The sequence below is a fragment of the Bacteroides zoogleoformans genome, from assembly GCF_002998435.1.
Classification (GTDB): domain Bacteria; phylum Bacteroidota; class Bacteroidia; order Bacteroidales; family Bacteroidaceae; genus Bacteroides; species Bacteroides zoogleoformans.
Genome location: NZ_CP027231.1, coordinates 900,344 through 958,014 on the forward strand (window position 1 = coordinate 900,344; position 57,671 = coordinate 958,014).

Consider the following 57,671-nt stretch of genomic DNA (forward strand, 5'->3'; position numbering starts at 1 on the left):
TCCGTTGGGAACCGCCTATTATCAAAACAAGAAGTACAATTATGCCGAAGCTACCAACACGGAGCGTTTGGACTGGACGTGGGATAACCAAATTGACTTCAGCAAAACGTGGGGCGACCACAGGCTGAACGCTATGGGCATGTATTCTCTCTACTCTACCTACAAAGAGGTTTATTCGCAAAGCGTAACGAATATTTCCGACGACAAACTCTCATTCTACTCCATGGGAAAAGGCTCCGGAACGAAGGGAATCGGTTCTTCCTATACCGAATCTTCGCTCGTATCCCTGGCCGCCCGCCTGAACTATGCCTACAAAGAGCGGTATATGGCCACCGTAACCGTGCGCACCGACGGCTCTTCGCGTTTTGCCAAAGACAACCGTTGGGGCTGGTTCCCCTCGGCGGCCGTTGCATGGCGTGCCTCGGAAGAAGATTTCCTGAAAGAGGTGAAATGGATAGACAACCTGAAGCTTCGCCTTTCTTATGGCGTCACCGGCAACAACAACGTGGGCGACTACGTTACGGCTTCCTCTGCCGCCGGCCCTTCTTATGCCGTCATCGGCGGGCAAGAATACCAAGGGTATTACGCCAACGGATTAATTGACAAGAATCTGATTTGGGAGAAAATCAAGGAGTTCAACATAGGCGCGGACTTCGCCGTTCTTCAAAACCGCATCAGCCTGACGGCAGACGCTTACCGCCGTTTGTCCGACGGGCAAATAATGAAAGCCACCGTTCCTTTGGAGACGGGCGAAAGTTCCATAACCACCAACATCGGCTCCGTACAGAATACCGGCATCGAATTGGCACTGAACCTCGGCGTCATCCGCAACAACAGCTTCACATGGGACGTCAATCTGGCTTTTGCCCGCAACTGGAGCAAAATAAAGGAACTGCCTAACGGAGACGACGTGGCCAACAACTGGTTCCTCGGCGAGCACCTGAATGTCCTGCGCGACTATACCAGTGCCGGAATCATCACCAAAGACGGCGTCACCATGCACACCATCAACGGCGACCGCCATTATACACTGCAAGAAGTGTACGACAAATTCGGCCCCAAAAGCAGCAACAAGCTGAAATGGTATGAAGGACAGATGGCGGTAAACGACTGGAACGATGACGGAAAGATAAACGATGACGACAAACAGATTTATGCCTGCACAGACCCCACATGGACAGGCAGTTTAAGTTCCTCCATGGCATACAAAGGCTTCGATTTCTCCTTCATGCTCTATACCAAGCAAGGACAATGGTCGCGCAGCTACTTCCACGAACAATACATGAACTATGGCGACCGCGGACGCCAGAAAGTGAGCTTCGACTATTACATTCCCGCAGGAACTCCGGTGCTGGATAGAGAGACCGGCAACGTGACTCATCAGGAAACCGCCCACATCGGCAAATATCCCTATCCTAACAATACGGAAAAGACCGGAGGCGGTTACTTCAGCAGCAGCAGCGCTTCTGTCCGCTACCACAAAACATCTTTCGTAAAAGTGAAGAACATCACCTTGGGCTACACTTTCCCCAAAGCATGGCTGAGCAAAATCGCAGTCAAGCATCTGCGCCTTTATGTAAACGTGCTCAATCCTTTCTGCTTCACCGATTACGAAGGATTCGACCCTGAATGGGCAAGTGCAAACCTGACAGACGGCGGCCCGGCTTCCGTCACTTATCAAATTGGTGCAAACATCAAGTTCTAACGATTCAAATCTTATAAAAAATGAAGACTTACAAGAAATTACTATATACGGCATGTCTGGCAGGAACCACCATGCTGACCGGCTGCGACAGTTTTCTCACGGCGGACAACAAGAGTTCCGTAACCGATGTGGATTATTTCGCAACAGCTTCGGGATTCCGTTCTCTCGTTTACGACGCGTATGCTCAACTCACGGATATTTATAACAGCGATAATGTCGCCACCTACTTCAATGCCGGCACCGACCTCTATCAGGACGGGCGTACAGACATAGAGGCCGCCCTGCACCGCTGGTCGAACTTTACTCCCGAAAACGCTACGGTAAAGAAATTCTATACCGACTGCTATGACGGTATCCGTTCGTGCCTTGCCATCCGGTATTATGCCCCGTCGGCCATCGTCAGCGATGATGTCAGACAAAAGGCCATCGATGAAGGGCGTTTTGTGGAAGCCTTGTTCTATTACTTGCTGGTGAACAACTACGGAGGCGTACCATTGATACCCGAATATGCAAGCAGTGCCGTCAAGGGCTATCCGCGCGCAACGGCCGAGCAGGTCTACACCTATATCATCGATGAGCTGAAAAGCATTATCGCCAACAATAAATTGGCAGCCTCAACCGCAACCCGGGGAGGAGGTGAAGCCAGCATCGAAGCAGCCAAAGCACTATTGGCGAAAACATATCTTTCGGCCGCATGGGACTTGAACAAAACAGACTACTTCACCGAAGCCGCCAAATATGCGGACGAAGTCATCAACGGGCGTTCACTGACGGCAGAGTTTGCCGACCTTTGGGCGGCCGACCGTTCGGGCGACGACAACGCGGAATTCATTTTCGACATAGAATATGATTTTGACAGCACCCATGACCAAACCGTAGGCAACCGTTGGCAATCATTCTACTGCGGCTACTATGGCGGCGCCGAAGAAGGCATGAAGCATGGCGCTTCCGCGTTCGTCCCCCTCATGCACACACTGAAATGCTTTGAACCCGGAGACAAACGCTACGACGCGACATTCATGAAGACATTGCTGGTAAAGAAAGCATGGAATCCGAACAACGGCTTCAAGGAAAACGGCATGCCGATTGGCGATTACTTCGCTTTCTACGCCAACGGGCTGAGCGCAAAAGGCAAAATGGTAGGCGTATATTATCCCGCCTATTGGGAATGTGACGCAGCTGCTGTAGCGGCATGGCGTGCCGAAGACCCCGAGAACAGAATCAACACATTCGTCATCCCGCAAAACGACCTGACAGCCGAAATGGAGCCTATGAGCAACTACATCAAAGACCTGAAAGACTTCTCCGACGGAGTGATTGCCAAATACGGCTTCACCGAAGCACAGAGGATGAGCTGGGCCGTCAATCCATGCCGCAAATTCGATGACAGCAAGACCGCACAATACACATCCGGCAAGAGTTTCCGCGACCTGCATGTCATCACCTTGCCTGAAATATTCCTTGTTGCGGCTGAAGCTTATCTGAAAACCAATGACAACGGCAAAGCTCTTGCCCGCATGAATGCGCTCCGCACACGTGCAGGCCTTGCCACCGCAACCCATATCGACATTGACGCCATACTGAAAGAGTCTGCTTGCGAAATGTTCGGCAACGGCTGCCGCCGCATGGAGCTGCGTCGCACCGGCAAACTCGTGGAATACAACAATCTATACAACCCCAACCTGACAGGAAGTGCAGAAACCGCCATCGGCAAAAAGCTCTTATGGCCCATACCGCAAGCAGCCATCGATGCCAATGATTTGCTGACTTCCAATGATCAGAATCCCGGGTATTAATAACAAGCCTGAGCTCGATATAATGAGACGCAAAACGACATGCGTATGTCATTGCTTATGAGATACGTATGTCGTTGCCTATGAGATACGCATGTCGTTGCCTATGAGATACGTATGTCATTGCTCACGAGATACGTATGTCATTGCTCACGAGATACGTATGTCGTCATCCATGAGATATATAGGACGTGCTTAATGAGATATATAGGACATTGAGCACTTCTTACATCAGACTCTGGTTACTTGTTTTTCATCCTTTTATCCTTATATTCCGTCGGGGTCATTCCCATCTTCTGCTTGAAGCACTTGCTGAAATAGCGCGGGTCGTTGATGCCCACCATATAGGATATTTGGGTCATGGTATATTCACCGGTTTCAATAAGCCGGACGGCACGATTGATACGCATTTCCTTAATAAATTCAATGGGTGCCAGTCCGGTCAGAGTTTTCAGTTTCTTAAAGAACACGGAACGACTGACTGCCAACTCTTGTACCAAATCATCCACAACCAAATCGCCGTTGTCCATATTCTTCTCCATCAGCTCCCGCAGTTTATCCATAAACTTACGGTCATTGGGCGACAGCTCCGGAGCCTTTTGTTCTTCCGCCTCCTCTTCCGATGAGCTCAAGGCAACTGTTCCGGAAGACATCAAATCTGCCCGATACAGTTCCTGAAGCTTGCGGCGCTGCATCAGCAGATTCCTGACGCGCGCCTTCAGATAGGTTGCACTGAAAGGCTTCGTAATGTAATCGTCGGCACCGAACTCCAGCCCCTCCACCTTGCTTTCCATGGAGGTCTTGGCCGTCAACAGAACAATGGGGATGTGGCTGGTGGTCATATCGGCCCGTAAATCGCGGGTCATGGCGATGCCGTCTTTTTCAGGCATCATCACGTCGCTGATGATGATGTCGGGCAAAAGCTTTAAGGCTTTGTTCAGCCCCTGCACGCCGTCTGCCGCCTCTACCACCCGATATTCGGCCGCAAAGACAGAACGCAGGAACAGCCGCAATTCCGAATTATCTTCCACCAGCAACATGGTCTCTTTATCCACCGCCGCCTCTTCATCTTCTTGTTCCTGCCACGCTGCTTGTTCTGCCGTAGGTGGATGAGTTGCGTTATCCGTATCCATGACTTGCTCTGGCATCCCCACTACCGCCGCCGCATCATCCCGAAGGAACTCCACTCCGTCATCGTAATGCTCTTTACCTTTCAGGAAATCGACCTTAAAGCAGCTGCCCTCACCCAATTTGCTGTCAACGGAAATCACGGCTTTATGCATTTCAACCAATTCTTTCACCAAGGACAATCCTATCCCCGTACTCGACTGATTGAACAGCCCTCTATCTACCAGATTCTCAAACCGCAGGAAGATTGACTTCTTCTTGTTTTCGGCAATGCCGATGCCTTGATCTTCCACCCCTACCGATACGGTTTTCTCTTCTTCACGAACAAAGACGGTTATCATTTTTCCGTCAGGAGTGTATTTAAATGCGTTGGATAGGAGGTTGAACACGATTTTCTCGTATTTGTCGACATCCACCCACAGATAAAGCTCTTCCTTCTCCGTCTCAAACAGAAAGTCGATGTGGCGTTCCTCGGCCATGGCATCAAAACTCTCCATAATCTTACGGGTAAAGGCCACCACATTGATGCGTTGTACCTGCATCTTCATTTTCTTGTTCTGTATCTTGCGGAAATCGAGAATCTGATTAATCAGGCGGAGCATGCGGTTGGTATTACGCTCCACCACCCGGAGCTGTTCGCGGACATCGGCCGACAGGGTTGCATTCGCCAAGACGTGTTCCACCGGCCCTGAAATCAAGGTCAGGGGGGTACGCAATTCATGCGAGATGTCCGTAAAGAAGCGCAGTTTCATATCCGCCATCTGCCGCTCCATATCCACCCGATGCTTCAACCGGTAGATGGTGAACAAGATATATACGGCCGTGATGATAATCAGCAGCACCAACAAGACGTAGAGGACGTAGGCATAAGGTGTTTCCCAAAACGAAGGAAGTACCTCTATATCGAGTGTACGGATATTATCCACCCATACTCCATCGGCATTCGTCGAGCGCACTTTAAAGACATAATCTCCTTTGGGAAGATTCGTATATGTAGCCATCCGTTGTTTACCCACATAGTTCCATGATTTTTCAAATCCCTCCAGAATATAGGCATACTGAATCTCGGACGGAGCCGAGTAATCGAGCGCCGCATATTGAATGGTGAAGATATTTTCTTTGTGAGACAGCTCCAGTTTGCGCGTGTCGTCCAGACTTTGCTTCAAGACCGACTTCTCTCCGGGCATTACATTCTCATTGGAAAGCAACAGACCGGATAATACAATGGGAGGAACGTAATCGCTCTTGCGTGTGGAATCGGGGTTGAACACAAAGATGCCGTTGCTTGCACCGAACAGGACATTGCCCTGAGAAGTGCAGGCAGCAGCCGCCTCGCTGAAACGTACCCGGGAAAAAACACCTTTATTATCATAATTCTCAAATCTTTCTTCCGAAGGAATAAACTTGCTGATACCGTTCTCGGTACTCATCCAAAGATTGGCACTGCCATCCTCGATTATAGACAAAAGCACATCGGACGGCAACCCGTCTTGTACGGAGTAAGACTTGAACCGGGCATTGCCGTCCCGGTCCAGAGAAACCAGCTTGTTCAACCCTCCGCCGAAGGTGGCCAGATAAAGCTCTTTGTTCCGGGTGGAGATAATCCAGTGAACATCGTTATTGCTCAAGCTATGTATATCTTCCGGCACACGCACGTAATGATGAAAAACGGCATCTTCCGGAGAAGCAAAATCTTCGTTCAGCATCAAGGCTCCCACGGTTGTGCCAATCCAGATATGTCCCCGGCCGTCGCCGGTAATGAAACGTGCTTTGTAGCAATCGTCTATGGGATAACCCTTCAGGTTATTGCGATGATTGACGAAGATTTCCTTCCCCTCCTTGTCATGCGTCATGTAGTTTACACCGCCGGCAAAGGTAGCCACCCAGATTCTTCCGCGAATGTCTTCGTACACACAATAAACGTTATCGTCACTCAAACTGTAAATATCATCTCTCCGATACCTGTAACGTGTCAGTTCATAACGTGCATCGCCTTTCCGTTCGGCTTTTACCAAACCGTCTCCTTTCGTTGCAATCCAAAGGCTGCCTTTTTTGTCCTGTAAGATGAAATAAACATTCCCCCGCAACGGAACACCGGTATGTGATATTACGCCTTCCTCCGTCAAATAGCCCCGCTCCTTACGATTTTTATCATACACCCTCAGTTTGCCGTCTTTCAGGCCTACCCAGAGATTGTGTTCCTTGTCCTCGCAAAGTCCCCTCACCTCGTTGCTCAACGATTCGTAATGATGGGGCACAGGGGTAATCATCTCAAATTGCGGGGGACGGAAAGTCACTTTCTCCAAGCCCTTTGAGTGGGTGCACATCCATAAATTGCCCTGCCTGTCCGAGAAAGCGGCATGAATCTTATTGGAGAAACGCCAGTTGCCGTCCGCCAAACTATTATAGAAAGGACGCAGACAGTTCTGCTTTCTGTCGAAATAGGAGAATCCTCCTCCGTAAGGATGTACCCACACCATACCGTGGATGTCTTCATGTACATGAAAAGCCGGGCGCGAACGGTCTGTACTGGTAGGTTCCACGGCGATGGTTTCGGTTTTCAGCGCCTGTGTTTGGGGATTAAAATGTGCAACGATGCCCGGTATGTGCTGTTCAAACCACACTTCCGAATATTTGTCCACATAGACGGAATGAACAGGAGCGTCCGGCAAGCGGGACGCCTCATAATGTTTCGTTGTCTTTGTACGGAACTGATACACGTAAAAGCCGTCGGTAGCGGTGGCTATAAGCATCTCGTGTTCATTCAGTTTCTTGATAGATACGATTTTTGAAGTACCCGGCAGTCGGAACAGGCTAAACTTGCCCGTCGGCTTCCGGTAGCACCATATACGCCCGTTCTCCGACCCAAAGAGTATTTCATCGCCCTGCTCCAGACAAGCATAGAATGGCTGTCCGTCCTTCGTTTCTTTTTCTGCCGTCTCCGTAAAAAAAGACACGGGCGTTTTCCTTCCGGACACAAGCATGCCCAATCCATTGTCGGTCAGCATCCACTCATGGCCGGAAAGGTCTTCATACACCTCGCGTACGCGTACGGCCGGAAACAGACCGGTTTCCGCAGCATACCATTCCGTAGTGAGCCTGTAAGTGTCAGGCGACGTTACGACCCGAATCGCTCCCTCCTTTTCGGTAAGCAACCATACGACACCACCGGGTAGAAGCTTGATAGACGTTATTGTGGCAGCGCTTCCTCCTGCATTTCCCGAAGGCACTTGCTCGAATATCTCGGTGCGGGGATCGAAACGATAGACGCGGTTATCATAAGTCAGAAGCCAGAGAAAACCATACCGGTCTTCATACATCCGGTCTATACGGTTATTGGTCAATGCTATTTGGTTGCCCAGCCTCGCTTTATACGTTTTGAATGTATATCCGTCAAAGCGGTTGAGGCCATCCCAAGTGGAGAACCACATGTTCCCCCTGCTGTCCTGCAAGATGCCCATCACCGTGTTTTGAGACAAGCCGTCCTCAGATGAATAATGAGTTAAAAAACAATCGGGCTGCGCGCAGACAGTCCATACATACATCAAACTCGTAATCAGATATAAGATTCTTTTTGCCATAATCAGTCCATTCTGTGCGGTAAAGATACATATTTCATAGAGAATTATCGTATCTTTGTTTTTTATTTAATAATCACAGACAAACCGCCAAGCCATGAGATACACCACCATTCTTTTCTGCCTATTCCTCCTTATGCACTCCACCGCCTCCGCACAAACCGACACCATCCCTTACGGGACAGTGAAGAACATGCCCACTTTCTATGAACAACTGAAGCGGCAGCTGACCTACCCCATGGCATGGGGCAACTCGCCGACAAAGGATTTTGACCGATGGCGTGCAGAAGCCCGCAACATCCTGACGGAATGCATGCAAAACCTTACTCCCGCCCCGCAGAGCTATGACATGGAAACCGTAGACACAGAATCTCGCAACGGATACAAAGCACATAAAATCCGCTTCAACGTCTCTGCATGGTGCCGTATCCCCGCCTATCTGCTGGTTCCCGATGGCAAGGGTCCTTTCCCCGCCATCGTCGTGCTGCACGACCACGGCGCCCATTTCTCCATCGGCAAGGAGAAGATGATACGCCCCTTCCATGTAGCGCCGGAAACATTGGCCGATGCCGACGACTGGGCAGAACGTTGTTACGACGGCCGGTATGTGGGCGATTATTTTGCAGCCCACGGCTATGCCGTTCTGTCCATCGACGCCTTGTTTTGGGGAGAACGCGGTCGAAAGGAGGGCGTCGACTATGACGGACAGCAGGCACTTGCATCCAATTTCCTGCAAATGGGCAGTTCTTGGGGCGCATTTATCCATATGGACGACGTGCGCAGCGCCGAATTTCTTGCTTCCTTGCCCTTTGTCGATAAAGAGCGAGTGGGATGCCTCGGTTTCTCCATGGGGGCTTATCGTTCATGGATGCTGTCCGCCCTCACCGACTGCGTGAAGGCCTCCGCCTCGATATGCTGGATGAACACCACAGACAGCCTGATGACGCCGAACAATAACCAGAACAAAGGCGGTTCGGCCTACGCCATGCTCATCCCCGGCCTGCGCCGCTATCTGGATTACCCCCATACCGCAAGCATAGCCTGCCCCAAGCCCACCCTCTTCTTCAACGGAACACAAGACAAGCTATTCCCGATAGCCGGAGTGAAAGACGCCTATGCCACCATGCAGTCCGTATGGAAGAGCCGGCATGCGGCAAATCGTCTTGTCACCAAAATCTGGGATGAGAAACATTTTTTCAGCCAAGAGATGCAAAATGAAACTTTGGATTTTTTCAACAAATGGCTGAAGTAACACGTGTTTCGCCACCATGAAACTTTTAGTTTCACCCATTCCCTAAGGATGAGACCCTACTTCCCAATACAACTGAAGCCACTTCCCAATACGACTGAGGCTGCCTCAGTCGTATTGGGAAGCGGCTTCTCCATACATGGGAACAAATAAGGCCGTAAACACCGTTTCACAACCGCCACACATCGTGCAGGCATGCATCACATATCGCAACCGGCCATTTCTATCCCAAATCCTTGCATACCTCAAGTATTTTAGCGAATATTGCACGTAATTCGTTACAATTATAGAATAGATGTTTCCGCATAATCATATAACAGACATGGACGAACAGCTCTTCAGAAGCTTTGTAGAGGCATATTCGGGCGACCTGTTGTATTATGCGCGCTACCTTGTCCGCTCCAAAGAGGAAGCGGAAGATATTGTGAGCGATGTCTTTGTCGAAGTCTGGCAGAACAGAAATAAACTGGCGGAAATAAAAAAGATAAAAGCATGGCTGCTGACCATTACCCACAACAAAGCAGTCTCTTACCTGCGCAAGAAAGCCGGCTCCATGACCTTCGTCTCATGGGACGATTTGGCCGCGCACACCATGCCCGACGAATTGCAGACACCCGACGAACGACTCATCAGCCGGGAAGAGATGACCCGCATCAACAAAGCCATCAACGATTTGCCACCCCGCTGCAAGCAAGTATTTGTTCTGGCCAAGATAGAGAAACTCCCTTATAAAGAGATTGCCACGATGCTGGACATCTCCGTAAAGACCATCAACATACACGTGGCCAAAGCCTTAGAACACATAGCAACAGCCTTGGAAAAATAAATCGGAGAAACAAATAAGCACCCCATTGAGCCTTTCCGGCTGACCCGTTTTCCCACCCGCACAAAAAAACTATCTTTCGGAATAGGAGATTTTAAAACAAGCTGCGTCATATTAATAACACTGTCACACAGATGGAAGATAAAAAAAACAAAGAAAACGAAAAATACCAACAGTTGGCCTCTTTCTTGGACAACCGTTCAGCCCGCCCCGATGAGAGTTTTTCTCAATCGGAAGAAGAAGAAGATTTGCAGAAGTTGATTTTCTTATGGGACGAGTGCACACCTTCCCGGACAGAGGCAAACGAAGTGTGGGACAAAGCACTTCGGAAGATAGAAGAGCAGGCCGGCAAACAAACGCCCCGTATCAAAAAGCACACGGCCCTTATGCTGTATGGCGGACTGGTGGCAGCATCCATCGCCCTCTTGCTCGCCTTTTTCTATTTCCTTAATCAAGGAGGAAAAGACGTTGAAGACGAAAAGGCCAAGATGGAGCAATTCCTACTTGCCAACACGGGTGATGAAGAGATAAAAGAAGTGACACTGGTGGTTTCGGACAAGAAAAAAATAGAGATAGCCAACAATGCCCAAGTGGCTTACACACAGGGCGGTCAGGTACAGGTCAATTCCTCCAAAGTAGATGAAGCGCCCGTAGTGGAAGAAGCCGTGGAAGAAACTGAAGAATACAACCAGATCATCGTACCCAAAGGACGCCGCTCCATGATTGTGCTTGCCGACAATAGCCGTATATGGATAAATTCCGGCAGCAAGGTGATTTATCCGCGCACATTCAAAGGAAAGAAACGACAAATCTTTGTAGAGGGTGAAGCCTACTTGAAAGTAGCGCACAACAAGGAAAAGCCTTTTATAGTCAGTACTTCCGCCTTCGAAGTCGAAGTATTGGGCACATCTTTCAACATTGCCTCACGCAAGGGAAGCAACCGGGCCGATGTCGTACTGGTAGAAGGCTCGGTAGACGTAAAAGACCATCAGGAAAGACATATAAAGATGCAACCCAACGAACGGGTGGAGCTGAACGAGGCGGGCATCGCAAAAAAAGAAAAAGTAAACGCGCTCGACTACATCCATTGGGTAGACGGAGTATGGGTGCTGAACGGAAAACCTCTGAAAGAAGTGCTGAGATATTTGACAGAATACTACGGACAGCAGATAACCTGCCATCCATCGATAGCCGATACACCTTTCTTCGGAAAGCTTTATTTGAATGAAGAGCTGGACACCGTATTGGAGTCAATCAGGCATACCCTGTCCTTGAAGTCCACTCTTCAAAAAGAGTCGATTTACATAGAAAACATTTAAAGAAAAACATATTGTCAACCTTATAACTCAATCTATTTTAAGTAACCAAAATCAATACGAAAGTATGAAAAAAAAGATGACTATCGGACGGATAAATAGCTGCTTTATCTCTATTTATCTGCTATTAGGTGCTTTTTTAGCGACAGAGGGTTGTTTGCTCCCTCTGCATGCCGCAGAGCATCGCGATTCTGAGAACAAACAAAATGTAGTGACGGCACAGACCGTAAAGCAAGTACTCGGATACATCGAGCACAATAGCAATTACGTTGTTCTGTATTCCAACAATGTCTTATCCGAATTAGAGAAAAAAGTTTCCGTCAACACAGAAGGAAAAGCCGTCAAGGAAATCTTGCAAGAACTCTCTTCTGCCACGAACCTTGAATACAAGATAAACGACCGCCAGATTACAGTGGCCAAAAAGTCTCCGGTCGCTACCCATCAACCACAACAAAACACCACAATCAAAGTGACAGGACAGGTCGTTGACGAGAATGGCGAAACCATTCCCGGAGCCAACGTAGTTGTAAAAGGTCTTACCGGAACAGGTGCGGTGACCGACTTAGACGGTAAATTTACATTGGACGTTCCGCAAGGCTCTGTACTGGTAATTTCCTTTATCGGATATGTAACACAAGAACATGCCGCAAAAGCCGGAGAAAAGCTGACCGTGAAATTGATTCCCGATGCTCAGGCTTTGGAAGAAGTCGTAGTAGTGGGCTACGGCGTGCAAAAGAAAGAAAGCCTGACAGGTGCCATGCAGACGGTGAACAGCAGCAAACTGAAAGACATCACGACTCCTTCGGTGGAAAACATGCTGAACGGCAAGGCGGCCGGTGTATATGTTGCGCCGGGTTCCGGTCGGCCGGGTGCTTCGGGAGCGGTGGTTATTCGCGGTAAAGTGACATTGAATGGCGGAACCGCACCATTATGGGTCATCGATGGTGTAATCGTGGGGTCGGATGCCGGACAGCTCAATCCGAACGACATTGAAACCATGACCATCCTGAAAGACGCTTCTTCTACCGCCATCTACGGCTCCGAAGGTGCCAACGGTGTTATTGTGGTTACCACCAAAAGCGGAAAGACCGACAAGATGAATATCAATGTCTCAGCCAAACTGGGTGTCAGCAGTCTGAACAATGGGAACCTCGAAATGATGAACGGGGCAGAGCTTTATGATCTATATAGTTCATTCTCTAACGCCGGCGACATAAGTTTCCCACGCTGGAATCCCGATTTGCGCAATAGTAACTTCAGTTGGTGGGATTTAGCTACCAAGACCGGATTCACACAAGATTACAATGTATCCCTGCAAGGCGGAAACGAGAAGCTGAATTCATTTGTTTCTGTAGGAGTATATGATGAAACCGGTGCCGTGAAAGGATATGACTATACTCGTTACAACTTCCGCGCGAAAGCAGCTTATAAACCTTTTAACTGGCTAACGGTGAAACCTTCTTTATCCGGTGCGCGCCGTGACATCACAGACACGCAATATAGCGTAGGCTCCATGTATTCCATGTTCCCTTGGGATAGTCCTTATGATGAAAAAGGCGGGTTAGCGCCGCACCGCTATTCCGGTTGGGTCAACAACACGGCAACCAATTATCTGTTAGACCTCAGCTACGGTGATAAATCAAGTTCCCGCTATCTTGAGTTTATGGGAAATTTTGACTTTGATATCAAACTGACCGATTGGCTGACTCTCTCTTCCGTCAACAGTTACAAATACATTTCTTATGGAAGCGAAAGCTATACCGACCCTCGCTCCAGTGGCGGTAAAAGTGTACAAGGACGCGTCACCGACTACAGATGGGAAGCTGCACGTCGCTATACCAATCAGATATTGCGCTTTAACAAGAACTTTGACAAACATTCTATACAAGCATTGGCAGCCCACGAGTTCAAAGATTATTGGAGTAAAACACTCGATGCTAAAGGAACAGGACTAATCTCCGGTTTTGAAGTTCTCGACGTTACGTCGTTGGCCGAAAAAGCCAAAGGTGGAATAAGCGAATGGGCTGTCGATTCTTACTTCTTCAGAGGAAATTACAGCTATGACAACAAATATCTGGTAGAAGCTTCGCTTCGTCGTGACGGTGCTTCCAACTTCGGCGACAATGCCAAGTGGGGTAATTTCTTCTCTATCAGTGCAGGTTGGAATGTCAACCGTGAAGAATGGTTCAAATGGGATTTTGTAAATAATTTGAAGCTACGCGCCTCTTACGGTACGGTAGGTAACCGTCCGGATTCTCTTTATCCGCAATACGACCTTTATTCTGTGTCCTCAAGTTATAGTTACAACGGTGTCCCCGGTGCCCTGATCAGCCAGATAGGAAATAAAGACTTGACTTGGGAAGAAACGAAAACCATCGGCATCGGTTTGGATTTATCCATGTGGCAAGACCGCTTCCGCTTCACCTTCGATTGGTACTCCAAAGACACAGACAACATCTTGTATGCTGTGCCCATCTCCGGTTTAACGGGCGTAACCCGACTTTATAAGAATGTAGGCAAGATGCAGAACCAAGGTTTTGAAGTATCCGTTGGCGGCGACATCATCCGTACCAAGGATTGGTTATGGAGCATTGACGCCAACCTGGGCCACAACAGAAATAAGTTGAAAGACTTGTTTCAGACTCGCGCGGCCGATGGCACATACAGCACTGCACGAATGATCATCGGCGACAACTCCGGAATTGCAGGTAGCGCACAGCGGGTTTTAGAAGTCGGTTCTCCGATAGACACCTATTGGATGCCTGAATGGGCAGGAGTGAACCCGGAGAACGGTGCGCCGCAATGGTATGATAAAAACGGAGAAAAGACAAGCAAGTATGCCGATGCCGCATACCGCAAGTGCGGCACTTCCAATCCGGAAGTATTCGGTGGATTCTCTACGGCGTTGAGATGGAAAGACATCGATTTCAATGCAGTATTCGGTTATTCTTTAGGCGGACATCTCTATAACTATTCCCGCCAAGAATATGACTCAGATGGTGCATATACAGACCGCAACCAAATGAAATTGAAAAAAGGTTGGTCTCGTTGGGAGAAAGCCGGAGATATTGCAACCCACCCGGTGGCTGCTTACAATAACTCGAACAACTCGAACAAGATGTCTTCTCGTTATATCGAAAAGAATGATTTCTTAAAACTACGCTCGGTAAGTATCGGTTATAATCTGCAACTCCCTCAATATTACATTCAGAACATGCGGGTATTCTTCACGGCCGAGAATCTGCTGACCTTCACCGGTTACTCCGGCGTTGACCCGGAACTTCCTCCCAAGGATAGTGACGGCTCTGTAATAGGAACAACAGGACCTTCCGTTTATCCTTCTGTACGGAAATTTATGTTTGGCGTTAATCTTACATTCTAATTAAAAAGAAACAGGAATATGAAAAAAATCATTTTTATCATATTGACAGCTGCATTATGTACAGCTTGTGATATAGACCGCCTACCTTATGGCGCAATGGCGGCAGAGAATGTCACCGCAGACCCCAATTCCTCACTTGAGTCTTTGTTGAACGGCTGTTATGCACAACTCAAACATTGGGCCGACCCGATGCACCGTTGTGGCGAGTATGCGGGCGACAACATGATGATACGCGGTTCGTCCACAGATGCTTTCTATGAATTCATTTCATTCAGCCGCACCCCGCAGAACTATCGTTTACAGAACTTCTGGGATTACAGCTATAAAGCCATTGCTCAAAGTTCCAATATCATTAATATGATAGCCGAAGGACAAAGCGATGAAATAGACAACAAGTTGGGAGAGTGTTATTACATTCGCGGAATGCTCTATTTCTATTTGTGTCGTGCTTACGGTCGCCCCTATGCGCAAAATCCGGAAACGAACCTTGGCGTGCCTATAGTAAACGGAACTCCTTCGGATATAAACAACCTTAGTTTACCCGACCGGGCAACCGTAAAGCAAACTTATGCGCAAGCCATCAATGACCTGCGGAAAGCCGCAAATATGATGACCAAAAACAATGGTGCCATCTTTGCGTCCAAAGAAGCTGCACAAGCCATGCTTTCACGCATTTATTTGTACATGAGTGGTACTTATGAAAAGCCTAATACGAACTATGCCGATTCCGCCGTATATTTTGCCACGCAAGTCATCAACTCTGGCAAATATACACTGCTGTCTCGTTCTGATTTTATGAAATACAATACATTTACACCGGAAGAGAATAAGGAAACGATTTTCGCTATCAAACGTGTAGCATCCGAGTATTCCGGATACGATCACTATTATGGTGTCGGCGGTATGTATGCCAATATTGGCGGCATGGGATGGGGTGAAATGTATGCCAGTGCCAAATATATTGATCTTTTGAATGAAACGGGACGCAACGACTGGCGCGAAGATCATTACAAAATGGTAGATGCACGTGCCGCTTTCATTGAACCTACTTATGATAAATCCAAACAGGCAGTCTTCCGTTTCATCAAACCGACCTTCCCCCTGGAAGTGAATATCTCAAAAGATAAAATTACGGGGTACAACTATGTACAAGCCGGTTTATTGAAAGAGAACGGAAAGTATTATGCAGTAGAGAAGAACGTAACGCAATACAAAGTCAAAGCCGATGACCCGAACAAACTGGAAGCGGATAAGGACGCTTCCGGAAAAGTGCTGGCAAAAGATCTTAAGTACGAACTGGAAGTTATAGATGCAGAACAAGGTTATTTTAAAATACGTAATTACAATGCCGGAACAAATATAACCAATGTACTGATGGATTTGACGGGTATAGAAGATTATTTCATCTCTTTAAATCGTGTTTATCCGCAATTCTATATTACCAAATGTTCGCGCGAAGGCGAGGATTCTCATCTGCATTCCCCTATCATTTCTCGTTTAGGCGAAATCTACCTGAACCGTGCGGAAGGTTATGCCAAACAGGGCAAATATGCTGAAGCACTTGCAGACTTGAATCTAATTCGTAACCGTGCCATCGTAGGTGGAGGATATGAATCTTTGGACGCAAGTAATGCCAAAGAACGTATTGACAAGGAACGCCAGTTGGAGTTAGCTTATCAGGCAGAACGCAGCTATGATGTGTTTCGAAACAACGACCCATTGGTACGTCGCTACCCGGGGCCTCATCGTCAACTCGAAGACATCCCCGCTACGGATTACCGAGTTGTTTATTACATCCCTCAAGATGCGATAAACTCATATCCGGGCACTTTGACACAAAACCCGACAAGTAATTAAGCCACATTTCTTTCTAACAAATCTAAATCAATAAACGTAAAAAGGACTTGCTTACTATAATGCTATGAATCAAGCGGTAAGTAAGTCCTTCTCGTTCTTCAAATAGTCAAAGACTGTGAAAACCAGGTATTTTATGCAGAGGGGATTATATAGAATGCCTAAAAAACAATATCTTTGATGCGGAAAAACAAAATCTGAGAAAAGTCTGATTCTTTGATAAATAATAACTGTTATATTACTAACTTTAAATTTTACAATCATGAGAAAAATCGGAATCTTATTGTTAGGCGTATGCCTTGTGTTAGGTGCATGCACCACCCGAACCTCCACTGCGCTGCAAACCACAGCAAGAGGAACTCAATGGGAATGGAATAACGGCACGATTGTCGTGAAGTCTCCCGAACGTCCTGCCGGTCAGAAGAGCGTGATAGGACTGACCGCTCCGAAACTGGAAGTAGTCCGTGTAGGATTCGTTGGCTTGGGCATGCGCGGCCCGGGAGCCGTAGAGCGTTTCACATACATTCCCGGCACACAGATAGTAGCGCTTTGCGACTACGAGGCATCACGTGCGGAAAGATGTCAGGAATACTTAAAGAAAGCTTCGATGCCGAAAGCCGCCATCTACTCCGGCGAGAATGGCTACGAAGAGTTGTGCAAGCGTGAAGATATAGACTTGGTGTACATCGCCGCCGACTGGATGCACCACTTCCCGGTGGCTAAATGCGCCCTTGAAAACGGGAAGCACGTTGCCATCGAGGTGCCTTCGGCCATGAATCTGCAAGAATGCTGGGATTTGATAAACCTTAGCGAAACCACCCGTAAACATTGTTTCATTCTGGAGAACTGCTGCTACGACTGGTTCGAAATGAATGCCTTGAACATGGCGCAGAATGGCGTGTTCGGCGAAGTAATCCGTGTACAAGGCGCATATATCCATAACTTGGCCCCCTTCTGGAATCATTATTGGAAGAACGGAGAAAACGACAAACTGGGCTGGCGTCTGGACTACAACATGCGTCACCGCGGCGACGTATATGCCACTCACGGCCTCGGCCCTGTGGCACAAGCGCTCGACATCCATCGCGGCGACCGCATGGCTACATTGGTGGCTATGGATACCAAGTCGTTTGTCGGAGCAGAGCTGGTAAAGGAGCGCACGGATTCTGTTTGCAACAATTTCCGCAACGGCGACCATACCACTACTTTGATTCGCACAGCCAACGGTAAAGTGATTGAGATTCAGCATAACGTAATGACTCCGCAGCCGTATAACCGTCTCTATCAGCTCACCGGTACCAAAGGCTTTGCAAACAAGTATCCTATGGAAGGCTATGCATTGGATGCCGAGCAGCTGACTGCCTCGGGCGTACAGCCTAAGATAGACAACCTGAACTCTCATGGATTCCTGCCTGCTGCCGAAAGGGCGGTTCTGGAGGAGAAATACCAACACCCCATTCTGAAGAAATACGGTGAAATGGCCAAGGAAGTAGGCGGTCACGGCGGCATGGACTTCATCATGGACAGCCGTCTGGTGTATTGCTTGCAGAACGGTTTGCCTCTGGACATGGACGTATATGACCTGGCCGAGTGGTGCTGCCTGGCCGAACTGGGCGAAATATCGATGGACAACGGATGTGCCGCCGTAGAGTTCCCCGACTTCACACGTGGCGAATGGAACGTAGTGAAAGGGTACAGACATGCCTATGCCACTCCTGAAGAAGAGGCTGCCTCTATGGAAAAAGCAAAAGCTTTTACAGCCCAACTGAAAGAGAGAGGTGCCAAAGAGTGGGCAGAAGAGAAATAAGAGAGTGCACTGAAAAACGCTTATGACAGAGGCGCAGACTTCACAGAGACACACGGATTGAATTTAGGATTCCGTGTCTGTGAAGTCTGCGCCTCTGTTTTTTTTCTCGTCAGCCTTTTACCGGAGATGGTTCAATATCCATACCAGGTGTCCGTATTCGGTATCTGCTGATGTCCAATGTTCATTAATCGGAGTAACCAACGCCTCTTTCGGACACTGCAATACATTATATACCGCATAACTCGTAGTAGGCGGACAAACATCGTCGTTATATCCCCAAGTCATACGGACAGGTACTTTAATGAAGCGGGCAAAGTTCACCACATCATAGTAAGCCATTGTCTTCAGTTTATCGGGAGTATCCATCCCTGCCACACGGAAAAAGTGCGGATACCCCCCTGCACGCCCTGCCATATATCCCGCCATATCGCTCAACGCCGGATGATTGGCAACGCATGCCGTGACGCGAAAATCAAGACCCGCAGTGACCAAAGCCAAGGCACCGCCTTGACTGCCACCTTGCAGAATCACATTTTTTCCATCCCATTCGGGCAGTGAGACAAGCAGGTCGATACTGCGGACACATGCCAGATAGACACGCTTCATATAATAATTGTCACGATTGTCAAGACCATTGCTCAGATACCCGTTCTCCTTGCCGTTAAAGGCATTACTGATGTCCATGAAGTCTTCTGCCGCCATTTTCGGATTCAATCCGTGAATTTCTATTTCAAAACGGATACATCCCTGCTCTGCATAATATTTGTGACGCAAAGGCTCTTTAATCGTTTTGACGCCTGCCCCCGGAAGACAAAGCACCGCGGGGCAAGAACCTTTCTTTGCATTCTTCGGATAAAACAGATAACCGTAAACAGCCTGCCCGCGTTCATTCACCTGCAATTTCACCAGATAACAGTCTATTTTATCCGTACAATACTCTGCTGCCAACTCTTTGGTATATTTCAGAGGGACTTTAGATAGTTCAGCCTTGTTTTTGCTCCAAAACTCACTAAAGTCAGCCGGCATTTGGGTGTAAGGCTGTATCTTTTCGGGAGAGAAGCCTACCTTGATATGATGCCGATAGGTCTTACCGTCAACCGTGGCAGTCATACGGCAATCACGAAAACCGGGTTCTCTCATCGTTCCCATCGGTATAACAGCTTTCCCCTTCTTCAGAACAACGGTTCCTCTGACTTCGGAAGGCATCATGTCAGCTCCCAGTTCATAGTTTACCGTAACTCCATCCCGGGGGACACCATATTTATAAAATTGAATCTCGACGGTTGCTTGCTCACCTGTTTGATAAAGCCAGTCGGCATGATTGGGCACAGTTACCCAAAGCACATCGCTTCTGTACGGATAGTTTTCGGCAAAAACAATCGCCGACAACAATACGACACCCAATATGGATAGCAGTTCTCTTTTCATAGCCATAAAGTTTGTTTCAACGTCTCAACTTCAGCAAGGCGTTGCCGTTCTTCACCGGATTCCAGCCGTCCGTCCCGGCCAGGACGGTCTCTGTCTCATAATCTTGAGCGTCTTTCAGCTGGCGGGAGAAGGCGGCACGTCTTTCGGTCGAGGCCCCTACTCCCCTATTCCCGTATTCCGCATAGAAGACCGTCTTTTCGTTCTCCTTGTTCCGCCAGTTGTCCCATCCCGCAGGGGCAATGTGCGCACCCAGGTCGCAACGGACGAAGACAGCCTGTGCGTAGGGGCGCCACGGACGGGAGAGGTACACCTGTTCCACACCGGCATCGGCCGTCAGGCTGCAATCGTGAAAAACGTAGCCGTACCGTTGCCCCCGCTCCGTGGAGGGAGCCGTCACATAGCCCTTACCCTTGCTGTGGATGCGGCAGCGGTCGAACACCGCAACCGACCAGCCGAAGATGAAATCTACCGTACCTTCCACATAGCAATCGAGGAAGTAGAGCCTGAATCCCTTGCCGTAGGTATAGAGTGTATCCTGATAACCAAGGAAGCGGCACCCCTTGAAGAAGACACGGTCTGCACTGACGAAGCACGCCACCGCCTGCCCCACCGGGCCGGAAGAGTTCTCAAAGGTAAGGTTCTCCACATAGCAGTCGTGTGCGTAGATGTAACAGGTAGCGGAGCCGGACGTGCCCATGCCCTCGCCGAAGAGGTTGGCCTTGGCCGCATAGTCGCCGTAAGAGAGGACAGCCCCCTCCTGCCCCATCAGGCAGAGACCGGCCTTGCTCTCGGGTATGACGACCTTCTCCCTATATACTCCTTTCCTTATCAATATAGAGGTGCGTACATCCTTGCGATAGTCCGGGACGGCATCAATGGCCTCCTGCACGGTGAAAAAGTCCCCGCTGCCGTCTTTGGCCACTACCAGGTCGTAGCGGCGGATGTACTTGGCCAGCGCGGGCACCGTCTCGGCAAGGGCGTCGGCGGCAAGGCCCGCAACGATACGCCCTCCGTGCACATTGAGGTGAGTGTTGTCTTCACGTCCCTTCGGCAAAGCAGGTACCGTGCCGGCAGGCACCCACATGAACAGCTCCTTGGACTTTTCCGACCCCAGCTCTTCCACCAATCGGTGCGTAAGCCTGTTCATGTCGATGAACGGTACGTTGAGCGCCCGGGCCACCTCGCGAGGAGAGTCAAGGTAGGCACCGTGGGTGTCTGTCAGCCGCCCGCCCTCCTGCGGATGCGCCAAGGGAGAAGCGTCTCGCTTGGCGTCGGGGTTGGCGTCTTGGCGGAAATCGTCGCGGACAACGGTGCTCTCCACCGCCTGCGCCCCCTCAAAATGACGGCGGACGATGGGGTTGAACAGCACCGGGATGCCTCCCTTTGCCCGCGCATCGGTGACAAAACGCCGGAGGTTGGCGTCGAAAGAGCCGCCGTTGGGGTCGGTATGGCGTTCTGCGTCCGGCTTCTCGTCGTTATGGCCGAACTGGATGAAGACGTAGTCGCCCTTGTTCATCAAGGACAGCACCTTGTCCCACCGGCCCTCGTCAATGAAGCTCTTCGAGCTGCGCCCGTTCACGGCGTGATTGTCCACCCGCACCTCTTCCGAGAAGTATCCGGGCAGCATCTGCCCCCATCCCCGCTCCGGGTTGCCGCCGGACACGTCCTTATCGGCCATTGTCGAATCGCCTATCATGAAGATGGTGACTGCCGGCTTGTCTGCCTTGAAAGCGGAGCACAGAACGAAGAGGCCCCAAAGTAGAATCTGTTTATGTCTCATGGTTGTAGGTATGGAATGATTAATGTTGATTAACGGTCTCTTCCGCTTCCTTGGAGGCGTTCCCACTCCAGCGAGGCCATGATGAACGGCCCCACCGCTTTCGGGTCGTTGCTGCGGATAGCCTCGTGGATGTAATAGTCGTAGTCGCCGGAGCGATATACCTTGCCGCCCAGTCCGGCCACGGCACAGGCGCGCGTGATGGACACGAGGCCCTGCCCGTCCACCTCAATGAAATGTTTCAGGATGCCCTTATAGGCTTTGACGGCCACACTGAGGAAAGAGCGGTCGAGATACCCCATCCGTACCCCCTTGAACAAGGCATAGGCAAACATGGCTGAGCACGAGGACTCGAGATAGTTCCCCTCCGCCCCACTGCGGTCCAGTACCTGGTACCAGAGGCCGGTGCGTGCATCCTGCAAGCGCTCGATCATGCCGGCCAGGCGATTGAAGACAACCAGCATCGAGTCTCGCCCCGTCTCGTGCCGCGGGATGAAGTCGAGCGCATCGACGAAGGCCATGGCATACCACCCCATGGCACGCCCCCAACTGTGGAGCGATTGCCCCGTGCCTCTGTCCGCCCAGCGCTCCCGGCGACTGACGTCGCAGGCATGGCGAAACAGGTCTGTCTCCGGGTCGTACGTATGGCGGGCGGCCATGAGGAACTGACGGATGACATCGGCATAGTCTCTCACCTGATTATGACGGTACGCATACTCGGCGTAGAACGGTGCCCCCATGTAGAGCCCGTCCAGCCACACCTGATGCGGATAAATCTGCTTGTGCCAGAAGCCGCCGTCGCCGTTGCGGGGGTGCCGGTCCAGCTGAGACCGCAGCAACGCGAGAGCTTTGGCGTATTTTTCATCCTTGCTCTGCTCGTAGAGACGGAAAAGCATCTTGCCCGAGTTCAGGCGGTCAAGGCTGAACTCTTCGAGGCGGTACATCTTAATGGTACCGTCATCATTCACCATCGTGTCGGCATAGGCCAGGGCGTAGGTGTAGAAGCGGTCATCTCCGTAGCGGTCGTACACGTCCAGCATGGATTGCAGTTCCAGTCCGTGGCAGTAGTCCCACTTCAAGCCCGGCTGGAAATCGAGCTGCCACGCCTGCGGACAACGAATCATTTCGGACTCGGCCATGCGCACCGACCAAGGCAGTTCACTGCTTACACGCTGCGCAAACATCCATAAAGGAAAAGTCAAAGACAACAATCCGGATACAATAAATTTACAAATGGAGTTCTTTTTCATGCAGTCATTCTTTTTTGGGGTATCAGATCTGTTTTCATTCATGAAACAAAAGTAATGTTTTCCATGTGAACAAGTGTGCACTTTTCAACTCAGAGAGTGTATTATTTGATTTTTCGTGTGCGGAAACGAGCATTTTTGTGCACGATAACGATAAGATTTATCCAAAATCGTCCCAATTACTGATTATTATACCTTTCAAGTTTGATTAATTGAGAAAAGGTCTTATTTTTGACCCCGGTTTTAATCATAACTATTGCAAAAACATCATCTATTACCCTATTAAATCACAAGAGAATGGAACAAGTTTTCAGTTACATCATCGCTCTGGGAGCGTCGGTAATGATGCCGATTATCTTTACGATTATCGGCATGTGTATTGGAATGAAATTCAGCAAGGCACTAAAGTCCGGCCTCTTCGTCGGAGTCGGCTTCGTGGGTCTTGGCGTAATTACAGCCTTGCTGACGAACAACTTCGACAGCCCTCTGAAAGCCATATCCGACCTATACCACTTACAGCTCAACGTATTCGACATGGGATGGCCTGCCGCCGCCGCCGTGGCATACAATACAGCCGTAGGCGCATTAATCATACCGGTATGTTTGGGAGTTAATCTCCTGATGCTTATCACCAAGACTACACGAACGGTCAACATCGACTTATGGAATTACTGGCATTTTGCATTTATCGGAGCTGTGGCCTACTTCGTCACCGGTGAAAATCTGGCATGGGGCTATTTTGCCGCCATCATCTGCTATATCATCACATTGGTCTGCGCAGATCTCACCGCCGAAAGGTTTCAAAAATACTACGATTTAAACGGCATCTCCATTCCCCAGCCTTTCTGCCAAAGTTTTATGCCTTTTGCCATCATCATCAATAAAATACTGGACAAAATACCCGGCTTTTCTAAATTGGATATCGATGCCGAAGGAATGAAAAAGAAGTTCGGCGTAATAGGTGAGCCCCTTGTACTGGGTGTTATCGTCGGTATGCTGATAGGATGGGCCGCACAATCGGATATTAAGAAAATATTCTTTTTAGGGATTACAATGGGAGCCGTAATGGAGCTTATTCCCCGCATCACGTCCTTGTTTATCGAAGGATTGAAACCCATTTCCGAAAAGACTTCCGAATTAGTGAGGTCCAAATTCAATGGTAAGAAAGTGTACATCGGAATGAGCCCCGCCTTGGTCATCGGACACCCCACTACGTTAGTAGTATCAGTGATTCTTATTCCCATCATTCTGATGCTGGCAGTATTCCTGCCGGGCAACCAGTTCCTTCCGTTGGCTTCATTGGCAGGCATGTTCTACCTGTTCCCCATAGTGCTGCCTTTTACCAAAGGCAACGTACTGAAGACATTAATAGTAGGTCTTGTCACACTGATCGTCGGTTTGTATTTCGTAACCGATATGGCTCCGGACTTTACCTTGGCCGCCAACAACGTATATGCCGAAACCCACGACCCGACGGCACACATTCCGGATGGCTTCTCGGGAGGCGCACTCGATTTTGCTTCCTCTTTCTTTGGCTGGACTATATATAAAGGAATAAAACTCTCGTATATAGGCGGTGCGCTATTGACTTTGGCGGCAATTGCACTGATGCTCATCAATCGTCGTGCCATCATCCGCAGTGAAAAAATCGAAAAAGAGACCAGAATGTAATCACAGCATATTTATATTTAAAAGTTCAGATTAAAAATGAAAAGATTAGCAATTGCCCTAATGCTGGGAACCGCCGCATTGACAGCCAATGCCCAAATGAACCACAAGGTACAGACAGCCTGCCATCCGCAGGACGTGAAGCACTATGATACAGAGCGCCTGCGCAATGCTTTCGTCATGGAAAAAGTAATGGTAGCGGACGAAATCAATATAACCTATACGCTCTATGACCGCTTGATTTACGGCGGAGCGATGCCGGTGAACAAAACCCTCAAGCTGGAGGTGTTCCGCGAGCTCGGCCCGGAAATCACTTACTTCCTTGAACGCCGTGAACTGGGAGTAATCAACACCGGCGGCGACGGCGTGGTGACGGTAGACGGCAAAGAGTATCCCATGAAGTACAAAGAAGCACTCTACGTGGGATGCGGCAACCGGGAAGTGACCTTCAAGAGCGATGACGCCGCTCGTCCGGCCAAATTCTACATCAACTCGGCACCGGCCTACAAACCTTACGTCACCCAGCTGATTACAACCGATGCCAAACTCCAGAAAGCCAACCCCAAGAAATACGCATTGGGCATCTCCGACCGCTACGGAAAGATGGAGGACAGCAACGACCGCATCGTAAACCAGCTGATTGTGAAGAATGTGCTGGAAAGAGTAAAAGACGGCGGTACAAACCAGCTGCAAATGGGCCTCACCGAACTGGCTCCCGGCTCGGTATGGAACACGATGCCCGCCCATACGCACACACGCCGCATGGAAGCCTACTACTACTTCAACGTGGCCGAAGGCAATGCCATTTGCCACCTGATGGGCGAGCCGCAAGAAGAACGTCTGGTGTGGCTGCACAACGAACAAGCCATCACTTCTCCCGAATGGTCCATCCATGCGGCGGCAGGAACACGCAACTATACTTTCATCTGGGGTATGGCGGGCGAGAACCTGAAATACAGCGACAAGGATGAAATCAAATATACGGATATGAAATAAGATTCGTACACAGAGAAAAAACAGAGACACAGAGCCTTTCATTTTATGTACAATGGAAAGTTCTGTGTTTCTGTTTTTCTGCATTCCATGTCCGTTTTGTCATTTTCTACAGTTTTTCCACCAATTATTACACCCTGCACAACACGCAAAGCCCTACCTTTGCCGTCAAATAATCCATCTATATCATGAATACACTTTCAAACACACCGGGCAAGATGACCCATTACCGCTGGGTAATCTGTGCCATGCTCTTCTTTGCCACGACGGTGAACTACCTCGACCGTCAGGTGCTTTCACTCACTTGGAAAGATTTCATCGCTCCGGAGTTTCATTGGACAGATGCCCATTATGGCGACATCACCGCCGTATTCTCCATCGTGTATGCCATCGCAAACCTGTTTGCCGGCCGCTTCATCGACTGGATGGGCACCAAGAAGGGCTATCTCTGGGCCATCTTCGTATGGTCGCTGGGTGCCTGCCTGCACGCCGCCTGCGGCTGGGCCACCGAACAAGCGGTGGGCATACACGATGCCGCCGCCATGATTTCGGCCACGGGCGCGGTGGCCTCCACCATTGCCATCACCAGCGTTTATTTCTTCATTGCCGCCCGCATCGTGCTAAGCGTGGGCGAGGCAGGCAACTTTCCGGCAGCTATCAAGGTGACGGCGGAATACTTCCCTAAAAAAGACCGTGCTTTCTCCACCTCCATCTTCAATGCCGGAGCCACGGTAGGCGCACTGATTGCCCCGGTCAGCATCCCGCCGCTGGCGCGCTATTTCCAGCGCATCGGCATCGGCAACGGATGGGAGATGGCGTTCATCGTCATCGGCGCACTGGGCTTCGTGTGGATGGGGCTGTGGATGTTCCTCTATAAAAAGCCGAACGAGAACCCCGCAGTCAACGCCGCCGAACTGGCATACATCGAACAAGACAAGCTGACGGAAGAAGATCAACCGCCCCAAGACGGCAAGCCGACCGGAAACAGCAACGGCGCACCCGCCGACGGGAAGGCTGAGCGAAAACTCTCCTTCGTCCAGTGCCTGAAGCATCGCCAGGCATGGGCGTTTGCCATCGGCAAATTCATGACGGACGGCGTATGGTGGTTCTTCCTCTTCTGGACCCCCGCCTATATCTCGGACGTTTACGGCTTCTCGTCGGACAGCGGAACGGCACAGTTGCTGATATTCGTGCTCTACGCCATCACGATGCTCTCCATCTACGGCGGCAAGCTGCCCACCATCATCATCAACAAGACGGGCCTGAATCCCTACGCCGCCCGCATGCGAGCCATGTTCATATTCGCCTTGTTCCCGTTGCTTGCCTTGTTTGCGCAACCTCTGGGAGCATACTCCTACTGGTATCCCATCATCATCATCGGCATTGCCGGAGCCGCCCACCAATCTTGGTCGGCAAACATCTACTCCGTGGTGGGAGACATGTTTCCGAAGAGTGCGGTGGCCACCATCACCGGACTGGGCGGCATGGCGGGTGGCGTCGGTGCATTTCTCATCAACAAGGGCTCGGGCATGCTCTTCACCTATGCGGATGCAAGCCGGATGACGTTCATGGGCTTCGTGGGGAAGCCCGCCGGCTACTTCATCATCTTCTGCGTTTGCGCCGTAGCCTACCTGATAGGATGGTGCATCATGAAGGCACTGGTGCCGAAATATAAACCGATTGTGGCAGACTGACACTCTGTTTCGTATCAAAGCCGTATCAAGGCCGTATCAAGGCTGTACCAAAGCCGTACCAAGTCCGCATAAAAGTACCTTTATGCGGAGCTGATACGGAGCAGATACGGACTTGATACGAAACAGATACGGAGAATCTGCGGAAGAAAACGGCTTTCGGAATGAAAAGAGAACGCCTTGCAGACTTAGGTTGCAAGGCGTTCTCTTTTACGTTGGGCTATCTGGACTCGAACCAGAAATGACAGGACCAGAATCTGTAGTGTTACCATTACACCATAGCCCAATAACAAGTTAGTTTCTGTTTTGCGGTTGCAAAGATACAAAAAAAACGAGAATGCAAAGCTTTATCGAATATTTTTTTCATAAAAGCAGATAAGACCACGTGCAAAGATTCGCTCAACTAAAAAAAGCAAAAAATTAAACTCTTTTCCTCTTTTGCGTGTTTGGTATAAGAAATCAATGTATATTTGCCAACTGTTTTAATCTAATTATAATAATGTATAATGAACGAAACCAAAAGACTTATTCAACAGATAACAGAAGGAATTCAAGATAAAAAAGGAAAGAAAATCGTCGTTGCAGACCTCACAAAAATAGACGATACCATATGCAACTATTTCGTCATCTGCCAAGGGAGCTCACCCAGCCAAGTGACGGCCATCGTAGAATCCGTCAAGGACTTCACACGCAAGGGCGCTGACACCAGACCTTTCGCCATAGACGGACTGCGCAATGCCGAGTGGGTGGCAATGGACTATTCGGACATACTGGTACATGTATTCCTGCCGGACGCAAGAGAATTCTACAATCTGGAACACCTTTGGGCAGACGCCAAATTAACCCAAATATTTGACATAGATTAATCAAAACGTATGGATAATAATAGCAATAAAAAGCCCAACAAAGTGAATATGCCCAAGTTCAACCTGAATTGGTTGTATATGATAATAGCAGTGATGCTGGTGGGGTTGTACCTCACCAACGAAAGCGGCACAGCCTCCAAAAACATCTCCTACGACGAGTTTCAGCAGTACGTGCGCAACGGCTATATCAGCAAAGTAATCGGCTATGACGACAACTCCGTAGAGGCATACATCAAACCCCAACACGTAGGAAACGTCTTCCGCCAAGACTCCAACCGGGTAGGCAAAAACCCGCTCATCACAACCGAAGCGCCTTCGCGTGAAAGTCTGGGAGACTTTTTGCAGAAAGAAAGAGATGAATCGCACTTCGACGGTTCCATCAATTACGAAAAGAAAAGAAATTATTTCGGCGCCATTCTATGGCAGATTCTTCCTTTTGCCTTCCTCATCGGTTTCTGGATTTACCTCTCGCGCCGGATGAGCGGCGGAGGCGGAGGCATGGGCGGCGGTGGAGGCATCTTCAGCGTAGGTAAGTCAAAAGCCCAGCTTTTCGAGAAAGGCTCTACCATAAAGATAACCTTCAAGGATGTGGCGGGACTGGCCGAGGCCAAGCAGGAAGTAGAAGAAATCGTAGAGTTCTTGAAAGAACCGCAGAAATATACCGACTTGGGGGGTAAGATACCCAAAGGCGCTTTGCTCGTAGGCCCTCCGGGAACCGGCAAGACATTGCTGGCAAAGGCCGTGGCAGGAGAAGCGAACGTGCCGTTCTTCTCGCTGGCCGGCTCCGATTTTGTCGAGATGTTCGTAGGCGTAGGCGCATCCAGAGTGCGCGACTTGTTCCGCCAAGCAAAGGAGAAAGCCCCCTGCATCGTGTTCATCGACGAGATTGATGCCGTGGGACGCGCCCGCGCCAAGGCTGCCGCCATGGGCGGCAACGATGAGCGCGAGAACACGCTGAACCAATTGCTGACCGAGATGGACGGTTTCGGGTCCAACAGCGGCGTCATCATTCTGGCGGCCACCAACCGTGTGGATGTTCTGGACAAAGCCTTGCTTCGCGCCGGACGTTTCGACAGACAGATACATGTGGATCTTCCCGATTTGAATGAGCGCAAAGAGGTGTTCGGCGTGCACCTGCGCCCCATCAAGATAGACGATACGGTGGACATCGATTTACTGGCCCGCCAGACGCCCGGTTTTTCCGGAGCCGACATTGCCAATGTCTGCAACGAAGCCGCCTTGATAGCCGCCCGGCACGGCAAGAGATTTGTAGGCAAGCAAGACTTTCTGGATGCCGTAGACCGTATTGTAGGCGGTCTGGAAAAGAAAACCAAGATTACGACAGAAGCCGAACGCCGTTCCATAGCCATACACGAAGCCGGCCATGCCAGCATATCTTGGCTGCTGGAACACGCCAACCCGTTGATTAAAGTGACCATCGTGCCTCGCGGACGCGCTTTGGGAGCTGCATGGTATCTGCCGGAAGAGCGACAAATCACCACCAAGGAACAGATGCTGGACGAGATGTGCGCCACCTTGGGAGGACGCGCCGCAGAAGACGTCTTCTTGGGAAGAATATCCACAGGGGCCATGAACGACTTGGAACGCGTGACGAAACAGGCATACGGCATGGTTGCCTATCTGGGCATGAGCGAGAAGATTCCCAACCTCTGCTATTATAACAATGAGGAATATTCTTTCAACCGCCCGTACAGCGAAAAAACGGCCGAGTTGATTGACGAAGAGGTGAAACGGATGATAAACGAGCAATACGAACGTGCCAAAAAGATTTTGTCCGAACATAAAGAAGGGCACAACCGATTGGCGCAATTGCTGATTGACAAGGAGGTTATCTTTGCCGAAGACGTCGAACATATCTTCGGCAAACGCCCGTGGGCCTCCCGCTCTGAAGAGATTATCAATGCCAAAGTTTCTGCCGAACAGAAAAAGAGTGAGGAGAAGGAAGCACAAAAAGCGGCAGAAGCAGAAAAAGAAGTCAAGGAAAAAGAAAACGCAACCGATAATGCCCCATCGGCAGAACCGGTATCTGAGAACTAAAAAAACGGAAAGCAGCGTGAAAAATAACTTTATCCAACGTGCCGTCACCGGCTTGCTATTTGTAACAGTATTGGTGGGCTGTATTCTTTACAGCCCCCTCTCGTTCGGTATCTTATTTACCATTGTCAGCGCACTGAGCATACATGAGTTTGCCCGGTTAATCAATAAAAACGGTGAGATAAGCCTGAATAAGACCATCACCTCTTTAGGAGGAGCTTATTTGTTTCTCGCATTGATGAGTTTCTGCACGCAACAGAATGCAGGAGCACGTGTGTTCCTGCCCTATTTGGCATTGCTGCTCTATCTGATGATAACGGAATTGTATCTTAAGAGAAAGAACCCTGTCGGCAATTGGGCCTACTCCATGCTGAGCCAACTATACATCGCGTTACCTTTTGCCTTGTTGAATGTACTTGCTTTTCAAAATTCACCGGAAACAGGCAGCGTGAGCTATAACCCCATCCTGCCATTATCCATCTTCGTATTTATTTGGCTGAGCGACACCGGAGCTTATTGTGTAGGGTCATTGATAGGAAAGCACCGCTTATTCGAGCGCATATCGCCGAAAAAGTCGTGGGAAGGAAGCATTGGTGGCGGAGCATTCTCCATAGCCTCTTCCTTTGCTTTTTCCCACTTTTTTCCTTTCATGTCAGGGTGGCAATGGGCCGGTTTGGCAACAGTTGTCGTCATTTTCGGTACATGGGGAGATTTGAGCGAATCATTGATGAAGCGACAATTGGGCATCAAGGACTCCGGCAATATTTTACCGGGACATGGCGGAATGCTCGATCGCTTTGACAGTGCGCTGATGGCTATTCCCGCCTCGGTAGTCTACCTATATGCCCTGACGCTATAGACGGCCTCATTGCAACTGTATGTCCGATAAGTCCGAAAGATTCACTTTCTTGATATTACTGTTGGGACTCTTCAAATCGAATGCCACTTCCACCTTCCCATTCTTTTTTGAGTTGATTTTCAGCTTGATGCCTTTGACATCGTGCGTAATCTTCAAACTATTCAGATTGTAGGACACGGCGGCATAAGCAAAGCGACCGGTCAAATCATCATAATCATTGTAGCGCAGTTCCAGGTGGATATAACCGTCGCCGGCATATAAATCATTATCCTCCTGCGGACGCACCAAACTGATGCGGTGCCTCTTTGCAGACGGCAGGTTCTGAAGGAAAAAGATATTCATATAACCGCCACTGACGCTTATATCACCCTTATATATCAGAATAGGATCATTGCCTAATTCTTTTTCGGTTTCGGGGGTCAATGTTTCTACCCCTTTCGTCAGCACATTTCTCAGTTTCAGCAACTTTACGGCATGGTCGTATCCCTGATAGTTATCCCACAAAGGATTAAAAACCGTCAGTACACGCTGCCCATCTGCCGCCTCGTACCATCCGAGATCGGTATTCACAGGCCAAAGGGTTCCCCAGGTATCACAATTCAGATAGAAAGCATTTCCCGTAACGCGCACGGTGGCCCACAAAGGCGGAGTAAAATCACCTACCGAATATCCTTCGGAATCCCCACACGACTGCAATGACGGCATCAACGTCAGGCATATTGCCATAAATAACCAATGTAATGTTCTCATAATTTTTTTCATTTGTTTCTATCTGAAAAACTCAAAAGCCGGACATTTACTGCACCGGCTTCTGAATTTTAACAAGAAATTTTTAGTATCGCCACACCTTTTACTCAATTTGTCTCCGTTCTCTAAGCAATGCCACCATCTTCAAGGCCGCCTGCCGAGGGGCGCCCGCTTCACCCAAACGGGATGCTACATCTTCGTAGCCGCCAATCATCTGCTTCCGATATTCTCCATCATACAAGATACGGCCCAACTCCGAACTTATTCTATCCACCGTCATGGCATCGGCAACCAACTCTTTTACCACCTCACGGTCGGCTATCAGATTAACCAAAGAAATATATTTTACTTTCAGTACATGCCGTTTCAGAAAGGCCATAATCTTCCCAATCGGCGTATGGTAACAAACAGCCTGCGGCACACGAAACAAAGCCACCTCGAGTGTTGCCGTCCCCGAAGTAACCAATGCCGCCTTAGCCTGCCGCAATAATGGATACGTTTTATTGAAAAGGATTTTCACATCGCCCCCTCCCACATATTGCTTATAGAATTCCGGGGAGATGCCGGGAGCGCCGGCCAGCACCGGCTGGCAATCGGGGAAAGATGCCGCCGCCCGAAGCATATCCGGCAGGTTGTCCTTGATTTCCTGCTTGCGACTACCGGCCAACAAGGCTATAATCGGTTTCCCGGAAAGTCCGTTGACATGCACAAAGTCTTCAAAAGTCTCGGAGCCGGAAGCGAGAAAGGCAGCCACCTCATCTACCGTAGGATTACCCACGTAATGTATGGGGTAGCCGTGTTTCCCCTCAAAGAAATTCACCTCGAACGGCAGTATGGAAAACAACTCGTTTACATCCCGCTTGATATCCTTGATGCGATATTCCTTCCACGCCCAAATCTTAGGAGATATGTAATAGAAGACCGGAATCCGAGTATGTGCATGCACGAATTTGGCAATACTCAAATTAAAGCCCGGATAGTCGACTAAAATCAGCACATCGGGCTGCCATGCCACAACATCTTCCTTACAAAGCTTCATATTGGCAAAGATTGTGCGCAGATGCAACAGCACAGGAATAAATCCCATGTATGCCATCTCTTTATAATGCTTCACCATCGTACCGCCCACTGCCGCCATCAAATCGCCGCCCCAGAAACGGAATTCCGCCTGAGCATCCTCTTCTTTCAGTGCAGACATCAGATGAGAGGCATGCAGGTCACCGGAGGCTTCACCAACAATCAGGTAGTATTTCATAAGCAGGTCATCTTATCGAAACCAGGCCTTCAGCTCATCTATCAATCCATAGGCGGTAACGTCTACGGTAGTAGGTGTAACAGCCACATAACCGTTTTTCAGGGCCCAGTGATCATTTTTTTCATTATCAATATCTTGATTCTCAAACTCACCGGTCAGCCAATAATAATGAGTGTCTCCCCGATGCGCAAAATTCTCCCACTCATTGACCCATTCTCCTTTGGTCTGCTCACAGATTCTTATGCCCTTCAGTTCTTTCGTATCAGGGAAGTTGACATTCAGGCACGTCAACGGAGGCAACCCTTTTTCCAAAACTATGCCGCTTATCTCACGAATATAAGGCCCTGCCGCCTCAAAGTCGGCATTCATCTCATGAGAGCACAGCGAAAAACCGATAGAAGGTATTCCTTTCAGACAGCCTTCGATCACTACCCCCATCGTACCGGAATAGTGCACATTCACCGAAGAATTATCACCATGATTGATTCCCCCTACCACGAGGTCGGGCTTACGCCCGAGTATGGAATGAAAAGCCAGTTTCACACAATCAGTCGGAGTGCCGGAACATTTGTAAACCGTCACTCCTACTTCTTTGCGAAGTAAACGATAATGGATAGGTTCTGTCACCGTAAGCGCAGACGCGCTACCCGAACGCGGCGCATCCGGCGCCACTACTACAATCTCACCCAAGGGGCGAAGAAATTTTATCAACTCGCTAATGCCTTTTGCAATGATGCCGTCATCATTGGAAATCAATATCAAAGGTCTCTGATTTTCCATATTTTCAAATAGTTTATGAGCACAAAAATAGCTAAAAAGACAGAAAGGGGCAACTTCTTGGTAAAGAACGTTGAATTGAACAACCCGACAGGAAAGACGCCAACCACATAAACTTGCCGACAAACACGAACATTCTTTGTAAAACAAATCTTAATCTTCTGCAAGCGAGGCAAAAAGCTTTTACATTTCCATATAAAATTAGTATATTTGTAAGCTAAAATCTGTTTTAAATGCTGTCAGCATTCCCTTAAGGTGTCTTTGAAAGTGCATATTGCTTCTTACAATGAACATAACATGCCCGCAGATGAAAGGACTTCGTAAAGGAATCATAAGAATGCAGAGACTGCATAAAGGTTTATGTATCAGAGGGAAATTATCAAAAAAAGAGTTCGAGGACAAGGGGCGGGACATGCGGTGAGTTATTAACAAAACAGCCGACTTTTCAACCGTTTTTGTAATCTTCCTCTTTTTTAGTAGGCACTATTCAAAAATAATCGCTTATTTCGCTGCCGATAAAATATTGAGATTATGGGAAAAATCATTGCTATGGCTAACCAAAAAGGAGGCGTAGGTAAAACTACGACAACAATCAATTTGGCAGCCTCACTCGCCACTCTTGAAAAGAAAGTACTCGTTGTAGATGCAGATCCGCAAGCCAATGCTTCTTCCGGCTTGGGCGTGGACATCAAGCAGTCGGAATGCACCATTTATGAATGCATTATTGACCATGCAAACGTACGCGATGCCATTTATGACACAGAAATAGAGACATTGAAAGTCATTTCATCTCATATAAATCTGGTAGGTGCCGAAATAGAAATGCTGAATCTTAAGAATCGGGAAAAGATTCTGAAAGAGGTACTCGCCCCACTAAAGGATGAGTTTGATTATATTTTAATAGACTGTTCTCCTTCTTTGGGCTTGATAACCGTTAATGCACTGACTGCCGCCGATTCTGTAATCATCCCCGTACAAGCTGAGTATTTTGCGTTGGAAGGTATCAGCAAGCTTTTGAACACCATCAAGATTATTAAGTCGAAACTGAACCCTTCACTCGAAATCGAAGGTTTCCTACTGACGATGTACGATTCACGCCTGCGCCAAGCCAATCAGATTTACGACGAGGTAAAACGCCACTTCCGGGAATTGGTGTTCACCACCGTCATCCAGCGTAATGTAAAGCTGAGCGAAGCCCCAAGTTACGGGCTACCTACCATCTTGTATGACGCAGACTCTACCGGAGCCAAAAACCACATGGCACTTGCCAAAGAATTAATCTACCGTAACGAAATAATCGGAAATAGACAGTAAACGATAAGAAACACACCATTTGCAATGCGCAACGACATCGCTCAGGATGATATATTGTAAAATGCAAATAATAAAACTATAAGAAAAACAAATGGTACAGAAACGCAACGCATTAGGACGAGGGTTGGACGCTTTGCTCTCCATGGATGAGGTGCAGACCGAAGGTTCCTCATCCATCAATGAAATAGAGTTATCGAAGATTTCCGTTAACCCTAATCAACCTCGTCATGAGTTTGACCCAATCGCATTACAGGAACTTGCCGACTCCATCTCCGAAATAGGTATCATCCAGCCCATCACCCTGCGTAAGCTGAGCGATGACGAATATCAGATTATTGCCGGTGAACGCCGTTTCCGCGCCTCACAGCTTGCCGGACTGAAAAATATACCGGCCTATATTCGCACGGCCGACGATGAGAATGTTATGGAAATGGCTCTCATCGAGAACATACAACGGGAGGACTTGAACTCCGTAGAAATAGCCCTTGCCTATCAACATCTATTGGAACAATATAACCTTACACAAGAGCGTCTCAGCGAACGCGTGGGTAAGAAACGCACCACCATTGCCAATTACTTGCGCCTGCTTAAATTGCCCGCTCCCGTACAAATGGGGCTTCAGAATAAACAAATAGATATGGGGCATGCCCGCGCATTGGTGACCCTCGGAGATCCCAAACTTCAAGTCAAGATCTTTGAGGAAATTCTGGAACATGGCTATTCCGTTCGCAAAGTGGAAGAAATAGTAAAATCATTGAGCGAAGGCGAAGCAGTGAAAAGCGGTATCCACAAAATCACCCCCAAGCGCTCCAAACTTCCTGACGAGTTCAATATTCTGAAGCAACAACTTTCGGGATTCTTCAACACTAAAGTACAACTGACCTGTTCGGAGAAAGGTAAGGGTAAAATAAGCATTCCTTTCAGTAATGAAGAAGAATTGGAACGCATCATCGGCATACTTGACACGCTGAAGAGATAAATGAGGAAAAAAAGAATAATATATCAGTTGACCATTACCCTGTTATTTTGCCTTCTGCAGACGACAGGGATTGTCATGTATGGGCAAGACCGTCCGCGTGCCGCTTCCAAACGGATACACCGGCAGTTGAACGATACCGTAAGTAGTGCGCATCAGCCCATTCATCGGCAGGCAGACAGCCTTAATATAGAGATCTCCCAACCGGAAGAGAGCGGGCCGTCTGCTTATTCGGACAGCCTTGCCATAGCGGACAGCCTTGCGACCGAGAACAAAAGGAAATTGCTGGAAATGACAGCCGGCGCCGATTTGCCCCCCCAACCTATACCGACCGACAGTTTGCAAAAAGCGCTTAAAACCCAAACATGGATTCCCAATCCCACTACAGCCACATGGCTGGCTCTCGTCATTCCGGGAGGTGGACAAATATACAATCGCAAGTTCTGGAAACTACCCATATTTTATGGCGGCTTTGCCGGTTGTGCTTATGCGCTCACTTGGAACAACAAGATGTATAAGGACTATTCGGCCGCATACAAAGACGCTTCAAACGGGAACTGGACTTCCACCAACATCACCGAACTGCTACCCCCCAACCACAATTATAGCAACAGTCAGCTGTTAGAAGTATTACGGAAACGCAAAGACACTTATCGAAGATTTCGTGACCTCAGCATCTTTGCCTTCATAGGTGTATATCTGCTGTCTGTTGTCGATGCCTATGTGGACGCAGAGTTATCCAACTTCGACATCACCCCGGACCTTAGCATGAGGGTGGAGCCTGCCATTATCAATAATCAGATGATAGGCTCTTCTCAAAGAGCCGTCGGTATGCAATGCAGTTTCAGGTTCTGAGAAATCCGGCAAAAAGAATTAATAAACTTATGACAAATAAACTCACAGATATGAAAAGATTAATCTTCGGTTCTTCTCTCTTTTTCACCGCACTCTTGGCCTCTTCGCAGGTGCAAGCCCAAGAAAGTATAGAAGTCCTTATCCGCGAGAACGGAACAGAACGCGAGGAAACCATCGAACTGCCCAAAAGCATGACTTATCCTCTGGACAGCTTACTAAACGATTGGAAAGCCAAAAACTACATAGACTTAAGTAAAGACTGTAACACCTCTACCACCAACCCGATGTTCAGTGATTCAGTATACATCGACCGCCTGTCGCGCATTCCTAATGTGATAGAGATGCCTTACAACGATATAGTACGCCAATTCATAGATATGTATACCGGACGCCTGCGCAATCAGGTGGCCTTCATGCTGAGCGCCGGCAATTTCTATATGCCCATCTTCGAAGAAGCATTAGACGCATACGGCTTACCACTCGAATTGAAATATCTGCCCATCATAGAATCAGCGCTCAATCCTTCTGCCGTATCGCGCGCAGGAGCTTGCGGACTATGGCAATTTATGTTGGCTACCGGAAAATTGTACGGCTTGGAAAGCAACAGCCTTGTGGACGAACGCCGCGACCCGATAAAAGCCACTTGGGCCGCAGCCCGCTACCTGAAAGAGATGTATGACATCTATAAAGACTGGAATCTGGTAATCGCAGCCTACAATTGCGGCCCCGGAACCATCAATAAAGCCATCCGCCGTGCAAATGGGAAAACTGATTATTGGGAGATATACCACTATTTACCCAAAGAGACACGCGGCTATATACCTGCCTTTATTGCAGCCAACTACGTAATGACTTATTACTGCAAACACAACATCTGTCCCATGGAGACGGACATTCCGGATGCCACCGATACGATTCAAGTAAACCGCAACCTGCACTTTGAACAAATTGCCGAAATCTGTGGCATAGACATGGCCCGGATTAAGAGCTTAAACCCTCAATTCATAAAAAATGTAATCCCCGGAGAAAGTAAAGTTCAAACCTTGCGCCTCCCCATCAGCTACATCAGCACTTTCATTGACAAACAAGATACAATCTACACACATCGCAGCAGCGAACTGTTCAAAAACCGCAAACTCATCGCCATCGCAGATGCACGCCCGGCAACACGCGGCAACAGAAACAGAGCAACCGGCAATGCCACCTACCATAAAATCCGTAATGGCGAAACATTATCGACCATTGCACGAAAATACGGCGTCACCGTCAATCAGATAAAAAGTTGGAACGGGTTGCACAGTACCCGAATATCGGCAGGAAAGAATTTGAAGATTTATAAATAAAAAGGCCAAAACTTGTCCGGTGTTGAAAAATGCTTATTTTTGCAGAAAGTGAAGAAAGGAGAAAGCAGTATATGGAAGAAAACATGAGCCAGAAGGGGAAAGAAATGGCTGAAGAGGAAATGATTGAACAGGCATTCCAAAAACTGTTGAACGACTATTTGGCAACCAAGCACCGCAAGCGTATAGAAATAATAACCAAAGCATTCAACTTTGCCAATCAGGCACATAAAGGCGTCAAGCGCCGTTCGGGCGAGCCTTACATCATGCATCCCATTGCCGTGGCAAAAATTGTATGCAACGAAATCGGATTAGGATCTACTTCCATCTGCTCCGCCTTACTGCACGATGTGGTAGAAGATACAGACTATACCGTGGAAGATATAGAAAACATCTTCGGTCCTAAAATAGCCCAAATAGTAGACGGGCTGACCAAAATATCCGGTGGAATCTTCGGTGACCGCGCTTCGGCACAAGCCGAGAACTTCAAGAAGCTGCTGCTTACCATGTCCGACGATATCCGGGTTATCCTCATCAAGATAGCCGACCGCCTGCACAACATGCGCACGCTTGGCTCCATGCTTCCCAATAAACAGTTCAAGATTGCGGGCGAAACGCTATACATCTACGCCCCCCTTGCCAACCGCCTTGGCTTGTACAAAATCAAGACCGAACTGGAGAACCTGAGTTTCAGGTATGAGCATCCGGAAGAATATCACGAGATAGAAGAAAAGCTCGAAGCGACCGCCGTGGAACGCGACAGAGTGTTCAATGAGTTCACCGCTCCTATACGCGCACAACTGGACAAGATGGGACTGAAATATCGCATCCTTGCCCGCATCAAGTCTATCTATTCCATTTGGAACAAGATGCAAACCAAACATGTTCCGTTCGAGGAAATCTACGATCTGCTTGCCGTTCGCATCATTTTCGAACCACGCAACATTGAGGAAGAATTGAACGACTGCTTCGACATCTATGTCTCCATCTCCAAGATATACAAACCCCATCCCGACCGACTGCGCGACTGGGTAAGCCATCCGAAAGCCAATGGATATCAAGCGCTGCACGTCACCCTTATGGGCAACAATGGTCAGTGGATTGAAGTACAAATACGAAGCGAACGCATGAACGACGTTGCCGAGCAAGGATTTGCCGCCCATTGGAAATATAAAGAAGGCGGAGGAAGCGAAGACGAAGGCGAACTGGAAAAGTGGCTGCGCACCATCAAGGAGATTCTGGATGACCCGCAACCTGATGCCATAGATTTTCTCGACACCATCAAACTCAACCTATTTGCATCGGAGATTTTTGTATTCACTCCGAAAGGGGATATAAAGACCATGCCACAGAACTCTACGGCATTGGACTTTGCCTTCTCTCTGCACACCGATATCGGCAGCCACAGTATCGGAGCTAAGGTGAACCATAAGCTGGTTCCTCTAAGCCACAAACTGCAAAGCGGCGACCAAGTAGAAATATTAACCTCCAAATCGCAACGCGTACAACCTGAATGGGAAATGTATGCCACCACAGCCCGTGCGCGCACCAAGATTACAGCTATCTTACGCAAAGAAGCGAAAGCCTATCAAAAGGACGGGGAAACCATCTTGAACGCTTTCTTCAATAATGAAGGAATCCGAGTGGACGAAGCTTTATTGGATAAGTTGACCAAATTGCATAAATTTCATACCCAAGACGAACTGCTTATTGCCATCGGCAACAAAAGAATCGTGCTGGGTGATGCTGACAAAAACATAGTAAAAGAGAAACAGGGCAGCAATTGGAAGAAATTCCTGACTTTCTCTTTCGGAAACAAAGAGAACAAGGACGAAAAGGAGCTACCGAAAGAAAAAGTTTCGCAAGAGAAAATCAACACCAAGCAGATTCTGAAACTGACGGAAGAGACTATCTCGAAGAATTACATCATGGCTCCTTGCTGCCACCCCATACCCGGTGACGATGTGCTGGGATATATAGACGACCAGAACCGGGTTGTCATACATAAGCGCCAATGCCCTGTCGCCTCACGCCTCAAGAGCAGCTACGGCAATCGCATCATCGCAACCGAATGGGACACGCATAAGGACCTTTCTTTCCTCGTCACTATCTACTTGAAAGGGATAGACGGCATGGGACTGCTGAACGAAGTGACCCAAGTCATCTCGCGCCAGCTGAACGTAAATATCCGTAAGCTCTCCATCGAAACCGACGACGGCATCTTTGAGGGAAAGATACAACTCTACGTACATGATGTGGATGACGTGCGTACCATCTGCAACAACCTGAAACAAATACAGAATATCAAGCAAGTGACAAGAACGGAAGACTGATATGGCTTGCTAAAAATGAGTACTTAGGTGTGTCTGCTATATCAGCATGGCTTAGGAGGAAGTGACTACTGAAGCTGTAAAATATTCTAAAAAACAGTCTACCGATATCGTTTATAAACAGAAAAAGCGTATAGCTAAATCAGAAAAATACGCTTAATATGAGGATATTACACTTGTACAAGCGTAAATTCTCACTTGTGCAAATGCGAAAAACAGCTATGGTTTCTGTATTTCTTCTTTCAGCTTTTCCACATCCTCATAGGTGAAAGCATTCAACGCATCGCGCATGCCAATCAGTTCCTCGCGGATGGACTTCAGTCTTTCTACGATTTCAAAAGTACGCACGGTTGCCTCCTTGTTGTCTTTCATCCTCTGGCGGGCGCCGGACAGAGTCATGCCCCGTTCTTTCACCAAATGATAAATAAGCTTCAACGTTTCTATATCTTCTTTGCGATACTGACGTATGCTGCGCCCTCCTTTCTTGGGTTTGAGCTGTGGAAACTCTTTTTCCCAGAAACGGAGCAGCGATTCGTTGACATCGAACATGGCAGCTACCTCGCCGATGGAATAATACAATTTCAGGTTCTTATCGGTGTTCAACATACCGGCATCATCTTTTAAGTAAGTACAAAATTAGACTTCTTTTTCCAAATTACCGCACAATGCGGCAGATAAGTGACAAGTTTTTGTTTCAGCGACACGTTTTGTCGCTCAGGGATGTTATCTTTGCTTATAGAAAACCAATAAAGTATGGGCAGGAAATTAGAAGGATTGCAACGCATGTTGGTCATCATCAACAAGTTGAAAGGACTACAAAAATATGTGCCGCGCGAAGAGTTGGAACACTATGTAAAGCTCCGCATGGAGGAACGGGATGGTACACCCGTGGATATCAGGACACTGCAACGGGATTTCAACGAGATTGAGACGCTGTTCGGCATTCGTATCTGTTTTGACAAGAAACGAAACGGCTACCATATCAACGAAGAGGATGACTTGAAGAAAGAACAATATGAACGGCTTTTGCTGAACTTCGATTTGCTGAACGCCATCGACAGTACCTCCAACCTGCACACTTTTGTATTGGCAGAGCATCATCGCCCTTTGGACAGCGAATACCTACCGCTATTGATAAAAGCCATCAAGTTTTCCCATCCGGTAACTTTCGACTACGCCTACATACGCGAAGAGGGTAAGATACGTCCTAAGAAGGTACTGCCGCATTATTTAAAGGAAGACCAGCAAAGATGGTATCTCCTTGCCTACGACAACGGTACCTTGAAAACATTCAACATAGACTGTATCCGAAACCTTAGGATGCACGATGAAGAGACCTTCACGAGGAATATGAATATCGATGTGAGCAGTCTGTTCAGAGACAGTTACGGCATTTGGAATCAAACGGATATCCCGGTAGAAGACATCGAACTAAGTTACAGTGCGCTGGACGGCAGTTTCCTGAAGTCCATCCCCCTGCACCACTCTCAAGAAATCATTACCGATAATGAAGAAGAGTTCCGCATCAGGCTACGCCTCCGCATCACCAACGACTTTGTGATGGCTCTGCTCTCGCGCAGCAATTCACTGACGGTAATCAAACCGCGGCATCTACGAGAGCGCATACGAAACATTTACGAAGAAGCCTTGAAAAGAAACGGCGGAAGCAATGAGCCAACAGATAAAGAAAGGAGTGAAAGATGAACAAGAAGCCTATAAATAAGACCTTTCTATTGAAAGCAGTATGCGTTTCGATTCTCATGGCGACTCTTGCTTATTTCAGCTTTCAGAATCAGATGGCACAGAAACGATCGGAAATGGATTCTGAGCTAAACGCTTCGCCACCTCAGCGGGATTTTGGCTACAAGCCATATCCCACACCGTCCTCATCGTTCAAAAGGCAGGATGATGCTTCTCTTAGAAAAAACAATGCCCACGACTTCGACGCACACCTGGACGACTATCTTTCTGACCCGGAAGATGAGCTTACTTATCCGCCGGAAATCTTCGACGCCCGGATTGATGACAACGAGGAGGATATTATAGAGAACGAGATTGATTATTGAAAAAAAAACAATACCCCGGAGTGTTATGTAACAAATTTTATCTATATTTGTACTGTTGTATAAGCAATTATATGACGAGACATAATTATTAGATGAAAGTGTTTGCTTTTATCCTTATTCGGGAAATCTGGTAAATTTCAAAAGGAACAGGGATAGCAATAACACTCATCACTTGTATTCCTATCATGCGTATTCACACGCATATACATACAAGTGTGGGGTATTGTTTATTTGTTCCTTAGGCTTACCAGAGCCTCCCGATAGATAAACATATTGACTCCACACTTTCTTTTTTATAACCAAATGCCATTCTGGAGTCATAATGGTATATATCTACCATAATTATGAAAGTTGAAATACCCAATAGCCCAATTGTAATAAAGGTACTTTTATCTAAAACAATAGGAGTAAAAAAATACAAATTCCCTTATGTATTACAGACAACCTTAGCCGGTTTGTTTCTTATATGTTGGATTCTTGCCCTCTTAAATCTATTAGAATAAAGAAACAACATATGATATAAATAAAATAATATTGAATGCCATACCAAACTTATTAATATTGTTACGACAAATAGAAAAAACAGCATAAAAACATTTAACACATATCAATATGGAAAAAGAAAATATTCAAGTAAAAGAAAAGAGTGCTGTGGTTGAATGCCCTTTCTGCCACAAACCCATTGAAGCGCCTTTAACACCTGACGTCATTTTTAAATGTCCACAGTGTCATAAAGAACTTATCACTTATGATAAAAGAGAGCCGGCCCCCCCAAGAAACATAAATAATAAAACAAATTCTTCTCAAAATTCTGCAGACTGTAAAGGTGGAGGACATAATCAAAACGTCAGAGCCATAGGGTCTATTTCTCAAATCTATTGCAAAGACTGTGGAAGACCAATATCAGATAAGGCCTTAAACTGTCCGTATTGTGGCTGTCCGGTTTCTAATAATAAAGAAATTAGTTTGGGATATTTAATCATCAGTTTTATGATACCACTAATCGGCATAATTCTATGCTGTACATCATGGAATAATAATGATGGGAAAGCAAAATCTGCTCTAATTGGAACATTGACTGGTGCAATCTTCACAGCCTTAATATATTCTATGTTTTAACAACCATCCAAATGGAATTACAAGTTTCTCATAATAACAAATTTAAACATACACAATTATGCCTATAACGATTAAGCAATTAGTAGAAGATGTAAATTTGCCATTCGCAAATATCCAAAAAGTCAAATGGAGCACTCCAATCATGTCTAAAAAAGAAGGTATATATATAGTATCTTTATCTGAGAATGAAGAAATCAATAAAACCATGACAGAGTTCCCCATATCAATGGATATCTTAAAAAAATGGATTAAGAAACTCGGTCATTTTACCATTGACAAAGAAGATACACAAGATGCTAATATCATCAGAAACAGACTAAATGAGTTTTGGATTCCTGATGAGAACATTATATACATAGGTAAAGCTCCGCTACGCAAAAATGGTGGAGGAATAGGCAAACGAGTTCAAGAATATTATGACACCGCTATAGGTGAACGAGGTCCACATGCAGGAGGACATTGGATAAAGTTACTTGAATGTCTGAATGAACTTCATGTTTTTTACATAGAATGTACAGACTCCGCAGGTGTTGAATCAAAGTTACTCGCTGCTTTTGGAGAACAAGTATCCGCAGAAACAAAAGAAAAACTATCAACAAAAGGAGTGATACTTCCATTTGCCAATCTTGAAGATGGAAAAAAACTAAGAAAAAAGCATGGCTTAGGCCATATGAAGTCGAGCAAGTAGTTTTAAAACTTAAACACCTACACCAATAGTTACATGTGTCCACAAGCTACATGATACTTTTTTATTGTCTAGTAATGAATCATTAACCCGAAGTGTTGGAAATCAGCACTTCATAAACGAACATCAACATCGCTTCAATCTGAGCCGCGACAGCAGGCTCTACAAACTCATCGACGAAGAGGGGGCACGGGGCTACGGCAGCTACCTCTTCATCCTCGAACAGCTTTACAGCCGGGAGTCCGGCCGACTTTTCATCGGACAACTGAAACTGATACGGCAGAAAGGATTCCCGCAGGCTTATCTCGAAAAATAGTCCGGAACGACGGTTTATTCGAAAGATTACGTTTTATCAGAGCATAAGCCGCCCTACCGATCCACGGCAGAGTGGTTCATTATAAAGGCGGATCAGGGAATACTGTTTGGAGCATACAAGCCGGGGGTAAATCAATCCAGCATCTTCCCGTGGTTCTCGGCAATTTGAATCATGCGGTCATAATCTTCGGCGCTGAGGTCCATGAAGTAGTAATTGACGGGATTCACTACCTGCCCTTTCACATGCACCTCGTAGTGAAGGTGAGGGCCGGTACTCTTTCCCGTATTGCCCACGCCGCCAATCACTTCGCCGCGCACCACACGCTTGCCGAGCTTCGTACGGAAGTCGCGCAGGTGGGCATACCATGTCCGGTAACCGAAACCATGGTCGATGACGATGGTATTGCCATAACCGGTTTCCCAACCCATCTTCACCACGGTTCCGTTGCCTGTGGCATAGACGTCCGTACCGGGATTGGCAGAGAAATCCATGCCCGAATGAAAACGGGGCGTACCATAAATGGGGTCGATGCGCATGCCGTAGCCTGATGCCGTCTGCTTCAAATTCTTATTGGAAACGGGCTGGATAGCAGGAATGCACTTCAACATCTCATCGTGGCTTTTGCACATCTCCACCACATCGTCAAAAGAGTTCGACTGGATATAGAGCTGCTTGGCCAGCATGTCCAGCTTCTGTGTGGTGTTGATTACCAAATCCGCGTCGGCCAGTTCCATCAGATGCTCATAACGGTTGGTCCCCCCATATCCGGCCTTGCGGATGGCAGAGGGGATGGGGTCGGCCTGAAAGATGACACGATACAGGTTGTCGTCGCGCTGCTGGATATCCTGAAGTACGCCCATCGCCTCGTCCAGACGTGCCTCAAGCACATTGTATTGTGCACGCAGCTTGCTGTTTTCTTTCCTCAGTTCCTTCTCGGAAGGTGAACCGAAAATCAAAAGCAACAACAAGAAGCTGCCCGCACCCAGCCCCATGCCGATGAACAAACGGCGGAGGATGCTCAACGCCCGCTGCCGGACAGTGGGGTAAATACGGTCATACGTCTGTGTCTGCGGATTATAAATGTAGTAAACTTTGCGCATCTTAGGAAATATTTCGCTTGTCAATACGGCAAAAGTAATAAAAACAAGCTATCTTTGCACCGTTTTTTCAAGAATTATAAGATTTATGGTTTATGTTTTATGATTTCATAGAATGGCAAAAAGAATTACTGCCACCATTCAGGCAAATCATAGAACGAGCGAATCATAAATTACAAACCGTAAATAAAAATCATAAATAAGAAGTATGTTGACTGCAAATGAAATCAGAAACTCTTTCAAGAGTTTCTTTGAAAGCAAAGGACACCAGATTGTGCCTTCGGCCCCGATGGTGATTAAGGACGACCCCACGCTGATGTTCACCAACGCGGGAATGAACCAGTTTAAGGATATTATCTTGGGGAATCAGCCGGCAAAAAACAAAAGAGTGGCCGACTCGCAGAAGTGCCTTCGCGTAAGCGGTAAACACAACGACTTGGAAGAAGTGGGGCACGACACCTACCACCACACCATGTTCGAGATGCTGGGCAACTGGTCGTTCGGCGACTACTTCAAGAAAGAGGCTATCTCCTGGGCGTGGGAGTATCTGGTGGATGTGTTGAAAATCGACCCCAAGAACCTCTATGCCACCGTATTCGAAGGCAGCCCCGAAGAAGGGCTGGAACGCGATAACGAAGCGGCTTCCTATTGGGAGCAGTTCTTGCCGAAAGACCACATCCTTAATGGGAACAAGCACGACAATTTCTGGGAGATGGGTGATACGGGGCCATGTGGTCCGTGCTCGGAGATTCACATCGACTCGCGCTCCGAAGAAGAGAAGGCCAAAGTGCCCGGAAACCTATTGGTCAACAAAGACCATCCGCAGGTTATCGAGATATGGAACCTGGTATTCATGCAGTTCAACCGCAAAGCCGACGGCAGCCTCGAAGGACTTCCCGCCAAAGTGATTGATACCGGCATGGGCTTCGAGCGTCTGGTACGCACCCTGCAAGGCAAAACCTCCAATTATGACACCGACATCTTTCAACCGATACTGACGGCCATTGCCGGCATGACCGGAAAGAAGTATGGCGAAGACGAGAAATCGGACATTGCCATGCGTGTCATTGCCGACCATATCCGCACCATCGCTTTCTCCGTGACAGACGGACAGTTGCCGAGCAATGCAAAAGCCGGCTACGTCATCCGCCGTATTCTCCGCCGTGCCGTACGCTACGGATACACGTTCCTCGACCAGAAACAGGCGTTCATGTACAAGCTCCTCCCCATACTGATAGAGAACATGGGTGCCGCCTATCCGGAGCTGAGTGCACAGAAAGACCTGATAACCAAAGTTATCAAGGAGGAAGAAGATTCCTTCCTGCGTACATTGGAGACGGGTATCCGTCTGCTCGAAAAGACCATGGCGGATGCCAAAGCTGCCGGCAAAGCCGAAATCAGCGGCAAAGACGCCTTTACGTTATACGACACTTTCGGTTTCCCGCTCGACCTGACGGAACTGATTCTCCGCGAAAACGGAATGACTGCCGACCTCAAGGAGTTTGATGCCGAAATGCAACAGCAGAAACAGCGTGCCCGCAATGCGGCAACCGTAGAAACCGGTGACTGGATTGTCCTGAAAGAGGGTACCAGTGAATTTGTGGGTTACGACTATACCGAATACGAAACCTCCATCCTGCGCTACCGTCAGGTGAGGCAGAAAAACCAGACGCTGTATCAGATTGTGCTGGACAAAACTCCGTTTTATGCCGAAAGCGGCGGTCAGGTAGGCGACACCGGCGTATTGGTGAACGAGTTCGAGACCATCGAGATAATCGACACCAAGAAAGAAAACAACCTGCCCATCCACATCGCCAAGAAACTGCCCGAACACCTCGAAGCACCGATGATGGCTTGTGTGGATGCCGACAAACGTGCCGCCTGCGCAGCCAACCACTCGTGCACGCACTTGCTGGACGAAGCGCTCCGCAGCGTACTGGGCGACCACGTGGAGCAAAAAGGTTCTTTGGTTACACCGGACTCTCTGCGTTTCGACTTCTCGCACTTCCAGAAGGTGACTGACGAACAGCTCCGTGAAGTAGAGCATCTGGTAAATGCCAAGATTCGCGCCAACATCCCCTTGACGGAATATCGCAGCATACCTATCGAAGAAGCCAAAGAGCTGGGCGCCATCGCTCTCTTCGGTGAGAAATACGGTGACCGCGTGCGTGTCATTCAATTTGGTTCTTCTATCGAATTCTGCGGTGGTACTCATGTGGCTGCCACCGGTAACATCGGCATGGTGAAGATTATCAGCGAGAGCTCCGTTGCCGCCGGTGTGCGACGCATCGAAGCCTGTACAGGCGCACGCGTAGAAGAACTGATGAATACCATTGAAGATACATTGCGAGACCTCAAGGCCCTATTCAACAATGCCCCCGACCTCGCCGGAACCATCCGCAAGTATCTGGACGAGAATGCCGGGTTGAAGAAACAGGTGGAAGACTTCATGAGAGAAAAAGAAGCACAACTGAAAGAAAGATTGCTGAAGAATGTACAGGAGGTTCACGGCATAAAGGTCATCAAATGCTGTGCCCCGCTTCCTGCCGAAACGGTGAAGAACATCGCTTTCCAGTTGCGCGGTCAGATTACGGAAAACCTCTTCTTCGTGGCCGGAACAGAAAGCGAAAGCAAACCGATGCTGACCGTGATGCTGAGCGATGACCTTGTGGCCGGCGGTCTGAAAGCCGGAAATCTTGTGAAAGAAGCCGCCAAACTGATTCAAGGAGGCGGTGGCGGTCAGCCTCACTTCGCAATAGCCGGTGGCAAGAATCCGGACGGATTGAGTGCCGCAGTAGACAAGGTGCTGGAATTGGCCGGACTGTAAGCGAATGACGGAAAAGAAGATTCTTAAAAGCGCATTGATGCGCATTCCGCATAGAAAGAACAAAGACTACTCTGCTTGGAGTAGTCTTCGTTGTTTTTGCACATACCGATTATAGAATCTGTTCCTCCGGATAGTTCACCAGATAGAGTGTTCCCGTAGCCCGGGTAAAGGCGGTGTAAAGCCAACGGAAATAGTCGGGCGTCAAAAGGTCGTCCGTCATATAGCCCTGATCGAGGAAAACATTTTTCCATTGCCCACCCTGCGCCTTGTGGCAAGTCACGGCATAAGCGTACTTCACTTGCAGGGCATTGTAATAAGGATCGGCCTTCATTTTCTTCATCCGTTCGCGTTTGGAAGAGACGTCGGCATAATCTTCGAGAACGGCATAAAAAAGACGGTCGTTATCGGCCTTGGGCAAAGCAGGCGCATCGGTGTGCAAGGTATCCAGCAACAAGTTCACCTCCAATTCAAAGTCGTCACGGTCGGGAAACGCCAGCGTGACATCGGCAAAGCGGAAACCGTACATCTCACGCGTACGTCGCATGCGCCGCACCACAGCCGTCTCGCCGTTGGCAATGAAATCCATCTCCTTCTCCTTCCCCGTCCAAAAGTAGTTGTTCTTCGCCACCATCAGCAAATCGCCCGTATTCAGTTCATCCTCCCTCCAAAGTACCTGTGCGCGGATGCCATTATTATAGATGTTTGCCCGCTTGTTGCTGCGACATATCACGATTGTATGCTCCGGTCCGTCACAATCGTAACAACTACTCAGTTCGTCTATCAATTCATTGCCGGGCAGAACTTTGATATCGGCAAATCCGGTAATTCTGATCTTAGGCAGACTGTAACCACCCTCCTCCTCTATCAGTTGCCGCAACCGGGTGGCATTCCACAAAATGCCCGACTGCTGTTCCTGACGTACCACCTGTGTCAAGTCCACCTCCAATACCTCCAGTCCATACCCCCTCAAAGCATCGGCAAACAGAGCCGGGCTCTGCTCTTCGCCCACAGGCGGAAGCTGTGCCGTGTCACCCATCAGCAGCAAGCGGCACCCCTGACCGGAATAGACAAATTGCACCAAGTCGTCCAGTAATCGGCCTGTGCCGAACATAGAGCCGGACAAACCTTCATTGGAAATCATCGACGCCTCGTCTACCACATACAAGGTATGGGTTGTCAAATTATCGTTCACCGAAAAGTTGTCCATCTCATTGGAAAAAGACTGCTGCCTGTATATCTTCTTATGGATAGTGAATGCCGGATGCTGCGCATAAGCCGAAAAGACCTTTGCCGCCCGCCCCGTCGGTGCCAGCAATACCGATTTCTGCTGCAACAAATCCAGTGTCCGTACCAAAGCGGCAACCAGCGATGTCTTACCGGTTCCGGCATAACCTCGAAGCAGAAAAACCGCTTCATTGCGAGGCGTCAGCAGGAACTCCGACAAAGATTTTACCGCAAATTCCTGCTCGGGTGTTGGTTGGTAAGGAAAATTTTCCTTAATTTGCCTTTCTAAATAGTTATTTATCATTTTTGTAACAGAAAAAAGTAAAGGGAACTATCGTTTTTAAATTAATTTCTTTTATTTTTGCGGTGCGAATATAACAACTAAAAAAACATATTTATCATGAAAACAGTATTTAATATCGTTTTAGGCTTATGTGCTTTGGGACTGGTTTACATCTGCTACGCCAGCATCATGGGTCCTATAAACTTTGACAAAGAAAAAAAGCACAGAGATGCGGCAGTCATTGCACGTCTGATTGACATTCGTAAAGCACAGTTGGAATACCGTACTCTGCACAATCAACAATACACTGCCAGCTTTGACACGCTGATTGACTTTGTGAAGAATCAAAAACTACCGTTCATCTTCAAGCAGGGCGAATTGAACGACAAGCAACTGGAAGACGGCTTGACGGAAAAGAAGGCCATTGCCATTATCAACAAAGCAAAGAAAACCGGTAAGTATGATGAAGTAAAGAAATGGGGGCTGGAAAACTTCAAACGCGACACTTTGTGGGTAGCCGTATTGGATACCATCTTCCCGAAAGGATTCAATGCTGACTCCATGAGATATGTACCTTTCGGTAACGGTACACAGTTTGACATGGCCATCAAGAACGATACAGCCAAATCCGGCGCTCCTTTCTGCCTGCTCGAAGTGAAGACTCCATACGAAGTTTATCTGAACGGTCTGGATAAGCAAGAGATTGCTAATATCAAAGATGTACAGACCAAGCTTGGCAAGTATTGCGGTCTGATGATCGGCAGTCTGGAAACAGCCAACAACAACGCCGGTAACTGGGAATAATCTCCATTCCGACATACGTATGATAGAAACGATTGATTTTAATAAGTCAGAACAATATACGTTATCCATCCGTCTCAGTACGGATGGATTTTCTTTTTCAGTGTTCAACCCTCTGGGGAACGGTGAACTCAGTGTCTTTGACCGTAAAGTGGACGAATCAATTTCTCTCACTGCCAACCTAAAACAAGCTTTCCGTGAGACAGAATGGCTGAGCCGTCCATTCCGCCAAGTCAATGCACTCATCGCGAGCAAACGCTTTACCTTCATCCCGTTAGAGTTTTTCGAAGACGAACAGGCTGAAATCATCTTCTATCACAATCATCCCAAACAAGAAAATGAAATCGTGCAATACAATATATTGCATAAGAACAACGTTGTTGTGCTCTTTGCCACAGATAAAAGTATCTGCTCTTTCCTCCGAGAACAATATTCCAATGTCAAGTTCTATTCCCAAGCCAGCCCCCTCATCGAGTTCTTCTCTGTCAAGAGCCGTTTAGGCAACAGCCGGAAAATATATGCACATCTGCAAAAAGAAAGTATAGAACTGTTTGCCTACGAGCGGGGCCGTTTATTGTTAGCCAACACTTTTGAATGCAAAACAACGCCCGACCGCATTTACTATCTTCTATACGTATGGAGACAATTCGGATTGGAGCAGGAACGAGACGAACTGCACCTCACCGGCAACTTGCACGACAAAGAACAACTATTGCCCGAACTGCGAAAATTCATCCGACAGGTATTCATCATGAATCCTGCCACAAATCTTGACCTACAAGCCATCACCTCATGCGAGTAATCAGCGGAATATATAAAAGAAGACGTTTTGACGTTCCTCGTTCTTTCAAAGCACGCCCAACAACGGATTTTGCTAAAGAGAACCTGTTCAATGTGCTATCCTGCAAGTATTTTGACTTTGAAGATGATGAAATCTGTGCTCTCGACCTCTTTGCCGGTACCGGAAGTATCAGCATCGAGTTAGTGTCCAGAGGATGCAACCCGGTAATCAGCGTAGAGAAAGATCGCGACCACTATATGTTCATCCGCAAAATAATGCAAGAAGTAAAGACCGACAAATGCCTGCCTCTGCACAGCGACGCGTTCAAGTACATCAGAAATTGCCGACAACAGTTTGACTTTATCTTTGCCGATCCTCCATACGAACTTGCCGGTATAGAAACCTTGCCCGGCCTTATTTTCGACAATGATTTATTGAAAGAAAACGGGCTGTTCGTCCTTGAACATGGGAAACAGAATGGCTTCGAGGAACATCCGCACTTTGTGGAAAAAAGAACATATGGCAGTGTGAACTTCTCTTTCTTCGCATAAAGGTCTGTCCAAACTGAAAAGCTCAAAGCAGAGGTGCCATCAGCCTCACCACACTTTCTGCCGTCTTCTGATACCAAGGACGTTTCACCCAGTTCTTCAGGAACACCTGCACACAGTCACGCTGGTCCTGCAAGAAAATCTCACGCATCTGAAGGGCCGTTTCCTCATCATAGATAAAGGCATTTACTTCAAAATTATGTTCAAAACTGCGGAAATCAATATTGGTAGAACCCACAGTGGACAACTCATCGTCCGACACCATCAGTTTGGAATGCAGAAATCCCTTTTTATAGAAATACACCTTGACACCCGCATCCAATACATCAGCCAAATAAGAGCAGGAGCCTAAATGCGTCAGCCGATTGTCCGCCTTCATAGGCAACATCAGTCGTACGTCCACTCCGGCTAAAGCCGCTGTCTGCAAGGCAATCATCACCGTCTCGGTAGGCAGGAAATAAGGAGTTTGTATATAGAAGTATTTCTGCGCTCCGGAAATAGCCGTAACCAGCCCCTGCATGATTTCCTTCCACGGCCCTATCGGTTCACTCGTCACAATCTGCGCCAATGAAGTTCCACAATTCTCTATTTTTGGGAAATAGCGGGCAGAAGTGACCAGAGTACGGTCCACGAAATACCAATCGAGCAGGAATGCTGTTTGCAGCCCATGCACAGCCTTACCCTCCAGCAACAAATGCGTGTCGCGCCATATGCCCCACGAATATCCACGCATATAGCGTTCGGCCAAATTCATACCGCCCACAAAGCCTATGCGGCCGTCAATCACCACTATCTTCCGATGGTTACGATAATTCACTTTATTGGTGAAAAGAGGAAAACGTACCTTGAGGAAGCTACGTACTTCGATGCCCGACTCACGCATCTGTTCAAAAAAGCGGTTGGGGACATGCCAACATCCCACATCATCGTAAATGACACGCACTTCGACCCCTGCACGGGCTTTCTCAATCAGGACATCACGCACCAAACGTCCTATGGCATCATCCTCGAAGATATAGAATTCAATATGAATGTGTTGCGCCGCTTTCTGCAACTCGCGCAATAAAGATTGCAGCATTGAAGGGCCCAAGGTATAAATTTCTACCCGATTGCCATCGAAAGGGAAAGATTGATTCGTATTTCGGAACATGGATATCAGGCGACTGTATTTTTGGGGAAGCACACATGATTCCTGTGCCAGATATTCAGCCATCGGTTTCTTCAACAACCTGCTGTAACTTTTCTTACCGATGATACGTACACGACGCTGGCTGCGTCCAAAAAAGAAGTAGAGCACCAATCCTACAACGGGGAGAAAGATCAGAACCAATATCCACGCCATTGTCTTCACCGGGTTGCGATTGTCGAGAATGATGACGCCAATCGTTCCGATAATGGCACCGAAATAGACAATATCAAACGCTACTCCGGCAATCCGGCCGAAAATAAAGTTCCAATCGAACATAATCCATACTTCGTTTAGCATAAAGCAAATGTAGATAAAATAGCGCAACTTTCACCACAGATTGAAGAGATTAACATACAGATGCCGGTATCAGAAAGGACGACGTCCACCAAATCCCCGGTGTCCGGGACCTCCAAAGTCATGCCTGTTCTCCATTTTCTCGCGAGCAGCCTTACCGCCGAAAATGTTCAGCCGATAGATAAAATGAACCATACAATAGCTGTTTACGCCATTATAAGAATATACCGAACGACCGCCGGCTGTCAGCGAACGGCTGATATTGCTTTGCTGTTTCAGTATATCATACATTTCGAAACTGATAGTAGCTGCCCCTTTCAAGAATGTTTGCGCCAGCTGAGCATTCCATATCAACTCGTTGCGATTCATACTTGTATCCGTATAGCCACGACGGCTCTGATTGGAAATATTCGTGGAGAGGCTCATCTGCCAAGGTAAGTTGACAGTGGTGTTGGCACCATAAGAGAATGTGTAAGGGTTCTGATTATTGGCAGGTGTCAACTTATCTTTTTCTGCCGAGTAGTTGAAACTCCCGCTCAGGCCCAACTCAAGCCAATCATTGCGATACGAACCGTTCAGACGTTCGCCAAAGTTAAGATTGGTCGTAGTATTCTTCTGTTCCACCTTCGAATGCGTATCCGTCAAATACCCCACGTTGTTGGCATAGCTAAGGTTCGAAAAAGAATTGATAGTATATTTCTTGTTAGGCAGAGCCGTATTGAACCCTATTATGCCAAAAGCATTCCAATTACCGTTGATGTTTTTGGGTGTCGTTGTCCACCCGCCGGTATTTGGATTATATACACGGCTGTTACTGATGCTGTTTTGAGTAGCATTAAACAGCACATGCGACATGATGCCGCGCTGCTTCTCAGCATTATATGTATTATAGAACATACGCATTTCATGAGTAAACGAGGGCTTCAGTCCCGGATTACCCTTGCGGATGTTCAGCGGATTGGAGTCGTCAGTCACGTCAAGCAAGTTCTCCATGCCGGGCTGCCTGCTTCGGCCGCGATAGAACAGACGCAATTGACTCGTTTGGGAGAAACGGACACGCAAATCAATGTTCGGTGCAAAATTAAACACATTACGTGCCGTATCTATTTTGACTTTTCCTTTTTCGTAAGACAAATTGGTGTGTTGCGGTTGGAAAGAAAGTCCGGCACTGAGCTGATACTTAGGGCGGATAAAGCGTAAGGCCGCCATGGCATCATGGTTATAATAGCGATATTCGGCAAATTTGCTTTGCTCGGCATTCAGTTTGTCATCCGCACCGTTGAAGCCAAGAGGCCGGGTTATCTGATTGATGATTTCATCAAAGGCCGGGTTCTCTCCTAACGCTCTATCCAAATCATAGGTCGATTTATCACTCTTATTATACCTATATTGAAACTGATAGCTGAATTGTAAGAAAGTGGTTCGTGCCAAAGGTTCGCTATAGGTGAGTTGCGCGCTGTAATTATAACTCTTGGTAGGAACGGTGATATAACGCATCAACAAAGCATTATCCTTCGTCCGATAATAGATATTGGAATAAGAATACTGGTCGCTTTCGGAGTCACTGTATCCAAATCGTCCTCGAAAAGTGATGTTCCGACCATGCGAATTAAGTTTGCGGTTCAGTTGAAGAGTAGCATTGCCCGACAGGTTATTGCCATTGTTCAAAGAAAGATTATCACTAAGGTTCACCAAGCTGTCGCCAAACAGTTTCTTCATCTGACGGGCATCGGCCAGATAATTATTCGGATCAACCACCACCAAATAAGGATCTACATTGAACGTGGCTGATTTGGAGTTGGAATAGCCGTCCGATTTGCTATAAGAGAAATCGGGACGGAAGATGATATTTGTCATTGTATCCGGCTTCCATTCCAGACGGAAATCGGCATTGAAATCTTGATTTCTGTTGCGCTGCCGGCTGTTGGAATTCGAATAAGAGTTACCGCTTGTCAGGAAGTTTTCCATACTCCCAATGCTGTTAAGGTCATTGTCTCTGAAGTTATAGCGTGCACTGCCACCCAATTCTATCTTATCCGTTTCCGTAGCAAAATTCACCCCCAACTCTTTCGTGGCCGTCAATCCGTTATTACGTCGCCAACGCGGTCCTCCGCCACCGCCCGAGAAACCTTGATCATTCACATTATTGGCTCCGGCAATCACAGATACCTGCGTGTTTTCGCGGAAATAATTCAGCATGGCACGTCCCAGATACCGGTCTTTCGTGCCAGCGGACAAGTCCAGATTTCCAAAGATTCCCTGATTCATACCCTTCTTCACTGTCAAATCGAGCACAGTTTCCTCCTCTCCATCATCAATGCCGGTGATACGGGCCAAGTCGGATTTCTTGTCATACGTCTTGAGTTTCTCCACCATATCTACGGGCAGATTCTTCAGACCGGTTTTCACATCTCCACCGAAGAATTCCTTCCCATCTACCATTATCTTCTTTATCTCTTTGCCGTTTATCTTTACCGTACCTTCATCATCGACTTCGGCGCCGGGCAATTTCTTTACTAATTCCTCCAGCATGGCGCCTTCCGGAGTACGATAAGCAGAGGAATTGAATGCAAGGGTGTCTCCCACCACCTGCACCTGAGCAGCTTCTGCCGTAACCACAGCTTCGGACAGCATCACGGCATCCGTCTCTAATGTCAGTGTACCCACATTCCTGTCGGGCGTGGATTCGGAGAGTTGCAGCGGAAGATATTTCGTTTTAAACCCGATGTAGGAAACTTTCAGTACATATTTACCGGCTTTCACTTTAGGGAGCGTGAAATAACCCTGCGCCGAACTTGCCACACCCGCCGTTTGGGTACTGTCAGGCAACGAAAGCAACTGTACGGTGGCCTGTATGGCAGGCTCTTTCGCGTCTTCCATAACCCGCCCTGTGACTGTAATGTTTTTTGTTTGTGAGAATGCAGACAATACTGCCAACAGGCATAACACCGTCCCAATGATAAATTTCTTCATGCGTTTATTCTTTGTCTATTTCTTAATGGAACATATTTTATTCACTGCATCATTTGACAAACTCATGGGCAAAAGGTTTAATGCCCCGCATGACATTTTTATTTATTTATTGTCCGTTCCGCTTAAACAATCTGTCAATCGTTGCTTTTTTAATTCCAAATTCCAAACAAAGTACATTCAAAATAAGAAAAATGAGGAAAGAAGAAGAATCTACAGAGAGCAAATCACCTTGAGCCACACGGTAAAGCATGCCGCCAAAGAGATACAAAACCGTCAGGAAAATCGCGTTGCGAGTAGCCTTGTTGCGCAATCTCTCCGTTTCACTGTTTTCGTTCTTTGTCAGTGCAAAAATAATCATCAGCGCCCCCATCATCATCAAGAGTTTGGAACACTCTTTATAGAACAACAGATTGGCGTCCGTCATTTTTCCCCACATCAGCAGCAAGAAAGGAAGGAACAACGACAAGGCAATTATGAAATAGCCCAACGGGCGGCAATATACAGGAAGTAAAGCTCTCATCAGATATTCGGTTTTAAAGTTCATAATTCAATCTGTTTAAGCCTCCCTCTTTTTTATCACTCTTTTTGAAGAGTTCCTAAGACGGTGCGTCTTCCTGCTCTTATCCTCCTCGACATGCTTCATTTGCTTACCCAG

General features: G+C 47.8%; 41 protein-coding genes and 1 tRNA gene (1 of these 42 cut by a window edge). 28 read left to right on the plus strand and 14 right to left on the minus strand.

The window, feature by feature from the left end:
* A protein-coding gene (locus C4H11_RS03820; protein ID WP_106043100.1) for a SusC/RagA family TonB-linked outer membrane protein crosses the window boundary here: on the plus strand, positions 1 to 1,705 show its 3' portion. The gene continues 1,523 nt to the left of window position 1, outside the view; the window shows 1,705 of its 3,228 coding nt (coding positions 1,524–3,228); the start codon falls outside the window, past its left edge; the stop codon is at positions 1,703 to 1,705.
* A 20-nt stretch (positions 1,706 to 1,725) separates the two neighbouring features.
* Positions 1,726 to 3,501, plus strand: a complete 1,776-nt coding sequence (locus C4H11_RS03825; protein WP_106040526.1) for a RagB/SusD family nutrient uptake outer membrane protein — start codon at positions 1,726 to 1,728, stop codon at positions 3,499 to 3,501.
* 239 nt (positions 3,502 to 3,740) lie between these two features.
* On the opposite strand, the gene C4H11_RS03830 is transcribed toward C4H11_RS03825, so the two are convergent.
* The gene (locus tag C4H11_RS03830) at positions 3,741 to 8,207 is read right to left on the minus strand and encodes a hybrid sensor histidine kinase/response regulator transcription factor (RefSeq protein WP_106040527.1); all 4,467 of its coding nucleotides are present in this window, start codon (positions 8,205 to 8,207) and stop codon (positions 3,741 to 3,743) included.
* A gap of 94 nt (positions 8,208 to 8,301) precedes the next feature.
* Here C4H11_RS03830 and C4H11_RS03835 point away from each other — a divergent pair, with 94 nt between their 5' ends.
* From C4H11_RS03835 to C4H11_RS03865, 6 genes are all read left to right on the plus strand, one after another.
* Positions 8,302 to 9,456 carry a dienelactone hydrolase family protein gene (locus C4H11_RS03835; protein ID WP_106040528.1) on the plus strand — a complete coding sequence of 385 codons (1,155 nt, stop codon included), beginning with the start codon at positions 8,302 to 8,304 and terminating at the stop codon, positions 9,454 to 9,456.
* A gap of 292 nt (positions 9,457 to 9,748) precedes the next feature.
* Positions 9,749 to 10,279, plus strand: a complete 531-nt coding sequence (locus C4H11_RS03840) for an RNA polymerase sigma-70 factor (protein WP_106040529.1) — start codon at positions 9,749 to 9,751, stop codon at positions 10,277 to 10,279.
* Positions 10,280 to 10,410: 131 nt separating this feature from the next.
* A complete protein-coding gene (locus C4H11_RS03845) occupies positions 10,411 to 11,595 on the plus strand; it encodes a FecR family protein (protein ID WP_106040530.1) in 1,185 nt (394 codons plus the stop codon).
* Positions 11,596 to 11,659: 64 nt separating this feature from the next.
* Positions 11,660 to 14,974 (plus strand): TonB-dependent receptor, encoded by a 3,315-nt coding sequence (locus C4H11_RS03850; RefSeq protein WP_106040531.1) that lies wholly within the window; start codon positions 11,660 to 11,662, stop codon positions 14,972 to 14,974.
* A gap of 18 nt (positions 14,975 to 14,992) precedes the next feature.
* Positions 14,993 to 16,831 carry a RagB/SusD family nutrient uptake outer membrane protein gene (locus C4H11_RS03855; protein ID WP_106040532.1) on the plus strand — a complete coding sequence of 613 codons (1,839 nt, stop codon included), beginning with the start codon at positions 14,993 to 14,995 and terminating at the stop codon, positions 16,829 to 16,831.
* Positions 16,832 to 17,090: 259 nt separating this feature from the next.
* Positions 17,091 to 18,635 carry a Gfo/Idh/MocA family protein gene (locus C4H11_RS03865; RefSeq protein ID WP_106040534.1) on the plus strand — a complete coding sequence of 515 codons (1,545 nt, stop codon included), beginning with the start codon at positions 17,091 to 17,093 and terminating at the stop codon, positions 18,633 to 18,635.
* A gap of 117 nt (positions 18,636 to 18,752) precedes the next feature.
* Here C4H11_RS03865 and C4H11_RS03870 read toward each other — a convergent pair whose 3' ends face one another.
* From C4H11_RS03870 to C4H11_RS03880, 3 genes are read right to left on the minus strand one after another with little or no spacing between them, the layout of a single operon-like run.
* The gene (locus C4H11_RS03870) at positions 18,753 to 20,063 is read right to left on the minus strand and encodes an acetylxylan esterase (RefSeq protein WP_106043102.1); all 1,311 of its coding nucleotides are present in this window, start codon (positions 20,061 to 20,063) and stop codon (positions 18,753 to 18,755) included.
* A 16-nt stretch (positions 20,064 to 20,079) separates the two neighbouring features.
* The gene (locus C4H11_RS03875; RefSeq protein ID WP_106040535.1) at positions 20,080 to 21,843 is read right to left on the minus strand and encodes a pectinesterase family protein; all 1,764 of its coding nucleotides are present in this window, start codon (positions 21,841 to 21,843) and stop codon (positions 20,080 to 20,082) included.
* Between the two features lie 29 nt (positions 21,844 to 21,872).
* Positions 21,873 to 23,090 (minus strand): glycoside hydrolase family 88/105 protein, encoded by a 1,218-nt coding sequence (locus tag C4H11_RS03880; protein WP_106040536.1) that lies wholly within the window; start codon positions 23,088 to 23,090, stop codon positions 21,873 to 21,875.
* A gap of 294 nt (positions 23,091 to 23,384) precedes the next feature.
* Here C4H11_RS03880 and C4H11_RS03885 point away from each other — a divergent pair, with 294 nt between their 5' ends.
* From C4H11_RS03885 to C4H11_RS03895, 3 genes are all read left to right on the plus strand, one after another.
* Complete coding sequence (locus C4H11_RS03885; RefSeq protein WP_106040537.1) at positions 23,385 to 24,758, plus strand: PTS galactitol transporter subunit IIC; 1,374 nt, start codon at positions 23,385 to 23,387, stop codon at positions 24,756 to 24,758.
* Positions 24,759 to 24,794: 36 nt separating this feature from the next.
* Positions 24,795 to 25,751: a 5-dehydro-4-deoxy-D-glucuronate isomerase gene (kduI, locus tag C4H11_RS03890; protein ID WP_106040538.1), complete on the plus strand. Its 957-nt coding sequence runs from the start codon at positions 24,795 to 24,797 to the stop codon at positions 25,749 to 25,751.
* 185 nt (positions 25,752 to 25,936) lie between these two features.
* Entirely contained in the window at positions 25,937 to 27,442 is a 1,506-nt protein-coding gene (locus C4H11_RS03895) for an MFS transporter (protein WP_106040539.1), read from the plus strand.
* 212 nt (positions 27,443 to 27,654) lie between these two features.
* Here C4H11_RS03895 and C4H11_RS03900 read toward each other — a convergent pair.
* A tRNA-Gln gene (locus tag C4H11_RS03900) sits at positions 27,655 to 27,725 on the minus strand.
* A gap of 220 nt (positions 27,726 to 27,945) precedes the next feature.
* On the opposite strand from C4H11_RS03900, the gene rsfS reads away from it, so the two are divergent.
* Genes rsfS through C4H11_RS03915 form a run of 3 tightly spaced genes read left to right on the plus strand, consistent with a single transcriptional unit; the run spans position 27,946 to position 31,219 of the window.
* Positions 27,946 to 28,305: a ribosome silencing factor gene (rsfS, locus tag C4H11_RS03905; protein WP_106040540.1), complete on the plus strand. Its 360-nt coding sequence runs from the start codon at positions 27,946 to 27,948 to the stop codon at positions 28,303 to 28,305.
* Positions 28,306 to 28,314: 9 nt separating this feature from the next.
* The gene (ftsH, locus tag C4H11_RS03910; protein ID WP_106040541.1) at positions 28,315 to 30,363 is read left to right on the plus strand and encodes an ATP-dependent zinc metalloprotease FtsH; all 2,049 of its coding nucleotides are present in this window, start codon (positions 28,315 to 28,317) and stop codon (positions 30,361 to 30,363) included.
* A 16-nt stretch (positions 30,364 to 30,379) separates the two neighbouring features.
* Positions 30,380 to 31,219: a phosphatidate cytidylyltransferase gene (locus C4H11_RS03915; RefSeq protein WP_106043104.1), complete on the plus strand. Its 840-nt coding sequence runs from the start codon at positions 30,380 to 30,382 to the stop codon at positions 31,217 to 31,219.
* A 6-nt stretch (positions 31,220 to 31,225) separates the two neighbouring features.
* Here C4H11_RS03915 and C4H11_RS03920 read toward each other — a convergent pair whose 3' ends face one another.
* From C4H11_RS03920 to surE, 3 genes are all read right to left on the minus strand, one after another.
* Positions 31,226 to 31,969, minus strand: a complete 744-nt coding sequence (locus tag C4H11_RS03920; RefSeq protein WP_106043106.1) for a NigD1/NigD2 family lipoprotein — start codon at positions 31,967 to 31,969, stop codon at positions 31,226 to 31,228.
* A 100-nt stretch (positions 31,970 to 32,069) separates the two neighbouring features.
* A complete protein-coding gene (gene lpxB / locus C4H11_RS03925) occupies positions 32,070 to 33,221 on the minus strand; it encodes a lipid-A-disaccharide synthase (protein WP_106040542.1) in 1,152 nt (383 codons plus the stop codon).
* A gap of 12 nt (positions 33,222 to 33,233) precedes the next feature.
* On the minus strand, positions 33,234 to 34,001 hold the full coding sequence (gene surE / locus C4H11_RS03930) for a 5'/3'-nucleotidase SurE (RefSeq protein WP_106040543.1): 768 nt from the start codon (positions 33,999 to 34,001) through the stop codon (positions 33,234 to 33,236).
* 528 nt (positions 34,002 to 34,529) lie between these two features.
* On the opposite strand from surE, the gene C4H11_RS03935 reads away from it, so the two are divergent.
* From C4H11_RS03935 to C4H11_RS03955, 5 genes are all read left to right on the plus strand, one after another.
* Complete coding sequence (locus tag C4H11_RS03935; RefSeq protein ID WP_106040544.1) at positions 34,530 to 35,312, plus strand: ParA family protein; 783 nt, start codon at positions 34,530 to 34,532, stop codon at positions 35,310 to 35,312.
* Positions 35,313 to 35,403: 91 nt separating this feature from the next.
* Positions 35,404 to 36,291, plus strand: a complete 888-nt coding sequence (locus tag C4H11_RS03940; protein WP_106040545.1) for a ParB/RepB/Spo0J family partition protein — start codon at positions 35,404 to 35,406, stop codon at positions 36,289 to 36,291.
* Entirely contained in the window at positions 36,292 to 37,143 is an 852-nt protein-coding gene (locus tag C4H11_RS03945; RefSeq protein WP_106040546.1) for a DUF5683 domain-containing protein, read from the plus strand.
* A 29-nt stretch (positions 37,144 to 37,172) separates the two neighbouring features.
* Positions 37,173 to 38,486, plus strand: a complete 1,314-nt coding sequence (locus C4H11_RS03950; RefSeq protein WP_106040547.1) for a lytic transglycosylase domain-containing protein — start codon at positions 37,173 to 37,175, stop codon at positions 38,484 to 38,486.
* 71 nt (positions 38,487 to 38,557) lie between these two features.
* Positions 38,558 to 40,816: a RelA/SpoT family protein gene (locus tag C4H11_RS03955; protein WP_106043108.1), complete on the plus strand. Its 2,259-nt coding sequence runs from the start codon at positions 38,558 to 38,560 to the stop codon at positions 40,814 to 40,816.
* A 216-nt stretch (positions 40,817 to 41,032) separates the two neighbouring features.
* On the opposite strand, the gene C4H11_RS03960 is transcribed toward C4H11_RS03955, so the two are convergent.
* Positions 41,033 to 41,419: a MerR family transcriptional regulator gene (locus tag C4H11_RS03960; protein WP_106040548.1), complete on the minus strand. Its 387-nt coding sequence runs from the start codon at positions 41,417 to 41,419 to the stop codon at positions 41,033 to 41,035.
* Between the two features lie 147 nt (positions 41,420 to 41,566).
* On the opposite strand from C4H11_RS03960, the gene C4H11_RS03965 reads away from it, so the two are divergent.
* The 5 genes from C4H11_RS03965 to C4H11_RS14060 all read left to right on the plus strand — a co-directional run bounded on the left by C4H11_RS03965 (position 41,567) and on the right by C4H11_RS14060 (position 44,999).
* Positions 41,567 to 42,517 (plus strand): helix-turn-helix transcriptional regulator, encoded by a 951-nt coding sequence (locus C4H11_RS03965; protein WP_106040549.1) that lies wholly within the window; start codon positions 41,567 to 41,569, stop codon positions 42,515 to 42,517.
* A complete protein-coding gene (locus C4H11_RS03970) occupies positions 42,514 to 42,879 on the plus strand; it encodes a hypothetical protein (protein WP_106040550.1) in 366 nt (121 codons plus the stop codon). The genes C4H11_RS03965 and C4H11_RS03970 overlap by 4 nt, the downstream gene beginning before the upstream one ends.
* 612 nt (positions 42,880 to 43,491) lie before the next feature.
* A complete protein-coding gene (locus tag C4H11_RS03975; RefSeq protein WP_106040551.1) occupies positions 43,492 to 43,998 on the plus strand; it encodes a hypothetical protein in 507 nt (168 codons plus the stop codon).
* A 58-nt stretch (positions 43,999 to 44,056) separates the two neighbouring features.
* Positions 44,057 to 44,686: a hypothetical protein gene (locus C4H11_RS03980; protein WP_106040552.1), complete on the plus strand. Its 630-nt coding sequence runs from the start codon at positions 44,057 to 44,059 to the stop codon at positions 44,684 to 44,686.
* Between the two features lie 64 nt (positions 44,687 to 44,750).
* Positions 44,751 to 44,999 (plus strand): hypothetical protein, encoded by a 249-nt coding sequence (locus C4H11_RS14060; protein ID WP_129588273.1) that lies wholly within the window; start codon positions 44,751 to 44,753, stop codon positions 44,997 to 44,999.
* 131 nt (positions 45,000 to 45,130) lie between these two features.
* Here the strand turns inward: C4H11_RS14060 and C4H11_RS03990 are convergent, their stop codons facing one another.
* Positions 45,131 to 46,099: a M23 family metallopeptidase gene (locus tag C4H11_RS03990; protein ID WP_106043110.1), complete on the minus strand. Its 969-nt coding sequence runs from the start codon at positions 46,097 to 46,099 to the stop codon at positions 45,131 to 45,133.
* A 205-nt stretch (positions 46,100 to 46,304) separates the two neighbouring features.
* Between C4H11_RS03990 and alaS the strand changes: the two genes are divergently transcribed.
* On the plus strand, positions 46,305 to 48,923 hold the full coding sequence (gene alaS, locus C4H11_RS03995; RefSeq protein ID WP_106040554.1) for an alanine--tRNA ligase: 2,619 nt from the start codon (positions 46,305 to 46,307) through the stop codon (positions 48,921 to 48,923).
* A 109-nt stretch (positions 48,924 to 49,032) separates the two neighbouring features.
* Here alaS and C4H11_RS04000 read toward each other — a convergent pair whose 3' ends face one another.
* Positions 49,033 to 50,451, minus strand: coding sequence for an ATP-dependent DNA helicase (locus C4H11_RS04000; RefSeq protein ID WP_106040555.1), 1,419 nt, complete (start codon positions 50,449 to 50,451; stop codon positions 49,033 to 49,035).
* A 96-nt stretch (positions 50,452 to 50,547) separates the two neighbouring features.
* On the opposite strand from C4H11_RS04000, the gene C4H11_RS04005 reads away from it, so the two are divergent.
* From C4H11_RS04005 to C4H11_RS04015, 3 genes are read left to right on the plus strand one after another with little or no spacing between them, the layout of a single operon-like run.
* On the plus strand, positions 50,548 to 51,234 hold the full coding sequence (locus C4H11_RS04005; protein WP_106040556.1) for a hypothetical protein: 687 nt from the start codon (positions 50,548 to 50,550) through the stop codon (positions 51,232 to 51,234).
* Positions 51,235 to 51,253: 19 nt separating this feature from the next.
* Positions 51,254 to 52,033, plus strand: coding sequence for a DUF3822 family protein (locus C4H11_RS04010; RefSeq protein WP_106040557.1), 780 nt, complete (start codon positions 51,254 to 51,256; stop codon positions 52,031 to 52,033).
* Positions 52,024 to 52,563, plus strand: coding sequence for an RsmD family RNA methyltransferase (locus C4H11_RS04015; RefSeq protein ID WP_106040558.1), 540 nt, complete (start codon positions 52,024 to 52,026; stop codon positions 52,561 to 52,563). Before C4H11_RS04010 ends, C4H11_RS04015 begins: the two co-directional genes overlap by 10 nt.
* A 22-nt stretch (positions 52,564 to 52,585) precedes the next feature.
* On the opposite strand, the gene cls is transcribed toward C4H11_RS04015, so the two are convergent.
* From cls to C4H11_RS04030, 3 genes are all read right to left on the minus strand, one after another.
* Positions 52,586 to 54,025 carry a cardiolipin synthase gene (cls, locus tag C4H11_RS04020; protein ID WP_106040559.1) on the minus strand — a complete coding sequence of 480 codons (1,440 nt, stop codon included), beginning with the start codon at positions 54,023 to 54,025 and terminating at the stop codon, positions 52,586 to 52,588.
* Positions 54,026 to 54,115: 90 nt separating this feature from the next.
* Positions 54,116 to 57,016 (minus strand): TonB-dependent receptor, encoded by a 2,901-nt coding sequence (locus C4H11_RS04025; protein WP_106040560.1) that lies wholly within the window; start codon positions 57,014 to 57,016, stop codon positions 54,116 to 54,118.
* 106 nt (positions 57,017 to 57,122) lie between these two features.
* Entirely contained in the window at positions 57,123 to 57,536 is a 414-nt protein-coding gene (locus C4H11_RS04030) for a hypothetical protein (protein ID WP_106043112.1), read from the minus strand.
* Positions 57,537 to 57,671: the final 135 nt, after the last annotated feature.

What these genes read in the sequence shown, in the direction of transcription:
- C4H11_RS03825 (WP_106040526.1), top strand. Translation starts at nt 1,726, where the DNA reads ATGAAGACTTACAAGAAATTACTATATACGGCATGTCTGGCAGGAACC.
- C4H11_RS03830 (WP_106040527.1), bottom strand. Translation starts at nt 8,207, where the DNA reads ATGGCAAAAAGAATCTTATATCTGATTACGAGTTTGATGTATGTATGG.
- C4H11_RS03835 (WP_106040528.1), top strand. Translation starts at nt 8,302, where the DNA reads ATGAGATACACCACCATTCTTTTCTGCCTATTCCTCCTTATGCACTCC.
- C4H11_RS03840 (WP_106040529.1), top strand. Translation starts at nt 9,749, where the DNA reads ATGTTTCCGCATAATCATATAACAGACATGGACGAACAGCTCTTCAGA.
- C4H11_RS03845 (WP_106040530.1), top strand. Translation starts at nt 10,411, where the DNA reads ATGGAAGATAAAAAAAACAAAGAAAACGAAAAATACCAACAGTTGGCC.
- C4H11_RS03850 (WP_106040531.1), top strand. Translation starts at nt 11,660, where the DNA reads ATGAAAAAAAAGATGACTATCGGACGGATAAATAGCTGCTTTATCTCT.
- C4H11_RS03855 (WP_106040532.1), top strand. Translation starts at nt 14,993, where the DNA reads ATGAAAAAAATCATTTTTATCATATTGACAGCTGCATTATGTACAGCT.
- C4H11_RS03865 (WP_106040534.1), top strand. Translation starts at nt 17,091, where the DNA reads ATGAGAAAAATCGGAATCTTATTGTTAGGCGTATGCCTTGTGTTAGGT.
- C4H11_RS03870 (WP_106043102.1), bottom strand. Translation starts at nt 20,063, where the DNA reads ATGAAAAGAGAACTGCTATCCATATTGGGTGTCGTATTGTTGTCGGCG.
- C4H11_RS03875 (WP_106040535.1), bottom strand. Translation starts at nt 21,843, where the DNA reads ATGAGACATAAACAGATTCTACTTTGGGGCCTCTTCGTTCTGTGCTCC.
- C4H11_RS03880 (WP_106040536.1), bottom strand. Translation starts at nt 23,090, where the DNA reads ATGAAAAAGAACTCCATTTGTAAATTTATTGTATCCGGATTGTTGTCT.
- C4H11_RS03885 (WP_106040537.1), top strand. Translation starts at nt 23,385, where the DNA reads ATGGAACAAGTTTTCAGTTACATCATCGCTCTGGGAGCGTCGGTAATG.
- kduI (WP_106040538.1), top strand. Translation starts at nt 24,795, where the DNA reads ATGAAAAGATTAGCAATTGCCCTAATGCTGGGAACCGCCGCATTGACA.
- C4H11_RS03895 (WP_106040539.1), top strand. Translation starts at nt 25,937, where the DNA reads ATGAATACACTTTCAAACACACCGGGCAAGATGACCCATTACCGCTGG.
- rsfS (WP_106040540.1), top strand. Translation starts at nt 27,946, where the DNA reads ATGAACGAAACCAAAAGACTTATTCAACAGATAACAGAAGGAATTCAA.
- ftsH (WP_106040541.1), top strand. Translation starts at nt 28,315, where the DNA reads ATGGATAATAATAGCAATAAAAAGCCCAACAAAGTGAATATGCCCAAG.
- C4H11_RS03920 (WP_106043106.1), bottom strand. Translation starts at nt 31,969, where the DNA reads ATGAGAACATTACATTGGTTATTTATGGCAATATGCCTGACGTTGATG.
- lpxB (WP_106040542.1), bottom strand. Translation starts at nt 33,221, where the DNA reads ATGAAATACTACCTGATTGTTGGTGAAGCCTCCGGTGACCTGCATGCC.
- surE (WP_106040543.1), bottom strand. Translation starts at nt 34,001, where the DNA reads ATGGAAAATCAGAGACCTTTGATATTGATTTCCAATGATGACGGCATC.
- C4H11_RS03935 (WP_106040544.1), top strand. Translation starts at nt 34,530, where the DNA reads ATGGGAAAAATCATTGCTATGGCTAACCAAAAAGGAGGCGTAGGTAAA.
- C4H11_RS03940 (WP_106040545.1), top strand. Translation starts at nt 35,404, where the DNA reads ATGGTACAGAAACGCAACGCATTAGGACGAGGGTTGGACGCTTTGCTC.
- C4H11_RS03945 (WP_106040546.1), top strand. Translation starts at nt 36,292, where the DNA reads ATGAGGAAAAAAAGAATAATATATCAGTTGACCATTACCCTGTTATTT.
- C4H11_RS03950 (WP_106040547.1), top strand. Translation starts at nt 37,173, where the DNA reads ATGACAAATAAACTCACAGATATGAAAAGATTAATCTTCGGTTCTTCT.
- C4H11_RS03955 (WP_106043108.1), top strand. Translation starts at nt 38,558, where the DNA reads ATGGAAGAAAACATGAGCCAGAAGGGGAAAGAAATGGCTGAAGAGGAA.
- C4H11_RS03960 (WP_106040548.1), bottom strand. Translation starts at nt 41,419, where the DNA reads ATGTTGAACACCGATAAGAACCTGAAATTGTATTATTCCATCGGCGAG.
- C4H11_RS03965 (WP_106040549.1), top strand. Translation starts at nt 41,567, where the DNA reads ATGGGCAGGAAATTAGAAGGATTGCAACGCATGTTGGTCATCATCAAC.
- C4H11_RS03970 (WP_106040550.1), top strand. Translation starts at nt 42,514, where the DNA reads ATGAACAAGAAGCCTATAAATAAGACCTTTCTATTGAAAGCAGTATGC.
- C4H11_RS03975 (WP_106040551.1), top strand. Translation starts at nt 43,492, where the DNA reads ATGGAAAAAGAAAATATTCAAGTAAAAGAAAAGAGTGCTGTGGTTGAA.
- C4H11_RS03980 (WP_106040552.1), top strand. Translation starts at nt 44,057, where the DNA reads ATGCCTATAACGATTAAGCAATTAGTAGAAGATGTAAATTTGCCATTC.
- C4H11_RS03990 (WP_106043110.1), bottom strand. Translation starts at nt 46,099, where the DNA reads ATGCGCAAAGTTTACTACATTTATAATCCGCAGACACAGACGTATGAC.
- alaS (WP_106040554.1), top strand. Translation starts at nt 46,305, where the DNA reads ATGTTGACTGCAAATGAAATCAGAAACTCTTTCAAGAGTTTCTTTGAA.
- C4H11_RS04000 (WP_106040555.1), bottom strand. Translation starts at nt 50,451, where the DNA reads ATGATAAATAACTATTTAGAAAGGCAAATTAAGGAAAATTTTCCTTAC.
- C4H11_RS04005 (WP_106040556.1), top strand. Translation starts at nt 50,548, where the DNA reads ATGAAAACAGTATTTAATATCGTTTTAGGCTTATGTGCTTTGGGACTG.
- C4H11_RS04010 (WP_106040557.1), top strand. Translation starts at nt 51,254, where the DNA reads ATGATAGAAACGATTGATTTTAATAAGTCAGAACAATATACGTTATCC.
- C4H11_RS04015 (WP_106040558.1), top strand. Translation starts at nt 52,024, where the DNA reads ATGCGAGTAATCAGCGGAATATATAAAAGAAGACGTTTTGACGTTCCT.
- cls (WP_106040559.1), bottom strand. Translation starts at nt 54,025, where the DNA reads ATGTTCGATTGGAACTTTATTTTCGGCCGGATTGCCGGAGTAGCGTTT.
- C4H11_RS04025 (WP_106040560.1), bottom strand. Translation starts at nt 57,016, where the DNA reads ATGAAGAAATTTATCATTGGGACGGTGTTATGCCTGTTGGCAGTATTG.
- C4H11_RS04030 (WP_106043112.1), bottom strand. Translation starts at nt 57,536, where the DNA reads ATGAGAGCTTTACTTCCTGTATATTGCCGCCCGTTGGGCTATTTCATA.